This is a genomic window from Paenibacillus sp. NEAU-GSW1 (assembly GCF_009737085.1).
Taxonomy (GTDB): domain Bacteria; phylum Bacillota; class Bacilli; order Paenibacillales; family Paenibacillaceae; genus Pristimantibacillus.
In genome coordinates this window covers 57,672-115,342 of the sequence record NZ_WOVL01000007.1, presented here as the reverse complement: position 1 = coordinate 115,342, position 57,671 = coordinate 57,672, and the positions used below count along the sequence as shown (strand labels likewise).

Genomic DNA, 57,671 nt, shown 5'->3' with positions numbered 1-57,671 from the left:
TACGAACTAGTTCTTCAGAGTTGAACTGAACCGTATAAACAGATCTTTTGTTTATTCGGTCCCACAATTCCTTGAACTCTTGCTTGTGAAAGTTGTTGTTAACGGTGATAGCTGAAATCGTGTTTTTCCGATCATCATTCGTCATATCCGACTTACCTTCAACGTATATGGATTTGACCAACTCGATAAGTGGTTCTTGATATGCACTCAGCCCATCAGGCAGCTTGACATTCTGCTCTTCTACTGCGGCGAAGTAACCATCGGTCAAATGGAAGTCGTCATCGACATAGCCATTCTTTATAAAAGCAAATTGTAGCTTGCTTGCTAGTCTCTCGTCGATTTTTAATTGCTCGCCGCGTGCATTGGTAAGTACTTTGTCCAGGAAGAACCCAGTATCCGCTTTGCGTGGACGATCCGATAATGTAGCTGCAATTTCGTTTTGCAGCTGTTTAGCGAATTGCTCATAGGACTCGCTGGCAATGACAGTTAATGAGTTGATCTCATGAACATCAATGCCTGGTATGCTGGTATCTATGCGTTCGCCATGCTGATTTACACACAATCTTAGTCCACGTCCGACTTCCTGCCGTTTCTTGATTGTTGAGTCGCTGTGCTTTAGTGTGCAAATCTGGAATACGTTAGGATTGTCCCAGCCTTCTTTCAAAGCCGAGTGGGAGAAAATGAACCGGGTCGGTTCCTCGAAGCTGAGAAGACGCTCCTTATCCCTCATGATCAAATCGTAAGCGTCTGCGTCATCTGAATCGGTTTCCTTAGCAGATACTTTCGAATCAACAAATCGGCTGTTCTTCTTGTCGATAGAAAAATACCCTTTATGTGTCCCGCGTACTTGAATTGAATTCAGATACTGAATATAGGGGTCATCTGCAAACAACGAAAGCTGTTCATTTAGTAGTTCCATATATTCTTCTTCAAAAATGTCAGCATAAACTCCGTTCAGTTCTGTGCTGTCTTTATCATATTGCCGGTACTTCGCGACTTCATCGATGAAGAAAAGAGAAAGCACCTTGATTCCTTTATGGAAAAGGACCCGCTCCTTCTCAAAGTGTGACTTGATCGTCTCCCGAATTTGAATTCGGCGGAAGTGATTCTCACTGACATCTCCCTGTACGTCTCCTCCGTATAAAGTAACGCCATTGGTGAAGCTTATACTGTTATTCTGTCCGTTGATCTCAGAAATCTTGTATCCTTTATATTGCTCCAGATTTTCGGACAATTGATAGAGGTCATCACCGGTTACTCTTTTCTTGGAAACTTTACTTAAACCGGATTTTGTTTTCATTTCGTACTCAAGTCGGGCTATGGGTGCATGCTTATCGCTGATATCAATGCCTTCGAGATATACATAGCTGTTGGTTCCGCTCGTTCCTTTAACCGAGATACCTTTAACACTGATTTTTTTAACCAGCTTCATATTGTACGCATCCAGAGCATCGAGGCGATAGACTTTGTTATAGTCCTCTTTATGAGTGGCCGAATATCGCAAAGTAAACAACGGTTTAAACAACTTTAGCGAATCCTTGGTCTTCTGACCTTCCACCGATTGCGGCTCGTCAATGATCAGGATCGGATTCGTACTGGCAATAACATCGATTGGGCGTCGAGAGTTAAAGTCGTCCAATTCCATATAAATTCTTCTTGCATCCTGACCTCTCGCTGCGAACGCCTGAGAGTTAATTATCATGACATTAATCCCAGCATCGCTGGCAAACTGCTCGATGTGGTGCAATTGCTTCGAGTTGTAAACGAAATAACGAGCCTTTGAGCCATACTCGGCCATAAAGTGGTCTTCGGTAATCTGGAACGTCTTGAGCACACCTTCCCGGATCGCAATAGAAGGGACTACGATGATGAATTTGCTCCATCCATATTTCTTATAAAGCTCAAACATCGAGCGAATATAGGTGTATGTCTTACCCGTACCGGTCTCCATCTCAATGGTCAAGTTGAATTTACCTTCAAGTCGTTCTGATAATTTCAATCCATTTTCGCGTTGTGTCGATTGAATATTACTCAGCACTTCTTGATCAATTAGCTTTATGGGATTGTTCTTGAATCCATATTCTGATTCATTACTTGTAGTTGATTGAAATAAATCTCCTACATACTCAGTTTTCTGACGCCGCCCTTTATCAAGGGTAAAACGAGAGGTATCGTTTGGTTGTCCTGCGAATACATCAATAATACTTTTAACGGCATCTGCCTGGAACTGCTGGTGTTTGAATTTAATTTTCATCGTTGCCCCTCCTTACAGCACTTGAATTTCAGTGCTTGGGGAGAGTAGCTTGAAAAGTTCTTCGACATTAATCCGTGCGGAATCATCCCTGAATGAGCTATCGCGGAAAATAACTCGAAGCGGTTGATCCGCTGCGATGTTTCTAATGACCGAATCTGTTACATTTTCATCAAAACAAGCAATTAAGGAATTGCCAGCCACATAATGAACAGCCTTACCCTCTATCTCTCTAGATTCCATCGGCAATGAAAGTTCCAAACCGCATTCCAGCATTACTTGGATCAGCAAATCCTCAGCGGTACGATCTTCTTTAATGTTAGATGACACATCATCCAAGTTAAGCTGGCCTAGCTTGTCTGGCGTGTAATATACATCTTTCATGTTACTGGAATCAACGCGGTATACACGGAAGCCGTAATCGATGTCTACTCCCGTTTCTTGTTTGATCTTTTTGGCGGCACGACGAATGCGTTCTTTGCCGAGCTCTGTCAAGTACGGAGGGCAGTTTAATTCATGGATGATATCTAACGCATTTTTGAAAATCATTTTTCTATTTTGTTCAGCCGTATTATACATAGTGTTGATATCTTCAGGTAGCTGAACTAATATATATTTCCGATTCCCTTTATCCTCTGCATTAAGTTCCATGACTGCTTGCGCCATTGTTCCCGAACCTGAGAAAAAATCGAGCACAACATCCTCAGAACCAAGACCAAAACCTAATAAATGCCTTAATAAACTGACCGGCTTGGGATTAGAAAAGACATCCTTTCCAAATAACGCCAATAAGTCAGTGCTACCATCGCTAGTTGTACCATAATCCTCAATCAGACCATTAGTCTTATAAATGCTTCTCGGCGTTTTACCTTTCGGCAATCGCTGTTTAAATTGAACAGACCAATTATCCCCTACCTTGATGATCCTTGCCTCTTCTTGTTTAAGATCCTCCAAGAATCTTTTTTCAGATCTCAGCCAGCTGATTGGATTTCCATTATTATCAAATTCAAGAACAAAACCGTCTGGACAAGTTATAGGATAATATTGTTTCCCTGATTTCCTTTTAAAAGTATCCCAATAATATTTCCCGTGAGAGTCTTCCTCCTTATATCGCTTCAAATAATCTTCGGAGTAAACTTCATAAAATTCATCTACAAGTTCCTTGTTTTTACTATACACAAGAATGTATTCATGCTCGACAGCAATGTGCTTGGAATCATTTCCTCCACCTTTCTTATTTTGCCATACTAAGTCAGCTATATGATTATGAACGCCAAATATCTCATCACATACAAGTCGTAACCTTGGATGTTCGCTTTCATCGATGCTGATGAAAATGAGACCATCCTCTCTCAGTAGATTTTTTGATACTTTAAGCCGTGAATACATCATGGTTAACCAATCACTGTGATATCTTCCATTTGTTTCGGTGTTTTGCACCATTCTATTTCCTTCATCATCTACCTGCCCCGAATTGGTTAAATAGGTAATAGATGATGATTTGAAATCATCTCTATAGATAAAATCTTTTCCGGTATTATATGGCGGATCAATGTAAATACATTTAACTTTGTTAAGGTAAGACTCCTGTAGTAACTTCAATACATTTGAATTATCGCCTTCAATATATATATTTTGGGTACTTTCCCAATCCACACTATCGTCTTTTACAGGTCTCAATGTCTTATCACTTGAACTATTAGCGTTAAGAATAGCCTCCCTCTTCCCTGGCCAAGTCAATTGATACCGTTCTTTCTCACCTTCAACAAGAAAGTCTGACAGCTCCTGCTTCAATAAATCAAAATCAATGGCTCTCTTAATTCGACCTTCGCTATCAAATGCTTCAGTCATAACATTTGGAAATAATAGGGCCAGCTGTTCAATGTTGTTTTCAACCTTATTTAACGACATCATTGACATTTTCCTCATACTCTTCCCCCGATTCTATCGATACCTAAGAGAATTGTATCATTATATTGAAACTTATAGAATAAAGTTTATTTATTATAGTATCTATTTTTCCTTGGAAATTCACTACCCTCGATAGTAAGAGGTGAGTGACCATGTCTGAATTAAGCAAGTTAATCGGAAGACAAATCCGTTTAATTCGTGATAATAAAAACTTAACCCAAGATCATGTTGCTGAACGAACGGGTAGAGAGGGATATAATAAAGCAAGAATATCCCGAATAGAGACCGGGAAAGAAAACATCACACTCGAAACGCTCGAAGTTGTAATGAATGCTCTGGAAATCACGCCCTACGAATTATTTGACTTTGGTAAATATCAAGACCCTCTTGATTATGAGCAGAAACAGCAAGTAGTCGAAGCCTATAAACATATGTTGCTGGAGAGAGGATTAGATGAAATTGAATACGTAATCCGAACATCGAAGGACTTCTTTGGGACACTCGATTCGAAGAAGTAAACAACAAGCCCCAGCAGAAACGGCTACGCCGTCCTTTGGAGGCAGAGCTTCATTTCGTGTTGAAATATAAGCCTAGTATAAGGAGAAACTTATACTTTCTTATATTAAAAAAAGCCTGCTCGGGTGAGCAGGCCTCCAACAAATATTATTCGAGTAATTGATTTAGTTCTTTTCTCTTTCGCTGCAACTCCATGTTTAATTCGACTTTAAGATTGAATTGTTTTTCGCTGCGGATTTTTGATTCGAGCCTTTGGCATTCTTTTACCAACTTGTCTATACGTGCTTGCCGCTCCAGAACAGACGTCAAGTCAAATTCTGGCTTTGACTGGAATGGAAGCAACAGGCGGATGATATTCTCATAAACAGCTTTTAAATCAAGACCGTGAAGAAAATCCAGCTTGCATTCCCCTTCCAGCTGCCATTCGGATTCATGGTAAGAACGTACTACTGAATGATTGTCGTCCGCCTGTTTACGCTCCTTGTAGGCAATAGCCAGCCTTGTCTGACCCTCATACATTAACACATACAATATTGGATATGGGATCGCCTTATCGATACTACGTAGCAGATCAAGAGAGTAGGACTGCTCCTTTAGTTGGATCTCGAACACTTGAACTTCTTCAATGTCATCCTTGGGCTCCAAGCGAATCGTCTCTTTGGACAACTTATGCTTCCAGACAATTGATTCAACTTGATTGGTAAATAGCCCTTTCAAATTGTGATTCGCTTGCAGTTTCTCATAGAATTTGTTCTTTGGTATCTTACGGTTAACCAACGTACTTGACGGCAATTGAAACATCATGCACCCGCCTGCCGAATAACGACAAAGGTGATGAGTTCAAAGTCCTCAAGCCCTTTGATCGAATCGATCAATGCCGTCGTTCCACCCGAACTGAACAAACTGTCAAGATCACTTTCTTCTTTCACTTGCACGATTGAACGGATCGTTTCTTCCAACAGCATCGAATACTGCCCCATTTTCTTACCGTCTTTCGTCTCCTTATTAAAGATTTGACAAGCCTCAACGATCGGTTCCGACTGCCCTCTACAAAGAGCTCTAAGGATATCCAGCGTCTTCTTAACATCTAAATGATTAGTAACAACATCGCCGTCGTCACTCATATAGACGAGGTAGAATGGATGCAGTCTGTTCTGTTGATCGGGATTAAGTTCATCGTTGATATTCCGAAGAATAAAGATGACTCCTGGTTGATGAATGCCTTTGTCTGCATCAGTTAGAACAACGGTATGCAACCCACTTGGTACAGTTTCCATCTCGCCGTTCTCTTTGACGTAGTTCACGAGATCCATTCGGAAATCGTTCAACCCGAGATCGGTGATCGAAACACCAGTGTTCATGTCATCCAGATCAACAACTTCCTCCTGTAGTCGGTGCAGCTGCTGTTTACGGTACTCCAAGTCACTGGATTGATTAAACAACACATTATCGTCACCGGTAGCTGTCATGTCCATGATGACCATTCGATTCTCAACCCGTTGCTTAAGTTGGATATACTCATCGAGCGTCATATTCGGCCAGAAGTTCACAAGTTGGATGGCCTTGTTCTTCGAACCTATGCGGTCGATTCGCCCGAATCGTTGAATGATCCGCACGGGATTCCAGTGGATATCATAATTGATTAGATAATCGCAGTCTTGCAGGTTTTGCCCCTCGGAGATACAGTCGGATGCTATTAGAAGGTCAATCTCTCCTTTTTCATTCGGCATCGTCAAATGTTTCTCTTTGGAACGTGGAGAAAAACAAGTAAGCAGTGTGCTGATGTCATTCCGTAAACCAGCAGTGTTCTTATTTTCATCGCTTCCAACGATTTTAGCTGTATTGATGTTGTATTTTGTCTTCATATACTCCGATAAGTGAGTGTACAGGTACGTTGCTGTGTCGGTAAAAGCACTAAATATGATAACTTTACGGTTTCCAAGGTTAATCGGATGTTGAATCTTATTGTCAATTACTTGCTTCAACGCATTTAGCTTCTGATCATGTTCTGGCGTTACCTTCTGCATCTCCTCATGTAGAGCGGACAGAATATTACGATCATTCGTCAAATCTTCTTTCCACCGAAGAACGTCAATGTCTGATAAATTAATCTTGATTGTGCTCCCAATGCTGAATTCATCATCCAGCCAATCATCATCGTCAAGATTCGTTTCTTCAATGTCTGTATAACCAACTGAATCAGCATTTTTCGTTCGTTCAAATGATTCTATTTGCCCTAGAGTCTGATTTAGTTTTGAAATTATCTTAGACAGCGTCAACCTGAATGACTCCACCGAGCTTTCCAGACGCTTGAGTAAGTTGATCCGCATGAGCAACTGCAAGCTGCCTTCACGATCCATCTGTTTGAAGCTCCCGCTTCCACCCTTAACGCTGGTGTCATATATTTGTTCATAGAACCGCAAGCGGCTAGGAAGGATGTATTTGAAAGGAGCGTATATGCCCAGATTGATCCTCGACAACTCCATGAAGATATCATTATACCCAATGACATCAGTTCTGTCTGTGATATCACAGAACTTGGAAATAGGTTGCAGCCGTTTAGGGAACTCGCCAATTTCTTCTGCCTTGTAGTACTTTTGAATATGCTTGCGTGAACGAGCAATGGTCAGGCTATCTAACAGTTCAAAGAAATCAAAATCAAGCATACCGAGAAGAGTAGCAGTTGTCCGTTCGGATGCATCCATCTTAGACCATTGATTGAAAGAAGACTGAGCACGTTTGAATACGTCATTTATTCCCCGCTCCGTCCCTAACTTGTTGTTGATTTCCTCCGCATTGCCCTCGTATGCTAACGCAAGCTGGTTCCTAAGATCCATGAACTTGTTGTTTACTGGTGTAGCTGAAAGCATTAGCACCTTGGTTCTGACTCCACTTTTCAGTACCTTCCGCATCAACTTCTGATATCTAGTTTCTTTATCCTTCTTCGCCTCGTTGTTGCGGAAGTTATGTGATTCGTCAATTACAAGTAAATCATAGTTACCCCAATTGAGACGGTCAAGAGGGATGTCGTTTGACTTCCCTCGGTCTCGGGAAATGTCGGTATGATAAAGCACATCGTACCTCAGTCGGTCGGTATACAAGATGTTGTTGGTCACGTTTTGCTTGTACGTCAGCCAATTATCACCAAGCTTCTTAGGGCAGAGTACCAACACAGACTTGTTGCGAAGCTCATAATATTTTATGATCCCAAGTGCAGTGAAGGTTTTGCCCAAGCCGACGCTGTCCGCTAGGATGCATCCATTGAATTTTTCCAGTTTATTAATGGCACCAAGTACGGCATCTTTCTGAAAATGATATAGTCGTTTCCAAATCTCCGTTTCCTTAAACCCTGTTGCTTCGTTCGGTAAGATGTCCTCTGTTATATCTGACAGAAACTCATTAAAGATGTTATAAAGAATGACGTAGTAAATGAATTCAGGCGAGTTCTCTTTGTAGACCGAAGAAATGTGTTCTGCTACTTGATTAGTGACATCCTCCAGCTTACTCTTATCGTTCCACAGTTGGTCAAAAAGATCGAAATAAGTTTTGGTAATTGGAGCTTCATTAAACTTATTGACCATCTTGGATAGAGCATTGCCTTTCTCATATCCGAGATCGACAGTGGTAAAACCGTCTACAGGCATATAAGTAACAGATTCATCTGTGGACTGTAGATTCGCCATTCCTTGCATCGTGCCTGAAGTACTGTTTGATTTGAAGGTGACTTTCTTTCGAATCCACTCACTGCATTCTTTAGCAATTGATTTTAGAGTCATTTCATTCTTGAGTCGGATTTCAAACTCTGTACCGTACAAGCTCTTCTCGCGATTAAGCTTAGGAATATAGAACTCACGTTTTTCTTTCTTGAAGCTATCGGCAACAAAGGTAGGTGAAGTGAAAATAAATCGCACTTCATCTACCTGATTCAATTCTTTCATTAATGCCTCGTAAGCGTAAATCGAAAAACAGGATGCTGCTATCGATAGCTTTGACCCTTTGCGGATAGATTGCTTTAGATCATCACCTAGAAGTTGGTCGATATTATTTATGACTTCCATAGTTCACCTCATGTTCTACCAAAGAAAGATTACTCACTTTAAATTCGACAATGTATTCGGTAAGTCCTTGTTTTAAGCAGATCTGGAATGCTACTCACACTATACGTAGAGAATTCATGAATAAATCCAAACTGAGTAATTCGCCGCTATTGAGGATGCCTATAATCTGCTTTATAGTATGTCAAAAAAACTTCACATAACGCCCAAGTCCCGCAAAATAAAGTCCTGTTTCCTTTACTTTGTAGCCGAACATGTTCTTCCACTCCGTAGCGTAAGAAAGTACTTGCGGTCGGTAGAAATCAACGAATGGCTTCAACGAATCCTCAACGATGCTGTCTGTTTTGAAATCAACAATGACCCATCCATCATCTTCTTCGAATAGAAAGTCAATGACTCCCCGTATAAAGGCATGCTTGATGTTGCTTGACCCAACTAAAGTTACGGCGACATCCGGACCGACATCTCCGGCTTCGCCACCGCTAAGCACACTAACTTCATCCGCCCGCTTACGCAACATTAGCGGCACCTCAAACAATCGGCGGCGAGCACGCAGACTTCTCTGCCAGATATCACTACCCAACAAGTTCCGAACAACACGAGCGGCATCCCCAACATATTCCGCAGCCAAGCCTTCCTCATCCGCCAGCAGTTTTACGGTATCCACCAGCTCCGCCTCTAACAACCCTTTACCCAACATCTCGATCGTCCGGTGAACGACGCTGCCGAAAGCCATTCCTTTGCCTTCCGCGGACCATTCCGGCTTGTCGCCGGTTGCTTTGGTCTGGCCGGTGACCGACAGCACCGCATAAGTCGGCGCACCGATCGCATCCAGATTCTGCTGACGGGTCTCCATCATGCCCTGGATGTCCGGCCCTTCGGTGAGCTCGGCCTTCTTCTCCGGCTCCATCGCCGGCACATCCAGTTCGCGCGCGAAGTCCATACCGTCCATGAGCGGTGTCCATGGACATTTGGCCGGCTGCTCCGGATACAAGCTGATGACCAGCATCTGCTTCGGACGCGTGGCTGCGACATAAAGCAGCCGGTCTTTCTCGGCGTTTGAGAACGCGCGCTCACGTTCGTTCATAGCTTCCCAGCCTGGAGGCTGAGCGACGATCTCGGTCTTATACTCGCCCAAAGCTCGGCTGATCGTAAAGCAGCCTACCGCCGGATCAACAGACCGATCAATATACTGAGTCGCATCGTGGTCGGACTCCCCGCAGGGACATGCAAGAAACACGACCGGCGCTTCAAGTCCTTTGGCCTTATGCAGGTTCATAATACGGACGGCCTGGCTGCCGCCGGCATAGAGGCTCGAGGTTTCCATTCCCCGATCGGCCAGCATTTCCTCGATCTTCCGGCAGAGCGCCGGCCAGCTCGAGCTCGCCGATATATCGCTCTGCAACAGCTGAAGCATCCGCACTAATGTTCCTGCGCGAATGGAGCCAGCCGGCAGCGTCGACACATATGGCAGCAAGCCAAGGTCCTCCACCATTCGGTTGAATGCCGTCGCCGCGCTCGACGAGCGCACCCAATCCATATACATCCGCAGCCGTTTCAACACGCCGGCAACCGGCCTAGCTGCTACTCCACAAGCCTCCAACTCCGGTATGTCAAACAATGAGAAATGGTATCCTTCTCTCTTGTACGCCCATAAATCCCGATCACTTAAGCCGAACAGCATACCGCGCATGACCCCGAGCAAGGCCGGTTTATCGGCCGAGTCCTCCAAACAGCGCACCAACTGCCACAGCGCCAACAGTTCCTTATACACCGTCGTACTTCCCGACGTATCCGCCGGAACGCCATACAAATCCAATTGCTCCGCATAGAGATGAATGAACTCCCGCGTTTTCGTCAGAATGAGAAAATCCCCCGGCACAGCAGCCCGGTATCCGCTGTCCCGCTCCGCGATTTGCAGATTGCCTTCATTACACGCCCAGGCAATGTAACGCGCAATCTGTTCGGCATCCATCCGAGCGGCGACACCTTTACCGCCTGGCAGCTTCGGGTAGTTAAATACATAAATCCCGTGAGATGCCTTTCGGCTGCCTTTGGGATCCTGCGCACGAGTCTCCATGGTCACGAACGCAGCCTGATGCTCCGTCTCCGAGGACGGCAGCTTGCCGATGAATTGACCGTTAATGAAATCGCCGATGGAACGTACGGAACGGAAATTGGCTGTCAGCCGCAAGACTGCTCCGCACGCATGAATCCGCGCTTTCACTTCGTTATAGATCGAAATATCCGCCCTGCGGAAGCGGTATATCGACTGCTTCGGATCCCCGACCACGAACAGGGAACCCGGCCGCGGCACAAGCTGCCGCCAATCCTTTTCGATTCCGCCATCCGCAGACTCTCCCGTGAGCAGAAACATCAATTCCGCTTGGATAGGGTCCGTATCTTGAAACTCGTCAACGAGCAGTCTCCTATACCGTTCGGCGAAATAGGATCTCACTTCTCCATTGCCGCGCACCAGCTTAGCGGCTTCCAAGAGCAAGTCCTGAAAATTCAGCTTGCCTGCTGCATATCGCCGTTCCTTGTAATAATCGAGCGCCGGCTTTACGAACTTGATCAGCTTCGGATATAAATACTCGCGCCATTCCTGAAGGAAAGGGACAAGCACACTGATCTTCCATTCGGAAAACCGCACCTTCATCTCGCTGGCCTGTTCTTTGGAAGTCCACCGGTTTAACGTGATATCGAGATTACGGTCAAACGCTCGTGCCATTTCTAGAACCCGCATATCGTCCGAAAAGTCAATCAACCGCATTTTCTGGCGGCATTGCCGGACCAGCATTTGAACCGTATCCCAGCCCTTCTCCGGTTCAACCGTCGGAATATAGGGTGCCGCTGCCTCAAGCAAAGGAAAGAGCGTATCCCGAATCCGGTCCAAATTAGGCCGGCCGCGGTCCTCGCATGGGAGTTCAACATCGGTAAACAAGGACACCCGATCATAAACAACTCGAAGCGTATTGACATCTACACGCAAGGAGAGTAATTCCTCATACAGCATCCTTTGCGCTCCGTCCAGGTTCGCCATGTAATCGTCCCAGCAGCCTGCTCGAAATTGCTTATCGCTTTCCTCGTCCATTTCTTCAAATGAAGGATCCAGTCCCGCCTCGATTGGACGCTCGCGCAAGAGCGAGCCGCAGAACGAATGAATCGTGCCGATGAAAATAAGGTCCAGATTGCCCAGCGCCTGATACAGCCTCTCGCATGCAATCGGATTGCCCAACGACTTCCGATAGGCTTGCTCCAGAGCCAGCCGGAAGCGCTCCTTCATTTCGTCAGCCGCTTTGTTCGTGAACGTAATCGCTGCAATCTGGTCGACTCGAACGCCCGACTCGATTAACGCGAGCAGTCTGCCAACCAGACTGGTCGTTTTGCCCGAACCTGCTCCTGCTTCAACCAGCAAAGTCGTATCCAAGTCCGTTAATATCCGATCGCGGTCCGCTTGATCCGCAGGTACTGCCGTTCCAATTGCTTCAGCCAATTCCCTCCACCTCCAGCAACGAATTCAGGGCGTCCGCATTGACAGCCGCTTCCCTTTTATCTGCCATCCACGCCGCATGCGATCCGCATACCTCCAGGAAATCGCAATACCGGCATGTCCTTTCATCCTTCGCAGGGACATAAAGCCCCCGGTTACGGGATTCCAGCAATTGAGAGATGATCAATGCCAGCTCTTCCCTCCGGTTCTGGATCCGCCTTACGTACTCCCCTCGGCCCCGCTCCGTCGGAAAATAATATTCCGCCTCAACCACTCGAGCATGAGGATCAATCCCCGTTTCATGAAACCATTGCTCGACTGCGATCGAATACAGCGCATGCTGGAGCTGTGTCCCGCCGCTGAAATAATCCAAAGATTTGTATTTGCTCGGATTGCCCGTTTTATAATCAATGATTCGGTATTCATGAGGTCCGATCCGATCGACCCGGTCGACGAAGCCTTTCAGCTTAAAACGGATACCGCCAGGCAATTCGATTTCCATCGGCTCGCCGCCGTTCGTTGTCAGCTCTAATTCGAACAAGCATGGTTGATCTGTTTTTCCGGTCTCATTGCGATAAAAGATTTCGGCATCCCGGCGGATCTCCTCGCATTCCTTAGCGAACACATGGGAACTAGGAGCAGGAACGGCTGACGCATATTCTCCGATCACAGTCTCCACGATTTCAGCCAATCGGCTCCGGTCATGCAATGCCGGTTTCGTCCCTCGCTCTGTAACTTCCTCTAAATAGCGTCTGAAAACATCATGCAGCAAGGTTCCTCGTTCGCTCGCCTGCAGCCACCTCGTACGATCGAATTCCGCGGATTCTTTCGGACGAAGCTTCAATACGTAGTGGAAAAAATATTTCAACCCGCAGCTCGCATATTGCTCCAACTGACTCACACTGATGTAATTACGACTTCTATCTTCGCCTGAATCGTCGGGTTCTGCAGAAGGATCGAGATTCAGCCAGCCATCGTATGGCGACAGCTTCTCATCCTGACGGGAAACCTGAGCCCGGTAACCTTGAGCAAGCGTATCGTAATCCTGAAGTATGGTCCGCCAGCCATCTTTACGTTTTCCGTTAGCACTTGACAGCAGCCAAGCCCATGCATCGCTCCTATCGATCGGATTACGAACTTCTGCAGGATGTAATACATCCATCACGCCATAGGGTTCGCCTAATGCATGCTCTAATGCGCCAAAATCTTTGACAGGATCGCCCGATTGCAGACGCAACACTTGAAGCATTTCGAAGGCCGGACTTTGCCCCTTTTGCTCTCCGGTATCATATGAAGAATAGCTCAGCCAAACTTCGCCCCGAATAAGCGAAAGCCGGGCTTCACGCTCACGTCTCGTTCTCCTCGCAATTTCGCCCATTGACTCCAAGCCAGGAAGTCCGGCACGTTCTTCGTCAAGAAGAAGTGGATCTTGCATGGCGGATACGCTCCAAGCCCGCTCTTCCATTCCCATGATCCAAGTCCGGTCCCGCCCGCTCCAGCCGCCGTTCTGCAAGGAACTGACGTGAACCGCACCCGGTTTCGGCGTCGCCGAGACGCGAATACGGATTTCGCTTAACATCTCTCTCACATAACGAATGGCCATGTCCATCGGCATCATTTCAGCAGGACTTGCTGAATGACGGCCGGCTAATTCCTGCAGCATTGCAACGACTACGCCGTCATCCGGCGATCGTACGGGTGTATGTTTCGCAACAAAATCAGACACCCATTCAAGCAGACGAATCGGGTTCCACGCATTTTCGACAGGCAAGCGGTTAAACCACTCTTCCACATAATCAAACAGAACGGCTCCTTGCTCTCGTTCCTCTTCGGCAAGTTTCACTGGTTGGAGCATGGCGAGGTACCTTTCCCTGCCCCAGCCGATCCCCGACTTTTCGAGCAAACGGATCCAATCTCCCTGGGACCATCGTTCATCGGGAGACGTCATATTGCCGTTGCGCAGCATTTCCGCCAGCTTCTTGACAGGGTAACCTTCCTCGATCCAATCCAGAATGCCGAGGGCCGCTTTCCCCGCGGAACAGAATACAAACGGCAGACCGTTTGAAAACGTGCATGAGACTCCCAATGCCTCAGCTTGCGAATGAATGACGTGGGCGCAGCGCTCATAATCGGACAAAATAATTTCCGTACGGTCAAGCGCCGTGTGCTCCGACAGCATTCTGCGAAACCCTTCGCGCACTTCCGCCACGCTCCCGGTTGCGCGAAACATAGAAAATGAATTTGAAGCAAAATGCTTATGATCATAAAAGGGTTCGTCAGCATCCAGAATGCATAGACGATCACCCGCAAGCTTTTCGATCATTTGGCGTTCCGCCCATGTCCATCCGGTCGGCTCTATCGCTATATAAAGCGTATCATCTGTCTGCGGCTTTACATAATCTATCAGTCCGGCAAAATCCGTTTCTCTATGATCCCTAAGATACTCTTCATAATGGGTGAGCAATTGTTGCAGATATCCGCCCTTATCCGGATTCGAAAATCGGTCCGCTTTTACGTGATCTGAGCGAATGCCTGCCAGCCGCAGCTCCCTAACAGCTCGATAGACTTTGTCTACAATGCCAGGCTTCAGCATCGCTTCCGTGATATATGGTGTCTGATTATCTGCGGCCAACGATCTCATCAGATGCCGAACAATCCAAAAAATCTGCCCCTCATCGAGCAAACGGATTTGCCGGCGGAACAGCTCCAATTTCGTTTTTTCGACTGCAACCCCGCGAAGGGTCTGAATATCAACGTTAAAGATCGCCCCGTGGCGCGTGCAGATTTGCTCGAGCAATTGATGGCCTTGCGCGTAGGAACTTGCCAACAAAACCTTAGGGCGAAGAGGCTCCTCTTTTATCTTTTCGAAAAGACGATTTACTAAATCCATCAGCAAGCCCCCTAGTTTATAATCCAATGTACCTACTTCTATGAGATTTACCCCCTTTCCTTCCTAAACCAGGAAAGATCAAGGGCAGGTATGAAGTACTAACGCAGATGATTTGCGGCATCTTCCGACATCTTGATTAGATAGAACTCTTCGAGGTTAGGCGCCAGTTCGACAATAACCGTATCTTTGATCACAAAACGAACAATTCCGCTGATTTGCTGATCGAATGAATCATAGATGCGACCGGCGCTGCGACATCCCTTTGGCACCGTATGCGTGCTATTGGCGACATAGCCTATCTTCCCTATTGGAGACATCACCGCTTTGATCGCTTCCTGATCGTGTGGATTATCCGGATCTTTGCGAAGATAAACAACTTGCCCCGGTTTTAAAAAGCCGGTTCCAAAATAATGTGCGGTCCCTGTGATTGCGACATATATTAGAAGCTCCAAGATTTGCACCTCTCCGAATAGATATGTATCTTAACCCTATCTTAAAGCTTCATATGGGCGTCAGTATGTCAGCGAATGTACGTTCGAGAAAAGAAAAACCTCGCTTTTTTGGAAGCGAGGTTCATCCATTATGCTCTAATTGCCATTTGAGTAAGCGCATCAGCGATCAGGCCATAAATGTAAACCGTATTTACCGATTTACGACCGACCTCCTGACTTATTGAAGTTCCTTTTAGCCTTAAATCGTAATAGGGATATACCCTATCAAATTCTTGAAATGTAATAGTCCGTGGCATTTTCAGGGCGGAACTGGGCATGTTATCTTTCGCTTGGCTGATTTTCACCGTATTGCCGTCAGAAGTGATTCGAAACCATAATGGTTCCCTCTTGTTCTGCGGTACAGTATGAATTTCAAAATCCTGGCTTTTTGCCCGTTCGATAATTTGATTCCACAACTCGGCTGAGCCCATATAATAATGCCTCCTGATTTCGTTTTTACTTGATTTCGCCGTTCTCGCATGCCCCCTCAAAAACTTCAACAGAAATCGTCCCATTCCTTCTTTAAGAAGGTCGGACGATCCTTCACTTCCTTTTCATCCTGCGGTATTTCTCCTGATTAAGCTCTTTACGTTTTTTGCTCGAGTACTCGAAGTTCTCAAGCTGGCTGTATAGCTTCGCCGACTCTTCCACCATAATCGGACTGTTCATTGTGATCGACATATGCAGCATTTGATCCGCCTGTGCTTTTAACAGCTTTTGCCCATGTTCCATATCGCCATTATCGAAAGCTTCCATGGCATCCTCGATAACCTTTGCCGATTTCGTTAACTCGACCTGCTGCTCTACCATAGCGTTGTCAGGTTCATTCAACAGATTAATATCCGTTGTGAACGAAGCAGCTACATCGATATTGAAACTATATGCAACTGCACTCTCCGTAACATCTATGTAGTCCCAATTCAGCTGAATCACGTTATGATCGCCTTGGATATGCGGATGGAATGCCAGCTCGACAAGAATAGATTTTACTTCGTTATGATAGATGTCTCCCAATTGGAGAACCGGCTTACCTGACTGTTCCTCAGTCGGATAACCATATACGGCAACAACCCGAGTACCCTCCGAAGGAGCTAGCGTAAGCTTAACGTTCTGGGCAACTACCGATAGCAATCCTTCAAGCTCTTGCTCAAAAATCTCGGGAATGCCATCAGCCTTGTCTATATAATAGAAATTTCCGCCGCCATGCTCAGCAATGCCTTCCATAAGCTCCTCATCGAACCCATCGCCAACGCCCATGGTGCTGATGCCTACACCGGACGAACGGTACTCTTTCGCAATGGCGAAGAGCTTCTGCTTATCCGTTATCCCTTCATTTGCATGACCGTCGGAAAGCAAAATGACACGATTGACCATTCCGTCGGCCTTGTTCTTCCGGACATGCTGTGCCCCTTCGATCATGCCGCCGCTAAGGTTGGTTGTACCTCCCGCTTCAATAGATTCGATGCGATGTGCTTCGATAAGCAAGTACACTTTTTCGGCGCCTCCGGTCGGCAAATAAGCTTTGCTCCATGCGTAATTAAACGATATGGCTTGGCTCACTGTATTTCCCCTTCCTCCTAATGGTTTTCATTATTTGTCTCATCCTTGTACCGTATCTTAATCCTTCTTTTTGGCATCTATTTGTCAGCGAATAAATGTTCGCAAAAAATAAACCCCGCTTCTTAATGAAGCGAGGCTGTTGCTCTTAAGTATAGATTTTCAGCGAATCCTTCGATTAATGGCCTCATGGCCAACTTGTCACGCCATTTTGCTGGAATTTCATCTACACCATAAAAGGCTCCAGCGATTTGTCCATAAACTGCGCCAGTTGTATCCGCATCATCACCCAGATTGACGGCCATCAGAGCGCCTTGTTCAAAGCTCTCCGATTTGTAAAACGCCCACAATGCGGCTTCGAGCGACTTAACCACATATCCCGAACCCTGAATTTCCGGCGGCTCTTTCTTCTTATATGAACCATACATGATGTCGGCAATTCTAGACGTTAATAAATTCTGGTCAAACCAATTCTCAAAAGCGAATGGATCGAGTATTCTTTCTTTGGACCATCCATACAGACCCGCCAAAATGTATGCCGTCATCAATTTACAAGCATCCACGCATTCTTCGGCGGCATGTGTCGTCTTCGAGCTTAACATCGCGAAATGGATTGCTTTCTCCGGATCTGCCGCGTAAAACAAAGGAACAGGGCATAATCGCATGATCGATCCGTTGCCTGCCGAGTTCGGATTTGTCGATCCGCAATATCCTTCGCCGGTTCTTTGAAATCGGCTAATGGCTTCTGCTGTCGCATTCCCGATATCGAAACAGGTTCCCGTACTGCTCATGTAACCCTCATGCCGCCATTTGGCGTAACGTTTCATTTGATCGGCTGGATCGAATCCTTCCGTTTCAATTAAACTCTCCGCCAAACACAGCGCCATCGAGGTGTCGTCTGTCCATTCCCCAGCTTGAAGCCGGAATACTCCACCACCCACCATATCTTCAACCGGCTTAAACTTGCCCGGCGTCGTAAATTCAACGGTTGTACCCAGCGCGTCACCAACGGCTAAGCCAACCAAGCTTCCTTTGAACCGTTCCAACTGCAGCTTCACTCTATTCCCCCCTTTGCACGCACCTCTATTGATACTTGCCGGCCCACTGCGATAACTGTTCCTTGAGCGATTCTCGTATCGCTTTAGGCTCAAGAATTTCTGCGGAAGGCCCGTATTGGAGGACCCATTTCAGAAACTCTTTTTCGTTGTTCACGGTCACTTCAAAAATAAGGCTGCCATCCTTTTTGTCCTTCATCCGCGGATGAACGAACAGCTCCTCTTCTTTTATGTATCGGGCTACCTCGGCGTCAAATCGCACCTTGAACGTTATGTTCTTTTCCCCGCGATCGATCGACCACGTGTTTTTCAAGTATTGCTTAATGTTGAAATCACCCTTATCGAATGGCTGCTCTGTAATCTTGACCTTTTGAAAACGGCTGATCCGGAACGTCCGGATATCCTGCTTGGAGTGGCAATAGCCGATTAAGTAAAACCGTTGATCACGCGGAACGAGGTAATAAGGGTCGATTTTCCGTTCCGTCGTTTCATTGCGGTACTGGGTATGATATATGGTGTCAACCGTCTTTTGTTCCAGAATCGCTTGAATAATCGGCTGCAAGAAGTTGGGACTTTCTTTGCGGTATGCAGGCGTACCCATTTGAATAATATCTGCGATATTTTCGATGATTTTATGTTGTTTGGATTTTTCTTTGTAATGTGTTGCCATTACTTTATCGTATGCCGTCTGGAATCCGGGCGGCAGCTTATCTTCGTCCAGGACCGATGGTAAAAGAGAAAACACTAATGCCTCTTGTTCCGAGAAATTTAGTGGATACAAAGAGAACTTGCCCATAAACTGGTAACCGGTCCCCTTGCCTTCATTAGTAATAGGGGCAATCAAGTCGAGCACTCTCAAATCCCGGTAGATCGTCCGGATATCCACCTCACATTTGAACGCCAGATCAGCTGCGGAAATGCCGGGATTCGATTGAATGGCATTGATAATCTTGAATATACGAATGACTTTATCGATCACGTTAATCCCCTCAATTTCCCATAATAGGCAGTTGTCATCAACGACTATCGTATCATGTTTGAGGGAATTCATGAAGCAAAAAGAGCAGTCCAAATTGGCTGCTCTTACGATGTTTTTAATCTCTGCTCAATACATTCAACCCATTGAGGAAGAGATTCCGATTGATTGGTTATTGAACCGTTGTTTGCGCCTAGAACAATTTCACCTTCAGTATGACTTTCCCAGCAGATACTTTTCTATTTTCAGGATGAACCGAATCGATTCCCCGAGCCAATGCATCAGGATCAATGTTAACACTGATTCCCAGCCGATCAACAATTAGGTTTCGGATCGTACTCTTGCCGCTTCCATTATTTCCGGCAAATACATACATGATCGGTGTCAGCTCATGCATGAGGGACATCCAAGTCGGTAACGGGGACAATATTCCCGTTGGTGTATTCTTTTACGATTTGGCCTTTTTCCGTCTTATATACAATGTATGTTTCATTGGCTTTTGCATCCAGCTTAGCTCGATCACCTGTAAGCTTAATAAGCTTCTGAAGATCTTTGATCTGTTCCATAGGGTTCACCATCCCGTACACGTAAGTAGACATTTGATTCCAGCGGTATAGCCATCAAGCTGTCTGTATGCGTCGTTAAAAGACTTTCGTAGCTATGACCTACCCAGTAGCTAGCGATGGAGAAAGGCGCGGTCAGAAATAGTTTATGGACTTCTGACGCGCCGCAATTTTTTTCAAAAATGTTTTGGATGTAAATAACAATGAGCGACAATATCACCCACCTATTCGATGACAGGGAACTTGAAATAATAGCGCATACGTATAGAGTTTAGTGGAATTATATGGTACAATAAAGATAAATGAAACTAAGTTTCATACAACGAAACTATTTTTAGCGGGAGGGGAATTTACAAATGCCAATTAACTTTCACGATGCACAAAACAGGCAGACGTATGCAACAAGAAACGCTGATGAATCTTGGATATCTTTAATAAAAGATACAGTAGATGTATCGAATAAGCGGATTGCAGATATTGGTTGTGGAGGCGGCATTTATACGAAGGCTCTTATTAAGATGGGGGCATCTCATGTAGTTGGAGTAGATTTCTCGGATGAGATGTTAAAAGGGGCGGCTAATAACTGTAAGAACATTCAAAACGCTACATTTCTGAAGGGAGACGCTTACCAATCAAACCTACCTGCAAACGAGATTGACGTTGTATTAGAAAGAGCATTAATCCACCATCTGAACGACTTAGATGCTTGTTTCAAGGAAGCATATCGCATCATTAAAGATGGCGGTGTTCTCATCGTTCAGGATAGAACCCCTAAAGATTGTTTACTGCCCGGAGATGAAAATCACATTAGAGGTTATTTTTTTGAAAGGTTTCCTCAATTAATTGATAAAGAGATTTCTCGAAGGTATGATTCAGGTCAAGTACAGCAAGCGTTGGAATCGAATGGATTTCGATTAGCTAAAACTGTCTCACTTTGGGAAACAAGACGTGTTTATAATGATTATGAAGAATTAAATAAGGACTTACTGCTAAGAACTGGACGTTCCATTCTTCATGAACTGACCGATGTGGAACTTCAAGATTTGATATCTTTCATAGGAGGGAAACTCAACGATTGTCAATCACCAATCATTGAGAAGGATTCGTGGACGGTATGGTTCGCTATTAAAGAGTAATCTCAAATGACCAACTTTCCTTCACAAAAATATTGAGAGTTTTTCTCTGAGAAAATGTGCAGAGCAGTTAAACGATGTAGTCACACATGTCACCTTGTTTTACTGGCGGCATAAGATTCTCTCTGCTCTAAAGCAGATTCCAACCGAAGCATTTCAAGATATTGTTGAGATGGATGAGACTTACTTTCTGTACTCGGAAAAGGCAAGCAAAATATCACCGAACGCAAGCCGCGTAAACGTGGCGGCAAAGCGAAATATCGTGGTATAAGCCACGATCAAGTGTGCGTGCTGGTTGCCCGTGATCGTCAGAAAATGACTTACTCTGGCGTACTTGGGCGTGGACGTATTCGGACAGCGAAATTGGATGAGGCGATTGGTGATCATTTATCTGACTCCAACGTGCTTTGCACCGATTCGTGGAGGGCGTTCAGTTCCTATGCGAATTCAAAAGGGTTGGCTCATTATCGTTTTAAATCCGATGGGAAACAGCGAGTAAAAGGCGTGTATCATATCCAAAACGTCAACAGCTACCATAGCCGTTTGAAAAAATGGATGGATCGCTTCAATTGTGTTGCAACAAAGTATTTGCAGAATTACTTGGCGTAGTTTCGTTACTTAGACAGCAAGAAATATGAGAATACCGCATCGAATAAGAAAAATATGTTGGTCAAATCGTGCCTGTTTACTACCGACACGAACACCAAACTTCGGCTTTCTGCTTATTCTTGTTAAGCTAACTGGTAGGATAATTACAATATTTAGTGGTATATTTTTAGAGACAGACACATCAAATTCCATTTTTTTGAAGGAGAGTCTGTGGTTGATATGATTAAAGGCGACATTACCCTTGAAGGAGAACGAGTAAAGTTAGTACCAGCGGCACATGAGCATTTGGAGGGGTTGTTCAATGCAAGTAATCACAGCGATATATGGACGTTCAGCCCCTCGATAATAAGTAAACCTGAGGATTTGGTAACTACTATGAATCAGTGGATGAAGTTAAAAGAGCAAGGATTAAGATATCCGTTTGTGATTTTTGATAAAAGTACAAATGAGATTGTTGGAAGCACCAGTTACTTAGATATTTCCCTGCTAAACAAAAAACTTGAAATAGGTGGCACTTGGTTGGCACCAAAGGTCTGGAGAACGAGGATAAATACGGAGTGTAAATTTCTTTTACTGGAATATGGTTTTGAAAACTTGAAAATAGTTCGAGTACAGTTCCGTACGGACACAAGAAATGAACGATCAAATAAGGCAATTCAAAGAATTGGAGCACAGTTTGAAGGTACCCTACGGCAAGAATTGATAATGCACGATGGCTATCTTCGAAATTCCAACGTATACAGTATTTTGGAGAAAGAATGGGCAGATATAAAGACAAAATTGCTTTATTATTTGAACAAAGAACATAGCTGAATGTCGAAGCATCGATTAAACTAATGGGCACGATAGCAATAAACCGTCTTTTCAACGAAGGCGGTTTTCTTATGGTCATATATCAACATTAGAATTTTACATAGCCTTGCAAAAAAAAGAGGGGTTTGCCGCCCCTCTTTGCTATTTCCGCCAATACATCTCCGATTTAATTGTCCTTCCGCACTAGCAGTGAACAGCACTCCACATGCACCGTCCACGGGAACATATCCACCGGCGTCACTTCCATTGTCCGGTAGCCGCCGTCCTCAAGCAGCCGCAAGTCGCGAGCCAGCGTGGACGGATTGCAGCTCACGTAGACGACGCGCTCCGGCTTCATTTTGAGAATCGTATCCAGCAACGCAGGGTCGCAGCCTTTACGCGGAGGGTCGACGACGATAACGTCGGCGATAACGCCTTCCTCGCGCCAACGCGGAATGACGATCTCGGCCGGCCCCGCCTCGAAAGTGGCATTCGCGATGCCATTCAACTCGGCGTTGCTCTTCGCATCCTCGATCGCCTCCGGCACAATCTCAACGCCATAGACCCGGCCCGCTTGCCGCGCCAGAAACAGCGAGATCGTTCCGATCCCGCAATAAGCGTCAATGACCGACTCTACGCCGGTCAAGCCCGCATATTCTACCGTTTTACGGTACAGCTCAACCGTTTGAACCGGATTGACCTGGTAGAACGAACGCGCCGATATTGCGAAACGGATGCCGTCAAGCTCGTCATAGATGACTTCGCTGCCCCACAATACGCGCGTCTCATCGCCAAACACGGCGTTCGTATCCTTCATGTTTACGTTCTGCACGATACTCTTTACACCCGGCAGCGCTTCGCGGATGCGCGCGATCCATTCGTCCGCCTGCGGCAGCTTGCGGCCGTTCGTCACCAGGACGACCATAATTTCGCCCGTTACAAAGCCTGTCCGCGCCATCACATGCCGCAGCAGTCCTTTGCCGCTTTCTTCATCATAGGAGGAAATGCCTAGCTCCCGCCCGATCGTTTTGACGGCGCGCACAACCTCATCGTTCCGATCATGCTGAATGAGGCAATCGTCCATATCGATAATGCGGTGGCTGCCTCTTGCATAGAAACCTGCAATCAGTTCGCCGCCCGCTCCGCCGCTGGCGCCGACCGGCACTTGCGCTTTGTTGCGGTAACGCCAAGGATCTTCCATGCCGACAGTCGAATGCACAACAATGCCGCCAGCTTCCTCTCCATTCGCTCCCGCTTCGCCCGCTACCCGCAGCTTCCCGATCCGTGTCAACGAGTCGATCACATGCTGCCGTTTCCATTCCAGCTGCGCAGAATAATCGAAGTGCTGCAGCTGACAGCCGCCGCATTTGTCAAAAATATCGCAAGGCGGAGCAATCCGATCCTTGCTCTCGATCAACCGTTCCTCCAGCCGAGCATATCCGTACTGTTTTTTCACCTTCATCACTTTAGCCCGTACCTGTTCGCCAGGCAAAGCGCCCTGTATAAACAGCGTAAAGCCGTTCGCCCGGCCGACGCCCTCGCCGTCATGCGTCAAGCCGATAATATCGACGGTAACTTCCTCATTTTTTTGAAAAGGCGCATCCTCGCGAGTTTTTGCCGCCGCACCTGCGCCCGTTCCTCTGCCGGAATGCTTCCGTGCGCCGCTCCCCGCTTGTCCGCCATAACCGCCGCCGCTCTTTCTTCTGCTCATTAATGCTCCCCGTTCCTGCTTCTCTTATCCTTCTAGAGGTTGTTCAAAAAGTCCAATTTTGATCACGAAGCCATTTCAAAAAGTAAATTCGACATCGAATCTTGAATTCAGCCGGCACAAGGCTTATGCTTTCGAAGTGATGTTTCCTGCGGAAACATTTCAGATTCTCACGTAGTAACCCACTACGCTCCGATCCTCATTCCCTAGCTTCATCCAACCTTCTACAGCGTTTTGGAAAAACGCAGCTTCGGAAGCATTGCTAGTGTGCTGAAAACCGGACTTTTTGAACCTGTATTTCTAGTGTAATCCATCTCCAAAAAGAAATAAACCTCCGCAAGCAGCCAATCGCCGAGACCGGCAGCGTCCGCTTGCAAAGGTTTATCTATTATTCAAGCCCGCTCATTATCGGTAAGTGGAAACGCCCATCTCATCGACAAAAATTTGCAAATGCGAAGGCAGCACCGAGAACTTAAACGGCAATCTGCCGCCATATTCGCCGTCAAGATTAATTTGCACATAATCCGGCGTCGTCACGAGCAGCTCGTTCGTCCGGAAATGAATCACTTGCGGATCATTTAAATGCTCGCCGCGCAGCGCCAGCGTTACAAGTCGGATGAAATCCGCAAGATTGCATTTTTTCAGCAAAATAACGTCGAACAGCCCGTCATCCACCTTCGATTCCGGCGCGAGCTTCTCGAACCCGCCAACCGAATTGCTGTTGCAGATGAGAAAAAGCATAAACTCATCGTGGAAATGGCCAATGCCCTTCGCCTCGAAGCTCAGCTCCGTCGGACGCAAACGGGTCATTTTCTCCATTCCCTTCATATAATAGGCCAACTGCCCGATCATCGTCTTCAGCCTGCTCGGCACATCGTAGGTCAGCTCCGTCAAAGAGCCGCCGCCGGCAATATTGATGAAATAGCGATTGTTCGCTTTCCCGACGTCAATTGGCCGCGTATATTGCTGAATAATCAAATCGCACGCATACTCCCAATGGCGCGGAATACCCATAGCCCGGGCGAAATCGTTCGTCGTTCCGAGCGGCAAAATGCCAAGCGGCGGCAGGTTCGGCTTCTCAGCCAGCCCGTTAATGACCTCATACAACGTACCGTCGCCGCCAGCCGCAATAATCATATCGTAGCCGCGTTCCGCAGCTTCCGCCGCCGCCAATGTCGCATCGCCTTCGCCGGTTGTCGCATGACAGCTCGTCTCGATGCCCGCCTGATCCAGCTTTTGCAATATATCCGGAAGACGCCGTTTCATTTCCTCGCGTCCCGATGTCGGGTTATATATCAGTCTTGCCCGTTTCATTACCATTTTTTCAAAGCCCCCACTACGAATGCCGTTCGTCAGCGCTTGGCCGCAGCTGCTCCAGCCATGAACCGATTCGCCGCTCCAGCCAGCGCGCAACCGCGGGGTGCGGAAGCATCGCCTGGCCGTTGTAACGATATTCAAGTCCCGACAGTCGCCGCGGAATTACGGTATTCGTAAAATATCCTTTGCTTAAAAACAGCGGAACGACGATAACCGCCTCATCTGGCCGCTGATGCTGCAGCTCCTTCAGCCGCTCGCCGGCTTGGTCCGGCAGTAGCATTGCCGTCGCGGCATGCGCAAAACCGCCAAGCACGCGGAGCCGCTCGGCTAACCGATCAAGACCGAGCTGCCAACGCTCATGGAATACCGGTTCCTTGCTGCCGTGAGCGACAAGCATAACGGTCTCGCGCCCCGCTTCGACCGACAAAGGCCGTATATTCTCGTACAGCAATCCGGCGATTTCCTCATCGTCGTCTATTGGCGCCCCGACATGAATGTGGGCGCGATCGACTTGAAAAGTGCCCAAATCGCCCTCTAAATCGGCGACCGGCGGCAGCCCGAAAGCTTGGCCGATCTCATCGACATGCGTACTGCCCGAAGAGAGAAACAGCGGCAGTACAAACAGCTCCGTAACGCCTTGCGCTTCCAGCGCATTAACGCCATCCTGGATCAATCGTCCTTCGACGATCTCGAGAAAAGAGGAATAGACCGGAATGCCGGCGAATTGCGGGGATGCTGCCGCAGCAACGGCAACCGCGTCATCGACCAGCTTCACCCATTCCTCTTCCCGCGAGCCATGACTGATTACAAGTACGCCCGGCTTCATCGTTCTATCGTCCTAAACGCTCTAATGCCATTTTATACCCATCATTGCCGTAATTCAAACAACGCTTAACGCGGGAAATCGTTGCCGTGCTTGCTCCCGTCTCCGCTTCGATCTGATTATATGTGCTGCCTTTGCCAAGCATGCGGGCAACCTCCAGCCGCTGCGACAAGGACTGAATTTCATTGATCGTGCACAAATCGTCAAAAAATACGTAGCACTCTTCCACCGATTTTAATGTCAGAACTGCCTCAAACAGTTGGTCAATCGCTTTATCGTTAAGCTTTTTAAGCTGCATGCCGATCCACTACTTTCCTTAGGTTATTGCTCACATTGTATCTTTTTTAGGGTGTTTTTTCAAGCATCACCGTTTTGACGCTTTACAGGACGGAAGAGCTCTAAGGCGGTTATCCCGATAATTTATTTGCCACCCGTGACAATCGTCCAATCCGCATGTTTGCCTATGCCATAAACTGCTATTAAGCAGATAATCCATCAGAAAAGGGTTGTGATCCGCGTGAACTACCGCTATGACCATGGCGGCGGTTATGTAGAGAGTTACTATCCGCCGCATTCGCCACACGGCGGCCATCACCGCCGCCATGCGATGCGCGACAATAGCGAGGGCGCGTCCTCAGGCTCCAGCGCAGGTAGCGACGAAGAAGAAGAGGAGGATGATGACGTGTCGGAATCGTTGTCCGTTGCCGTTCCGGCAACTGCTGCCGAGCTCGTCGAGACGGCTGCTCCATCTAAAGCGAGCCCGTTCTCGTTAGAAAAGCTTGGCGACATTAAGGGCTTTGTCGACCGGCTAGGCGGCATTGACGGCATTCTCACTACCGTAACCAAGGTGCAGAAGGTCGTATCTACCGTGTCGCAAATGGCGCCAATGGTGAAGGTGCTCATGGGCTCCTTCAAAAAGTCGTCTGACTCCGATGACGAAGTTGAAACTGTTGTTCCGAAGCGCCGCCGCAAACGCCGGAAGTCTGCTTCGGGCTCTCCGAGCGGACGCCGCAAGCGCAAAACGGCAAAGCCAAAGGCATAAGTAAAACAGCCGATCGGGATATCCGACCGGCTGTTTTTTTACGAGCTTCATTATTGCCTAAGTCTCGTCTGCGATTTCCGCCGCAAACTCGTTGATGCTTTGCTTGCGGTTTTGATTTTTCTTTTCGATTGCTTGACGCTCAACTGCTGAGATCTCCTCAGCATGCTCGTCGAGGTAATCTTCTGCCTCCTGCAAATTGGCCTTCGTGTGCTCAATATGCGACTGGAGATGCTGCGCGTTATCCTCGCGGTTATCCGGTTTAGCCATCGTCATCTTCACCCCAAAGTTACGGATATGTTTGGTTCACAACCTTATATAAGATGGCTCGAAAAACCAGTATCTATGCAAGACAAACAAGGGTTAGATTAAGGGTCTAAGGTACTTTTGTACATTAGACGCTCAATCTGATGCGACTTCGACGTGTGCAAGGTACATTTGTACCTTAGATTGCTATTTCGACCGGTGCAGTGTGCGATTACTCCAAGTCTAAGGTACATTTGTACCTTAGACGCTCAATCTGTTGTGACTACGACGTGTGCAAGGTACATTTGTACCTTAGATTGCTATATTAGCCGACGCAGTGTGCGATTACTCCAAGTCTAAGGTACTTTTGTACATTAGACGCTCAATCTGATGCGACTTCGACGTGTGCAAGGTACATTTGTACCTTGGCACCCATCTCCACAAAGGCGGAGAGCGATTGCATCTAATAACAACAAAGACGGCGCAGAACTATGCGCCGTCTTCTTATATCTTAATAGAAAATCTTGTCGATCAACCAGAACACGATGTATGCCATAATGACCGTTATCGGAATCGTAATGAACCAGGCAACGACAATACGACCTGCAACACCCCAGCGAACGCTGGCGAAACGCTTGGCACTGCCGACACCGAGAATGGACGATGTGATAACGTGAGTCGTACTTACCGGCAAATGAAGCATCGTTGCTGTAAGAATAACGCCAGCCGAGCCGATATCTGCGGCAAAGCCGTTGATCGGTTCGATCTTGAAAATTTTCGTACCCATCGTTTTGATAATTTTCCAGCCGCCGACGGAAGTACCAAGCGCCATCGCAACCGCTGCGGAAAGCTTAACCCACAACGGAACTTCCATATGATCCTGGATGCCGGCTGCAACGAGTGCGAATGTAATGATACCCATCGCTTTCTGCGCATCGTTCGTGCCGTGGGAGAACGATTGGAAAGCGGCGGTCAAAATTTGACCGAACCGGAAGCCTTTGTTTACTTGATGCGGACTCGTCCGGGCAAAAACGAATTTCAAAATCGTCATAATAATGTAACCCATAGCAAAAGCGATAAGCGGCGAAAGCAAGAGCGCCTTCACCATATCAACCAAGCCGTCGCTGTTGATGACGCCAACTCCGGCGCCCGCAATAACGGCACCTGTCAGAGAGCCGATCAATGCATGGGACGACGAGGAAGGAATGCCGAACCACCAAGTGACCAAGTTCCATACGATAGCTGATATTAGTGTCGCGATTACGATCTCAACGCCATTCGACAGTTCGGCAGGGTTAGCAACGCCGCTTCCGATCGTTTTGGCAACGCCAGTGAATGTTATCGCGCCGATAAAGTTCATACACGCGGCAAGCACAATCGCTACCCTCGGCTTAAGAGCGCGCGTGGACACGGTCGTCGCGATGGCGTTTGCCGTATCATGAAAGCCGTTAATAAAGTCAAATCCCAGCGCCAGAACGACGACGATACAAAGAACGATAAAATCCATTTGAATTGACTCCTACTCTCTACTGACTTTTAGCTGTTGCGCATAATGATCGATTCCAGCGTGTTGGCTACGTCCTCGCAGTAGTCGGTCGTCTGCTCCAGCATTTCGTAGATTTCTTTCCGTTTAATCAGTTCAATCGGATCTTTCACGTTCGTAAACAAGCTCTTGATCGCAACGCGAAGCAGATCGTCCGCCTGGTTTTCCAGCTCGTTTATCGCAATGTTCGGCTCGCGGATCGCCAGCAATTTTTTATCTGTCAGCAGGTAGATCGCTTTCTTAATTTGATTCGCCGAACGAAGCAAAATATCGCCGAACAGCGTTATGTATTCGTCCTTCTCCTGAATGTTGTACATTTCAAAACGCGAAGCGCATGCTTCAATTCCGTCAAGCACGTCATCCAGGGACGTAGTAAGCGCCATTATATCTTCCCGTTCAATCGGGGTAATGAACGTTTTGTTCAATTCCTTCAACATCTTGTGCACGTACTGGTCGCACTTGCTTTCGAATTCCTTCATTTTTTTAGCGAAAGCTGTAACATCCGACAGGTCAGAGACGCCATTGGAAAAGTATTGTACCGCTTCTACGAGTGTGTCTGCCATTTCTTCAAACGTTTTAAAGAAAATATCCTTTTTCTTAAACATTGTAATCCCCTTTACCTGGCTGGATGTTAGGGCATCATTGGTAATGAGCCCAAATTATCTTATCATAGTTTACTTTAGAATTGTTAAGGGAATGTAAAGGATTTATGAAAACTTTTAAATATTTTTCGTTTTTTTCATCCTTACTTTCTCCTTATACATAAAAACACGCCCCTGCAAGGAGCGTGTTTCAAACTTATCGTTACAAACAACCGATAATGGACACACTCCTTGTCTGTTAAAGAGTGTTTCCTTACCGTCCGTTTTTTACCCGTAGATTACATGTTCTTCAAAAGTCGGCGAATTCGGAACGACGTGGAAAAAGGTAACGCCTGGCGTGAACGGCACTTCGACGCCGTTACGCGATAAACGAATCATCTTGTCGCTGCCTCGAACCCAATCGCATACGATGGTTTTCCCCTGCATGAACAGCAATGCTTTTCCGCCCGATTCCATGTCAACGGCAAGCCTTCCCGCATCATCCAATGTCCGATGCTTCGCTCCAAGAACAACGATATTGGCGGCTTTCAGCTGCTCTCCGTTATTCAAATCGACATGGGGCTCGTCATCAATCGAACGCTTATACAGGCCGGACGCTTCATCATAATCGTATGATACCTTATAGTTTTTCAATGAGAAGCTAATATCAATATGGGATGCGCCGGTCCCAGCATCAGCCATCGCTGCAACTGCTTCAAAGCCGCCATCCTTTAAAAAGGAATAAGAGGCGACCGGAACCGTTCCGTCCTGCATATATCCACGTTTATCCGCTCCCGCCCGCAGCTTCTCCAGGCTTGAATATAAATTATGCGGCGCCTTCCGCTCCTTGCTCCGCCAAAAATACGATCCCGCATTTGAGATTTCGTCCAAATATGGCTTCTTCTGCTTCTGCAATATAGCATAAGCGTCGTTGCTGCCGCCCGCATGCGCAAGCACCGCGCCGTAGCTCTCGCCGATGTCAATAAGATAAGGGCGAATACTGCGAATTGGCCCGATCGAATCGGTCAGCTTGTCCGTGCTTTGAAATATCGCGATCAGCCTTGTGATGCCTCCCTCTGCGAGCACTTCCCAAACGACATCCGCGTTGGTCAGTCCCGACTGAGGCCGAGCCGGCTTCAAATTGTTAATCATGACTGCTATCGGACGGGCTACTTCTTCCACATTGCTGCCGATTCCGGTCAGAGGAGCTTTATAGGCCAGTTGCGGCGCAGCTTCTGCTGTTGGAGCTTCCGCAGGCGCTGTTACCGGCGACGCTTCCGGCGATGATGACGGCGCATTCCCATTGCCCTGCGAGCATGCCGCAAGCAGCATAGCAGCTGAGAGCACCGCGCCAAGCGTAATTTTACGTATACGGCCATACCGATTTCGATCTCGCCCTTGACTTAATTGTTCTGGTAAACCGTCGTGAGAAACTGTTCTGTCCATATGCTCCCCCGCCTTATTCATAATGTGATCCAGCGTTGCTATGCTATTATTTAATCACATTTAGAAAAAATTGTCTTGTCCGATAGAGCGAATAAAAAACGACAGCGCTGTCGCGCTGCCGTGATTATTGATTATATGCTCCAATGATGCCATTCCTGCTGCTGGCGGTCGAGACCGGCCAGCCAGTCCGACGTTACCCGAATCGCCTCTTCCTGATGCTTGCGCGTCGAATACGTATGGTTCGCCTGAAAAATAATTTCTTTATCGCACAAGCCTTCGCTGCGCGTCCAGAACACCTTCTGATATAAGAAGCTGTAGTCAACCGGAATCAATTCGTCGCTTGTACCGTGTACGAGCAACACTTCCCCGCCGAACTTCGGCGCCGATTGAAACGGCTGATGCTGCAGCAGCGACTCGAAAAAGACCGGCTGCAGCGTGAATCCGGAATAATCCGTATTGCCTTGCTGCACAGCCTCGTCATAGCCCGCACGGCCGACAATGCGCACGATATCATTAAACGGATACGCAACCGGGGACCATAATATAAGCCGCTTCACTCGCCGGTCACGCACGGAAGTCATCAGCGAGACCGCTCCTCCAAGGCTATGGCCGAGCAGCACGATGCGCTGCGGATCGACATGATCAATGCCGGAAATATAATCAATCGCGGTTCTCGTCTGGTCGACCATGCTCTCGAAGCCAAGCGCCCCATAATCGCCGTTGCTCTCGCCGCAACCGCCATAGTCGAAGCGGAGCACATAAGAACCTTGCGCCGCCAGCGCTCGCGCCGCTTTCACAAACAGCCTGTCAACGCCGATACGGCTGCCGACAAAGCCATGGCAAATAATAATGGCTTGTTTCTTATTATTGTCTTCTTGCGTGCCGCCTTCTGCCGGATAATGAAGCGTTGCCGCCAGCTCCAGTCCGTTATGGCGCAGTACGAGCTGTTTTTCCATAATGACGCCCTCCGCATGCCCAGATCAGAAATTATATAATTCCTACCCGAATACTATGATTTAATAAATTCATAATATCATCGCTATGCGTTGGCTGTCAACATTGAGCCTTAACATTTTTGGATGCATTGGACATACTATAGCCAAAGATTTGATCCTGTCAAACAAGGAGTGGACTCTCATGCCCCAATGGATCCAATGGCTGACGGAGCATTGGCTTGCCGTCATGCTCGTGATCGGCGCGCTGATTGCCGTCGTGTATGTGCTGGCGAACCGGGATCTGCTATTCTATAAGGAATAGCAGCCCAACTAGCCTATTTCCGTCTGAATTGGCAATGTCATCGTTACAATAGTGCCGGCTCCGCGCTCGCTGTCAATCGCCAGCGTACCTCCGTGGAGCTCGGCAATTTCTTTACATATCGCAAGGCCGAGCCCGCTCCCCCCATGCCCGGTATTCGCTTTATAAAACTTTTCCGTCACATGCGGCAGATCCTCCAGCGAAATGCCGCCTCCCGTATCGGCCACAGTCAATATTGCGCAGCGGTTTTCACCTTCCGGATTGACGGTCGTCGCAATCCGAATCGTCCCCCCGCTTGGCGTAAATTTAAAGGCGTTATCGACTAAATTAATAATGACTTGCTTAAGCCGATTCGCGTCGCCACGAATCAGAATCGGGCTCTTCCAGAGCGTTGCGAACATTTTGACCCCGGTCTGCTCCTCGCGCACAGCCAGCTGATGCACCATCTCTTTTACCGGACCATTTAAGTCCAGCAGCTCTGGATGAAGCTCAATGCTGCCTGCCGACAACTTCGAGAAGTCCAGCAAATCCTCGACGAGACCCGTCAGCCGATCCGTCTCCCTGCTAATAATGTTCAAGCCGAGAGCGGTTTCTTCATCGCCTGCCGACTCGCTGCCTTTTAACGTTTCGCTCCACCCTTTAATCGACGTCAGCGGCGTCCGAAGCTCATGCGAGATGGACGAAATAAAATCGTTTTTCAGCTTCTCGCGTTTATTCAATTCTACGACCATGACATTAAATGTTTCCGCCAACTGGCCAATCTCATCATTACTGCGCTTTACCGCGCGCCGAGTCCAGTCGCCGTCAGCCATATACCTTGCCGCCCTCGTCAGCTCCTGAATCGGCCGGACGATCCGCTGCGTCATCCATAGGCTGAGGCCAAGGAACAGCAAGATTACGGCAGCACCCGTAGCCGCGGTCATCTGCGTCAGCTTTCGCACCATCGCGTCAATTCGCTCGACGGAGGCTGAATAACGGAGCATCGAGACGACTCTCGCCTCGTTGTAGATCGGAATCGTCACCGACGTGACCCGCTCATTAAAAAACGGATCCTCGCCCTGCCAGCTTCCGTTCGCCCCGTCCATAGCCGCCTTCACATCAGGCGTGGCATAGCTGATCTCTTCGGCGAAGCCGTCGGAGTCGACGGCAACCTTGCCGTTGCTGTCGAGCAGCTGCAGGCGGACATCGCTCTCAGCCATGTATTGCAGCATATAGTCCGCTTGGTCGTGCACCTTCAATGAGGACAACGACCGGCTATGCTGCGTCAGCGCGTAGAGCGCCCGTTGTTTGACCGAGCTTTGCGCGCTGCCGTAATAGTAGTTCCAGATTAAAGTGAGAAAAAGACCTCCCAGCACACAAACGACAAGAACGATCAGCAGCAGATAGCTCCATACAATTCTCGTTTTTAAGCTGCTCATGCGCCTGCGCTCCGATTCCAGCGATAGCCAAGTCCCCATACCGTTTCAATAAAGGCCGGCTGTGACGCGTTGTCCTCAATTTTTTGCCGGATTCGGCGAATGTTGACGTCCACTACTTTCAAATCCCCGACATAATATCGTCCCCATACCTCGGTCAAAATGTCGTCCCGGCTTACATTTTTGCCCGGACGCTCCATTAGCAGCCGAACTAATGTCCATTCGGTCGGAGTCAATACAATCTCCTTATCGTCTTTCCACAGCTTCCGGTCGGAGTAAGTAAGCCGGAATCGTCCCCGGCGCAGCTCCTGATCCTGTTCTTGTTCCGACGGCGCCGCCAGCGAAGTGCTGACCGATACGTCGACAGCATCGACAGCTGCCCTTTTCGCCGCCGCTTCTCCGCTCGTGTGCGGCTTCATCCGCCGATATAGCGATTTGATTCGCGCCATCAGCTCTCCAGGACTGAACGGCTTCTGGACATAATCGTCCGCGCCGAGCTCCAAACCGTATATTTTATCCTCTTCTTGCGATTTGGCTGTCAGCATAATGATACCCATTGCCGGATACTTGCGGCGGAGCGCCTCGCATACTTCAAATCCGCTAATGGTCGGCAGCATGACATCCAGCAGCGCAATATCGAAGGGCCCTTCGCTATCCGCAAGTTCAATCGCCGTCTCGCCATTGTCCGCCTCTGTTACATCCATATCATTTCGCTTCAAGTTGATGCGGACAAATCCGCGGATCGCTTCTTCATCCTCTAGCAACAATATTCGCATCGCTGCCGTTCACCTGCCCTTCCTTTCATTATTGATCTTCAATCCGATGAAACAGTACGCTTATTTCTTCATCTTCCAGTTGCATCGAGTTGAACAAATCCAGATCGTCCTTCGCCAGCGTGACAGGAGGATTCCGATAGGACAACGCATAAAGTACGCCGTTATCTGCTGCCAACGCTACGTAACCTTTGCTTTGCTCTTTCCATGCCGATTCGGTTTGCTCCCGCTTCTGCAGCGGTACAGCGTAAATGACGGCAAACGGCGCTTTGTATTCCTTTTGCCCGTTCCAGTATTCGATATTCGCGATCGCATAGGAGTCTGAGCTGGACGGTGCGCTTATCGTATAGTGATTCTTCCATTGCTCCGGTATCGTCAGCTGCACCCGATAGCTGTAATCGCTGTATTCTTCCATTACGTTAACGAATCGTTCTCCGCCGTCCCACTGTTCCCATATATTGATCCAATACGTCTCGGCATATGAAAGATCATTGGAGCCGGGAGCCGCAACCGGATTCACCAGCTCAATAATGCCGTCGCCGTCAATATCCCCGCTTAAAGAAGGCCTCTCCGAAATGCCGGACTCCGACGGCGCCGCAATCAGCTTTACTTGCGGATACACTTGCTTTAAGCCGCCATTAACCCATGCATACATGCCGGTATACATCGCATGCGCGCCCGTGGAGGCTTCGACTACAATACCGGTGTTCTGCTTAGAAACGCGCCCGATTAACATCCGGTCATACATGTTAACGCCTTCGAACAGCTTTGTTTGCTGCAAAAGAGACAAACCTCTGTCCCGCCAATCGTAAACCTTTAACGTATAGCTTGGCAGCACAACATCCGGATTGGCGGCATCCGTCTCGATAATGGCAATATCCAGCTTGCCGTCGGCATTTACATCTCCGGTTTCCGCAATCAAGTACGGCATCGACTCGATTGGCTGCAGCACGAGCTTGCCTTCCTCATTGCGTATCGGCTTCGTCTGAAACGAATAAAACTCAGCAAGGTTCGGACTTTCGAACGAGCCGACCCAGCCGACCGCCAGCTCCGCCTTGCCATTCCCGTCAAAATCGTCAATTTTAATCCAGTCGATTTGCCTCGCCATCGGTTGCTCCACGATGAACCAGGACCGCCAGCTTCCGGATATTTTTCGGAATACCATCAATTCCGGCACGCTATATTCGTTAAATAACGTGACAATGGCTTCGGGGCTTCCGTCTCCGTTCAAATCGACCTGCCGCACTGCGCCTTGCCCGTCATCCTTAAGCGGCAGCGTAAGCTTGGAATACTGCGGCCTTGCCTCATCCACCGCTTTCATTAAGGCTTGCCTCTCATCTGTCAATTTCGGCTTTGTCAACAACTCGGCAGGCGCTGCCGTAAAACTGCAGCCTGCCGCAAACATACATAGAAAGGCGGCCGTTAGCGCCGCCTTGAACAGCTTACCTATGATCAAAAAGGAATCCTCCTGACATCAAATGCTCGCCTAGGAAACCAGCTGGTCGGCCGTGACGAATGTATAGCCCATTTTTTTCAGATCGTCAATGGCGCCAGGGAGCATTTCCACTGTGTGCTTAATATTTTTGCTTCCGAAGGAGTGCATCAATATAATAGCGCCTGGCTTTGCTTTTTCCTTGATCATCGACCTCATGTCGGACACCGAGGTGCCCGCCCAATCCCGCGTGTCGACGTTCCAGCCGACAAGCTGCCGATTCTCAGACTTCATATACTTTTTCAGCGCATCGGACACCGCTCCGTAAGGCGCTCGAACCATGGTCGGTTTATATCCGATCACCTTCTCGATCAGCTTGTCCGCGCTCTCGATTTCCTGCTTCATTTGCTTATCGGTCAGCTTCGGCAATTGCTTGTGGTTCATCGTATGATTGCCGACCGCATGCCCTTCGTCTACAATTCGCTTCAACGTCTCCGGTTCCTTCTCTACCTGTTGTCCGACGACGAAAAATGTCGCTTTGACACCTTTTTCCTTCAATATGTCCAAAATAGCCGTCGTATAACGACTGTCCGGTCCGTCGTCAAACGTAAGCGCGACGAGCTTCTTCTCCTGCTTGTCCGGCTTCTCCGTTTCTTCCGATGAAGCATTTGACTTTGGCTTTTCCGTGGCAGAGCCCGTCTTATTCGAGTTTGGTTTCGTTGTGGGGGATGGTTGGATATTGTCGCCTGGCTGCTTGACTGCCGGTTTCGCAGAGCTGCTCGGCTCCGGCGGGCGCGGGTAATCGACCTGTACCGCCTGCTCCGGGTCCCCGCTGTCCTCGTTTTGCATACCGCCTGCATGAACGACTTTCTCAGACTGTGTTGCAGATAACATGCTTAGCGGACTGCCTGCGCTGCACCCGCTCATCCATAAGCTTAAAGCAAGTAACATAAACGCTGCTGCTGCCGACCGACGACGACTATTCCGTTTTCTTTCCATCCCAATCACCCTTCTGCTCTCCCGTTGATAGATTCATAGTATCGGATTAAGAGAGAGAGGGAGTTACAAATTAGTTACACCTTGCAGCGTAAGCTGAATCGGAAAAGGCATCCTTTGAGATTTTTATTGCGAACAAAAAAAAGCTGCGGGATCGGCGTCTTCCATGCCGTCTCCGCAGCTTTCAGCAAAACTGGATTTAACGATTTATTGAGGAGCGTTCATGCCCATCTGCGCCCATTCTTCCTTCGATGGACCGTATACGCCAGGCACGGCAAGTCCCGCTTGGCGCATCAGAATCGTCAGCTGGCCGCGGTGATGAATTTCATGCTTAACATACATTGCGAGCAACGAACCGTAAGTCCACGGTCTTCCCAAAGCTGTAACGGACTCTTGCATCTTCTCATCCGTCAGCTCTGCTTTTACCGCATCCATAACCGATTGCGCGGTAGAGCGGTAGGCTTGTACAATCGCAGGAGCCGAATCAGGGCGTTCCGAAGGCGGCCCTTGGAACTTCAAGCCTGTCTCTCTCAGCATCCCGGCGCTTAACGCAACGTGCCACGCCAAAAAGCCTAACGTACGAAAGCCCGGCGCAACTTCTTGCGCTAGCGAAGCATCGGTCAGCGCTTCCAGCACCTTGGCTGTCGTTGTCAATTCTCGGCTGTAATCTTCTATAAAGCTGTTGATGGTCTGATACATGTGTAAGCCTCCAATATGTTCGAATTCGAAACAGCCGCAACTGTCCTTACAAGTTTAAATCGGCGGACCTCATTAATCAAATGACGGTCATCTGACCGACCGGTGCAGTCTTGCCTTATTCTTCGACCACGTCAGCTACAAGCTCGCTCGCCACCTCGATCAACTTCGGAATAACGGCCGGATTCGCTCCGGATACGTATAAATCGCCCTCGTAATGCCGGAACGGAATTTGCTTATCTTCTAAGCTCCACATAAAAAAATCGCCCTCTATAGACATTGTGGTCGCCCCCGTAACCGTGAACACATTGGTATACGTAAAATCCGGTTTCGAGGCAAAATATTGCTTGCATTCCTCTAACGTAATGATCAGACCTGCGTCCCCACTTTGCTGTAATGCTCGAGTCAATCGATAGCGTTGTGCCACTTCTGTTCCTCCATTCTGCTTCGCTTCTTGCATGATCGCCGAAGCGGATTCAATCTTCTTCAAACCGCAAGGTGAACATAATTGCATACTCCAGCTTGCTTAACGATTCCGGCGAAAAATCTAACGTATATATGGAGTTCGTGCTTGTCGCTTGAAAGCCCCATACATGAACCTCTCCATCAGGTTTAAATGTACGCGCTTCATCATCTAAGATCAAGCCTTGCTTCATACGATCCCGCCTTCACTTTATGGATAAATTATTAGTTCTTCGTCACTCGGATAAATTGCCGGTCCTTCCACTCGAACTCTTGCAGCGCGATCAAATCCGATAGATTGATTTCCAGCGTAAGCTCTTGAAGGGGCTTTTCGGAAAAACGTCCTCGATTATCTGCCCAGCAGCCATAAAGCTCGAACGTATCGCCTGCTTCCATATTACGTGATAAGTAGCCGAATAATGTGGTCACGCACTTTTTTCCGGTCACATAGCTGGCAGGGCGGGATTGCTTCAACCCATCGGTCATGCAATAAGAGCCGCCATTGGGGTCAGCTTGGTACACATGCCGGTTATGGAACAACCGCGAGTCCGGCCGCTCGACAACAGGTCCCGATACGTAAATGCCGGCTGCATCCTCCTCTGTTTCGTATATATCCATCAGCACGTCGCCCTTTGGATACTTCTGCAGCAAAAATTGCATGTTCATTTGCTCTTTAGCCGCAGGGTTGACATTCGTGATGTACTCCATCACCGTCATTACCGTTTTGTTTTGCCCAAATGCGCCAAGCGGCAGCTCCCGGTTTGCAGCAATGTAATAGAATAGAGTCATAGATTCGGATCTCCCCTTCTGTTTCAATGCAGCAAAAGCTAACGCTGAAAAAAATGCGTAGAGCCAAATCCATGCAAGCGCATTAGCTGCGTTGCCATATATTTAGGTGTGTAAGACATATCCTTTTCCAGCCAGTAGATAATGATGCCAAGATGGGCTGATGCGACGTAGCGAACAATAATTTCTCGGGGTATTTTCACCTGACTGTCAATCGGTTGAGCTATCATCGACCGGTGGTTCAAGGAGTCGCGAATGATCGTCTCCATCCGAAGGGAAAAACCAGGCAATCCATTAGGACCCAGCATTACTTTGTAAAATTGGGAATGTTCAGCAACCTGCTCAAATTGGCGAATAAAGGAGTCCGGCGGCGTTTCAATATCCTTAACGAAATGATGCGCTTCAAATTCGGGCGGAAGTTGAAATGCAGCTTGAAACTGAAGCAGCATTTCATCCACTATTTTTTCTAAAAGATCATATTTATCCTGATAGTGACGGTAGAATGTAGCTCGGTTAATTTCTGCGCGACCCGTTATGTCTTGAACAGAGACTTGATCAAACCCCTTCTCATCCATTAACGATATCAGCGCATCCCTGATTAGATGTAGTGTTCGTTTAATCCGCGGATCGATCTGTATCGACTTTTTAGACATTTGCTACCTTCCTTGTCTCTTTTTTTTGACTTCTGCAGCATACCGGCAATACCTGTCAACAATGCGACAATTATTTAAATGTTGTTGGTTGCCGGCTTTCCTTGATTCTTATATCATAAACAACACATCGACGCTAATGCAACACCATGTATTCATAAAGTGATATAACGAAAGGAAGCGTGCAAGAATGACAAGTGAGAAACCAAAAGCAGGGTTAGTGACAAGCGGTTTGTTAATGGGACTTTTTCTATCCTCTTTAGATCAGACAATCATTTCAACAGCCATGCCGACCGTAATTAAAGAGTTGGGGGGATTTTCGCTGTATAGCTGGGTATTTACTGTCTATATGCTGGCATCGACAGCGACCATGCCGATTTACGGTAAGTTGGCAGATTTATTTGGGCATAAAAAAATGTATTTGATTGGAATTGTCTTATTCCTTATCGGTTCCGCTTTATGCGGTTTTGCAGGGAATATGACGGAACTCATCATTTTCAGAGGGGTTCAAGGTCTTGGAGCAGGCGCTTTAATGCCGATTTCGATGACGATCGTCGCAGATACCTATCCCCCCGATAAACGCGGGAAGTTTATGGGGCTGTTTGGAGCGCTGTTCGCTATTTCCAGCATCATTGGGCCGGCCCTCGGGGGAATGATTGTGGAGCAATGGAACTGGGGATGGATATTTTACATCAATATTCCGGTCGGAATTCCTGCCTTGCTTCTAGTTGCTTTGGCTATGAAGGAAAGCAAGAGCAGTGAACAACGAACCATAGACTGGTTTGGCGCGATTACCTTGTGTGTTGCAATTCTATCGATATTGCTTGCACTTGTATTAGGCGGTACCCATCAGGAGTCAGGTACGTCATACGCCTGGAACTCCCCTCAAATTATTGGATTGTTCTGCATAGGGTCTGTCTTTCTCGCATTGTTTCTTTGGATTGAGACGAGGGTGAAGGAGCCCATTATTCCGCTTCATCTCTTCAAAATTCGCACTATTGCTTTCGGAAATATAGTCGGATTTTTTATGAGTGCGGGTATGTTCGGCGCGATTGTGTACATTCCGTTGTACGTACAAGGCGTTATCGGTGTGAGTTCTTCCATAGCGGGTTATATACTAACGCCGCTCATGCTGTCCGTCATCGTCACTTCAATGGTTGGCGGGCGTCTGATGAACAAAATTTCTTATCGCGCTATTCTCGTACCGAGCATGGCGCTCCTGACAGTAGGTTTTATTTTGCTCAGTCAGGTAACAGTAGATACGACTAAATTTCAAATGATATGTTATATGATTATAGCCGGGCTCGGCATGGGGGCGGTATATCCTGTTGTGGGTACAGCGGCACAGAGCGCGGTTGATAGCAGAACAATCGGAGTGGCTACGTCCTCCTCTCAATTCTTTCGTTCAATCGGGGGGACAATCGGAGTCAGTGTATTGGGCAGTCTCTTATCACAAAAGATGGAATCAGGATTGATCGAGCTCAATAAGGAGCTGGATGCCATTCCTGCAGAACAAGTACAAGAGATTGCCAATCCACAAGCGTTATTGGATTCCGGAGTACGGGGCTCACTGCCTCCCGAAGTTTTCACAGGGCTTCGAGACGCATTTAGCCATGCATTGGATAATGTATTCCAAGGGGGGCTAATCTTTGTTGGAATCGGCCTTATTGCAAGCTTTCTAATGGGCAATGCCCGATTAGTAGTAAAAAATAAAATGCACGAATCTGCTAACGGATCTAAATAAAATAGGACTGCCCCCAATAGGTTAGAGATTGTCTAACATCTGGGGGCAGTTCAATTTCAGGCGTGTAGAAGTGATTATTTTATTGCAAGCCCTTCAACGCCTTAGCGGCAATATCGGTACGGTTATGCATGCCGTCGAAATGGATAACACTAACCGCTTCGTACGCACGGTTGCGGGCTTCCGCAATGTCGCGGCCGCGGCCAACGACGCCAAGCACGCGTCCGCCGTTCGTTACGATGCTGCCGTCTTTGTCGGCAGTACCAGCATGGAATACGAGCGCGCCTTGCGCCGCTGCTGCATCAAGACCCGTAATGACGCGGCCCTTCGGATAGGCGGCCGGGTAGCCTTCGGAAGCGACGATGACGCAAACAGCCGCTTCATCGCTCCATACGATATCAAGCTGATCGAGTCTGCCATTAATCGAAGCAAGAACGATATCGACCAGTTCTGTTTCCAGACGCGGGAGAACAACCTGCGTCTCTGGATCGCCCATACGAGCGTTGAATTCGATCGTTTTCGGACCGTCCTTCGTAATCATCAATCCGGCAAACAGCACGCCGCGGAACGGGCGGCCTTCGCTAACCATCGCTTTCGCTGTAGGGATGATAATGTTCTCGATCGACTCTTCGACAATCGATTGCGGAATGTGCGGCAACGGCGTGTAAGTGCCCATGCCGCCCGTATTCGGCCCTTTATCGTTATCGAAAACCGGCTTATGGTCTTGCGCCGGCACCATCGCGCGTACCGTCTCGCCGTCGACGAATGCCAGAATGGACATTTCTTGTCCTTCCAAGAATTCTTCAATTACGATTTGGTTTCCGGCTTCGCCAAACACTTTATCGACCATCGCTTCGCGCAGCGCGCGCTCTGCTTCTTCCATCGAATAAGCAACCGTTACGCCTTTGCCTGCAGCAAGGCCGTCGGCTTTAATAACGATCGGCACTTCTTGCTGGCGCAAGTAAGCCGAAGCCGACTCGTAATCGGTAAATGTTTCGTATTTTGCCGTCGGAATATTGTATTTCTTCAGCAGGTTTTTCATAAAAATTTTGCTGCCTTCAATTTCTGCAGCCGCCTTGCTCGGACCGTAAACCGGAATGTTATGCGCTTCGAACGCATCGACAATGCCTTCCGCAAGTGGATCGTCGGGACCGATAAATACGAGATCGATCGCCGCGTCTTTCGCGAACTGAACAAGCTCGTCGAACTTGTTTACCGCAATTGGCACGCACTCCGCCAATTGAGCGATACCGGCGTTGCCCGGCGCACAAAAAATTTCTTTTACCTTCTCGCTCTTCTTAAGCGCCCAAACGATCGCATGCTCGCGCCCGCCGCCGCCAACAACTAAAATTCTCATTTGTGCTGCCTCCCCCCGCTTGTTCTGTTTCTATTAATGTTTGAAATGGCGTACGCCAGTGAATACCATTGCAATGTTGTTCGCATTTGCTGCTGCGATCGACTCCGCGTCCTTCACGGAGCCGCCGGTTTGAATGATCGCTGTAATGCCGTGCTTAGCTGCAAGCTCAACCGTGTCACCCATCGGGAAAAAGGCATCAGATGCCAGTACGCCGCCTGCTGCTTGCTCGCCCGCTTGCTCAATCGCAATACGCGCGGAGCCGACGCGGTTCATTTGGCCGGCGCCAACGCCGATCGTCATGTCGTTCTTCACGAGCACGATTGCGTTCGATTTCACATGCTTCACGACTTTCCAGCCGAACAGCATTTGTTTCAGCTCTTCTTCTGTCGGCTTGCGGTCTGTAACGAATTGCAGATCCGCTTCCGTCAGGCTGCGCACATCGCTCTCTTGTACGAGCATGCCGCCGTCCACCGTCGTAACGAGCCATTCCGGCTGGCGATCCGCAGCTGCAACGGACAGTTCGCCAAGCTTGAGCAGACGAATGTTTTTCTTTTTCGTCAGAATGTCCAGCGCTTCTTGCGTGAAGTCCGGAGCAATGATGATTTCAAGGAAGATTTGGCTCAGAAGCTCAGCCGTTTCAGCGCCGATCGTACGGTTAGCCGCCACGATGCCGCCAAAGATCGAAGTCGGATCGGCTGCGTATGCTTTCTGATACGCTTCATGGATATTTACGCCGATGCCTACGCCGCAAGGGTTCATATGCTTAATAGCAACGACAGCCGGCTCGTCAAATTCTTTGACAATCGCGAGCGCCGCATTTGCGTCATTAATGTTGTTGTAAGACAGTTCTTTGCCGTGCAGCTGTTCAGCCGTCGTAATGTTGCCTGCTGCCGCCAGCGGTTTTTTGTAGAATGCCGCTTTTTGATGCGGATTTTCGCCATAACGGAGATCCTGCACCTTCTCGTACGTAACCGTGTAGCTTTCTGGAAGCGTCTCGCCTACTTGCTTCGAAAGGTAGTCCGCGATCAACGAATCGTATTGAGCCGTGTGGCGGAACACTTTAGCCGTCAGACGTTTGCGGGTTTCGAAGGAGGTATCGCCGTTTGCTTTCACTTCTTCGATAACGGCCGGATAGTCCGCAGCGTCAACGACAACTGTCACGAATTTATGGTTTTTAGCTGCCGAGCGAAGCATTGTAGGACCGCCGATATCGATGTTTTCGATTGCGTCCGCGTATTCTACGTTTGGCTTGGAAATCGTTTCTTTGAACGGGTACAGGTTCACGACAACGAGGTCGATGTAGTCCAGCTCCAGCTCTTTCATTACTTTCTGATGCTCTTCGTCGTCGCGGACGGCGAGCAAGCCGCTGTGTACTGCAGGATGGAGCGTTTTTACGCGGCCGTCGAGAATTTCAGGGAAGCCCGTTACGTCGGAAATGCCGATAACCGGAATGCCTTCCTTCTCAAGCAGGTTGAACGTACCGCCTGTCGAAATGATTTGCACGCCTTGGCTGGCGAGCTCACGAGAAAATTCCACAATGCCTGTCTTATCCGAAACACTAATTAACGCTCTGCGAATAGCCACGCGATAAATCCTCCTTAATTTCACACTCTGAATTTATAATTAATGTCCTGTTTGGACTCAAAAGTGACTTTCATGGTGGTCTAAGGTACATATGTACCTTAGACGGCAAAAACAGTTACTCTGCCGGCACTCCAAAGTACATTTGTACCTTAAAACGACCAATTGGCGCATAAGTTACTCCGTTTGCTGCGATCTAAGGTACATTTGCACCTTATAACACCTATATAACTACTCTGCCGAAGCTCTAAGGTACATTTGCACCTTAAACCCGCCACTAGGCGCCTGGGCTACTTTACCAGCGAAGCGGCTACTGACGTACCGTCACCTTACGTCCGTCTATTGCAACTCGTCCTTGTGCTATAAGCTGCGTTACTCGCGGCAGCAGCTGTTGCTCGGCTGCATGGATGCGTTCGGCAAGCGTCTCTTCCGTGTCGCCATCCTGCACCTCTACAATGCTCTGCGCGATAATTGGCCCGCTGTCCAAGCCGCCGTCTACGTAGTGAACGGTTACCCCTGTTACCTTCACTCCATAGCCTAAAGCTTGGCCGATCCCGTTTACGCCGGGAAAGGCCGGCAGCAGCGACGGATGAATATTGATCATTCGGCCATAATAAGGCTCGACCAACTCCGCTGTCAGAATACGCATATATCCTGCGAGCACGATCAACTCAACGCCTCGTTTCTCCAGCTCCGCGCGTATCTCTCTCTCGTACGCTTCACGGGACGGATAGTCCTTCGGCTTGAATACGAATGTCTCAACACCCGCCCTCTGCGCCCGTTCAATTACAGGCGCCGACGGCCGATCACAAACAAGAAGCTCGATGGTCGCATCGAGCCTTCCTTGCTGCACCGCATCGGCCAGAGCTTGGAAATTTGTTCCTTGCCCCGACGCGAATACAGCTAACCGCAATGCTCCCATTACACTTCCGCTCCCGTGAACGTAACGATTTTGCTTCCTTCCGTTACAGTTCCGATGCGGTAAGCTTGCTCGCCCAACTCAGCGGCAATGCGAAGCGCTTCTTCCGCCTGCTCAGCAGGCACAACTGCGATCAGCCCGATGCCCATATTGAAAGTTGTAAACATATCGCGGTTTGTGATCGAGCCTTTTTCCTGCATCAGCTGGAAAATCGGCAGAATCGGCCACGAGCCGTATTCGATATCTACGTTTACGCCTTCTGGCAGCACGCGCGGGATGTTCTCGATAAAGCCGCCACCCGTAATATGCGCCATGCCTTTAACATTTACTTTCTCAATCAGCTTCAGCGCCGATTTCACATAAATCTTCGTAGGCTCGATCAGCACGTCGCCGAGTACCGCGTCGTTAAGCTCAGGCAGACGCTGGTCAAGCGAGTAGCCGCACTCTTCAAGAAGCAGGCGGCGAACGAGCGAGAAGCCGTTGCTGTGAATGCCGCTGGAAGCGAAGCCGATTACGGCGTCGCCGGCTGCAATCGTAGTGCCGTCGATAATTTTCTTCTTGTCGACTACGCCGACTGTAAAGCCTGCGATATCGTATTCGTCGCCTTGGTACATGCCAGGCATTTCTGCGGTTTCGCCGCCGATCAATGCGCAGCCCGATTGCACGCAGCCGTCAGCAATGCCTTTAACAACCGCTTCGATTTTCTCAGGAACGACTTTGCCGCATGCCAGATAGTCAAGGAAGAACAACGGTTCAGCGCCCTGTACGATAATGTCGTTTACGCACATCGCAACTGCGTCGATGCCGATCGTATCATGCTTGTCCATTGCAAAAGCCAGCTTCAGCTTTGTGCCTACGCCGTCCGTTCCAGATACGAGAACCGGCTCCTCGTATTTATCCTTGTTCAAGCCGAACAGTCCGCCAAAGCCGCCAAGATCGGTCAGCACTTCAGGACGGAAAGTCTTCTTCACGTGCTTTTTCATCCGCTCAACCGCTTCATTGCCCGCAGCAATGTCGACGCCGGCTTGTTTATACGCTTCTGACACTCCTAGTCATCCCCTTTAATATCGTTGTTCAATTATAACTTAGTTTCCCTCAGCAGCTGCAGCTCTTATCCGATTCTTCGTTCACCGGAGTCGGATAATCGTTATCGAAGCAAGCGAGGCACATGCCGCGGTTATACGCGCCATCGTTGCCGCCGACCGAATCGATAAAGCCTTCATTGCTCAAAAAGGTTAACGAGTCCGCGTTGATCATATCGCGAATTTCCTCAACGGTACGCGAGGAAGCGATCAATTCCTTGCGGTCCGGCGTATCGATACCGTAGTAGCAAGGATTTTTGAAAGGCGGCGACGTAATCCGGACGTGAACTTCCGTTGCGCCTGCTTCGCGAAGCATATTTACGATACGGCGCGACGTTGTGCCGCGAACGATCGAATCGTCGATCATGACAACGCGTTTGCCTTCAACGACTTTGCGAACGGCGGAAAGCTTCATTTTCACGCCTTGCTCGCGCAGCTCTTGGGAAGGCTGAATGAACGTGCGTCCCGTATATTTATTTTTGATAAGGCCAAGCTCGTAAGGAATACCCGTTTGCTCCGCATAACCGATTGCCGCCGAAATACTGGAATCCGGCACGCCGGTTACGATATCCGCATCGACGAACGATTCCATCGCCAGCTGCTTGCCCATCCGTTTACGGGCAGAGTGGATGTTGATCGTATTAATGTCGCTGTCCGGCCGGGCAAAATAAATATATTCCATCGCGCAAGTTGCTCTGCGCTCGACTTCGGCATAGCGATCTTCACGCATGCCGTTCTCGTCAAAGTACAGCAGCTCGCCTGGCTGTACATCGCGAAGATATTCCGCACCGATCGATTCGAAGGCGCAAGATTCTGACGAGAACACGTAGCCGTCGCCCATTTTGCCCATTACAAGCGGACGAAGTCCGTTCGGATCAGAAGCAACGAGCAGTTTGTCGTTCGTCATAATGAGGAATGCGAAACCGCCAATAATGCGCTGCAGCGCTTCTTTAGCCGCTGTTTCGAAATCTTTCGGCGAACGGGCGATCAAGTGAGCGATAACTTCCGTATCGCTGGATGTTTGGAAAATCGAGCCTTGGCTCTCCAGCTCCTTGCGGATTTCCGGAGCGTTAACGATGTTGCCGTTGGTCGCAACAGCAAGATCGCCGTCCCGATAGCGGAAAATTAGCGGCTGCGCATTCGCCAGCTTGCTCTCTCCCGCCGTCGAATAACGGACGTGGCCGATCGAACGGTCGCCTTTGAGCGACGAAATCCGCTCTTTATCGAACACTTCCTTTACTAGACCCATGCCGCGGTGATAAGCAAAGCTGTTGCCGTCTTCCGTATCAACCGTACAGATTCCCGCGCTCTCTTCGCCGCGATGCTGCAGTGCATGAAGGCCGTAGTAGGAAAGCGAAGAAGCGTTCGGGACGTTAAACACCCCGAACACCCCGCACTCTTCACGCAATTTATCAAAAATATCGTCGCGTCCGATACCTTCGTTATAATGGTTTCCCGTCCACAGCTTAAGCTGTTTTATTTCATCAGACATGGAATCGCATCCTTCCAGACCTTCTCCAGTTGTTGTACCGGCGCATTGATGCCGGATTTGCCGTTAATGTTAATGGTCAGGCTGTTGCCTTTAACTGTACCGATCGCCGCGTTTACCAGACCTTGCTCGCTCAGGAGCGCTTGCAGCGCTGCCGCTTGCTCCGGTTTCGCGGAGAGCAGGATGCGCGATTGCGATTCGCTGAACAAAGCATGATCAGCGCGAAGCTCAGTTGCAACGTTTACGTCTGCGCCAACGCCGCCGCTGATGCACGATTCAGCAAGAGCAACTGCGAGGCCGCCTTCAGACAAGTCGTGAGCCGAAGCGACAAGACCTTTCTGAATCGCGCCAAGCACCGTGTTCAACAATGTTTTCTCCGTCGCCAGATCAATAACCGGAGGACGGCCTTTCGCTTCGCCGTTCAGTACGTATTGCAGCTCGCTGCCGCCGAATTCTGCGCGAGTCTCGCCTACGAGAATGATAACGTCGCCTTCTTTTTTGAAGCCTTGCGTCGTAATGTGATCCGTGTCATGCACCAGGCCTACCATACCGATTACCGGAGTCGGGTAGATTGCGCCTTTCGCATTCTCGTTGTACAAGCTGACGTTGCCGCCGATAACCGGCGTATCCAGCACGCGGCAAGCTTCAGACATGCCGTCCGCCGATTTTTCCAGCTGCCAGAACACTTCCGGCTTCTCCGGGCTGCCGAAGTTCAGGTTGTCCGTAATCGCAAGCGGCTCTGCGCCGGAGCAAACGATGTTGCGCGCTGCTTCCGCTACTGCGATTTTGCCGCCCATTTCCGGATCAAGGAATACGTAACGGCCGTTACAGTCCGTTGTCATCGCCAGACCTTTGCGCGTGCCGTCAATCGTAACGACCGCTGCGTCGGAGCCCGGTTGAACCGCTGTCGATGTGCGTACCATGTAATCGTATTGGTTGTAAACCCACTCTTTGCTTGCTACCGTCGGGGAAGCGAGCACTTTTTCGAGCGCGCCTGTCAGATCGGTGATTTCTGCGAAATCAGCTGTATCAACCGATGCGCTTTCGCCGAAGTATGCAGGCTCTTTCGATGGTTTTTCGTAAACCGGGCACTCGTCAACGAGCGCTTTAACCGGCATATCTGCTACTTCCTCGCCTTTATGGAACAGGCGGAGACGTCCGTCATCCGTTACTTTGCCGACTTTGGCGCAAATAATGCCCCAACGGTCGAAAATTTCTTTCGCTTGCGCTTCATGCTGCGGTTCAACAACGAACAGCATACGCTCTTGCGATTCGGAAAGCATCATTTCATATGGCGTCATGTTCGTTTCGCGCTGCGGAACTTCGTCCAGGTACAGCTCAAGGCCGTTGCCTGCTTTCGACGCCATCTCGGCGCTGGAGCAAGTGAGGCCTGCTGCGCCCATATCTTGAATGCCAAGCACGATGCCGGAATCGATCAGCTCAAGCGTCGCTTCCATAACGAGCTTCTCCATGAACGGATCGCCGACTTGTACAGCCGTACGCTTCTCTTCGGATTCTTCGGAGAGCTCAACGGAAGCGAACGTTGCGCCGTGGATGCCGTCGCGGCCAGTTGCAGGACCTACATAGAATACAGGGTTGCCTACGCCTTTTGCGACACCGCGCTGGATTTTATCATGATCGATAAGGCCCACGCACATCGCGTTAACGAGCGGGTTGCCTTCATAGCTTTCGTCGAACATCACTTCGCCCGCAACCGTCGGGATACCGATACAGTTGCCATAGCCGGCGATGCCGCTAACGACGTTCTCAAACAAATATTTAACGCGGTCATTTTCCAGACGGCCAAAACGCAAGCTGTTCAGCAAAGCCACAGGACGCGCGCCCATCGAGAAAATGTCGCGGATAATGCCGCCTACGCCCGTTGCTGCGCCTTGGTAAGGCTCAACCGCGGATGGATGGTTATGCGATTCGATTTTGAATACGACCGCTTGGTTGTCGCCGATATCGACGATGCCCGCACCTTCGCCCGGTCCCATCAGAACGCGAGGACCAGTGACCGGGAATTTTTTCAGAATCGGCTTGGAGTTTTTGTAAGAGCAATGCTCCGACCACATAACGCTAAATACGCCGATTTCCGTATAGTTAGGTTTGCGGCCGAGGAAGCCGCAAATGAGCTCATATTCATAATCCGTTACGCCGAATTGCGTATAAATGCGTTGATCCGCAATTTGTTCCGCTGTAGGCTCCTTAGCCGTTAACTGCTGCGCCATGCTGTTCCCTCCATGCATTCAAAATCGATGTAAACATCCGTTTGCCGTCTTCCGAACCGAACAATTGATCCATCGCGCGCTCCGGATGCGGCATCATGCCGACTACATTGCCGCGCTCGTTGCTTACGCCGGCAATGTTGCTGACCGAGCCGTTCGGGTTCGTGTCGCCTGCATAGCGGAATACGATTTGGTTATTTGCTTCAAGCTTAGCCAATGTCGCGTCATCGCAGAAGTAGTTGCCTTCGCCGTGCGCGATTGGAATGCTGATAATTTCGCCTTGCGAATATTGGTTTGTAAATGCCGTGCCGTTGTTCACGACTTCAAGCGGCGATTGGTGGCAGCGGAATTTCAGACCCGTGTTGCGGATCAGGGCGCCTGGGAGCAAACCTGCTTCCGTCAAGATTTGGAATCCGTTGCAAATGCCTAGTACGAATTTGCCTTCTTCGGCTGCTTTTTTCACTTCGTTCATAACAGGGGCAAAACGGGCAATCGCGCCGCAGCGCAAGTAGTCGCCGTACGAGAAGCCGCCTGGCACGAGAATAGCGTCAAAGCTGCTCAAGTCCGTTGTTGTATGCCATACGTATTCAACTTGCTCGCCGATCGCTTCAACCGCTTTGTAGCAGTCGATGTCGCAGTTGGAGCCTGGAAATACAAGAACTGCAAACTTCATCGTTTAACCCTCCAGTTCAAAGCGGTAATCTTCTACAACCGTGTTCGCGAGCAGTTTCTCGCACATAGTTTTCACTTGCTCTTCCGCTGCCGCGCGGTCGTTCGTGTCGAGCTGAAGCTCCAAATATTTGCCGATGCGCACTTTGCCGACTTCCGAGAAGCCCATCGTGTGCAGCGCGCCTTGAACGGCTGTTCCTTGCGGATCCAATACATTTTCTTTAATGGTAACGTAGACGATTGCTTTCATGGGTTGCCTCCTAAAAATGGGTTTTTTTCCGGTCATGTATTTCACAGAGGGCATGCCGCTCATACGATGCGGGTGTCCGTCTTCACCGCGTTGAAACCTGAAAAATTCAGATGACATTGGAATCGCGGAAATTTTTCAGGTTTCAAAAGCGGACGCCTGTCGGCTCTCAGACTGGACACCCGCATCTGCTTCGCTGATGCATTCTGTGAAAAACCTTCCCGGGCGAGTCGTTGAACAGTTGGGCCGGCACGCGCTTTGCTTGTGCCGGGCATTTTATTACTCTATAATGATCCGCCGGTCAAACGGCGGTAGATGTCGAGATAGCGATCGGTCGTCTCTTGGACGACGGACTGCGGAAGCGGCGCAGGCTTGCTGTCGCGGTCCCAATCGGAACCGAGCAAGTAGGTGCGAACCGGCTCTTTATCCATGCTGTCGATCTCGATGTCAAACGCATAGTTGCCTTCGGCCCAGAAACGGGAAGCGTCCGGCGTGAAAATTTCGTCGATCAGGATAACTTTGCCGTCGACCAATCCGAACTCGAATTTGCAGTCGGCGAGGATGATGCCGCGTTCCGCGCAGTAAGCATGAGCGAATTCGTAGAGCTTGATGCTGCGGTCGCGAAGCTCTTCCGCAAGCTCGGCGCCGATCAGCTCTTGCATCCGCTCAAACGGGATGTCCTCGTCATGTCCAACATCGTTTTTCGCTGCCGGTGTAAAAATCGGCTGCGGGAAGCGTTCGTTCTTTCGCAATCCGGCCGGAAGCTCAATGCCATTAATCGCTTGCGTTTGCTGGTATTGTCTCCAACCTCCGCCCGTGATATAGCCGCGGACGACGCATTCGATGTCGATTCTTTCCGCTTTGCGAGTAACCATAATACGGTTCTTAAGCAGCTCCGGTTCCGTGATGATGTCGCCGAGCTTCTCAACGTCGGTGTGGATGACATGGTTTGGCTGAATGTCCGCTGTTTGCTCGAACCAGAAGGCCGACAAGCGGTTAAGCACATTCCCTTTATCCGGCACCGCCGGATCCAGCACATAGTCGAAAGCAGAAATGCGGTCGGTAACGACGATCAGGTAATGCTCGCCGAGATCGTACAGCTCGCGAACCTTTCCTTTGTAAAGCAGCGGCGCTTTTACATACTCCGCAGCGGTAGACAATGCTTGCTTTGACGCGGTCATTCTCCTCGAATCCCCCTTAGTTCAATCCAAGACGTGTGAAAATGGTATCGACATGCTTCAAGTGCCATGCCGGGTTGAACGCATCGTCGATTTCTTCTGCGGACAGCAGGCTCGTAATTTCCGTTGTCTCGCCGATGATGTCGCGGAATTGACGCTGTTCTTCCCAAGCTTGCATCGCACGCGGTTGGACCGTGTCGTATGCTTGCTCGCGGCTGAGGCCTTTGTCGATCAGCTTCGTCATCACGCGGCCGGAGAACGGTACGCCGAACGTGCGCTGCATGTTCCGCTTCATGTTTTCCGGGAATACCGTCAAGTTGTTGATAATGTTGCCCAGACGGTTCAGCATGTAGTTCAACAGCATTGTCGCATCCGGCAAAATGACGCGTTCAGCGGACGAGTGGCTGATGTCGCGCTCATGCCACAGCGGAACGTTCTCGTAAGCTGTCAGCATGTGGCCGCGGATAACGCGGGACAGGCCGGACATATTCTCGCAGCCGATCGGGTTGCGTTTGTGCGGCATTGCGGACGATCCCTTTTGACCCTTCGCAAACGGCTCTTCCACTTCGCGGAACTCCGATTTTTGCAGAGCGCGAATTTCCGTTGCAAATTTATCAAGGGAGGTTGCTACGAGAGCCAGCGTCGCCATATATTCAGCGTGACGGTCGCGCTGCAGCGTTTGCGTCGAGATCGGTGCCGGCGTAATGCCGAGCTTTTTGCAGACGAACTCTTCTACAAACGGATCGATGTTTGCATAAGTGCCGACAGCGCCGGAAATTTTACCGAACTGCACGCCATTTGCCGCATGCTCGAAACGCTCCAGGTTGCGTTTCATTTCTTCGTACCAGAGCGCCATTTTCAAACCGAACGTTGTCGGCTCGGCATGAACGCCGTGCGTACGGCCCATCATCGGCGTATCTTTATATTGAATCGCTTTTTCGCGCAGAATCGCGATGAAGCGCTCGATGTCTTTTTTCAAAATCGCATTCGCTTGCAGAAGCAAGTAGCCGGTAGCTGTGTCGACAACGTCAGTCGAAGTCAGGCCGTAATGCACCCATTTGCGTTCAGGGCCAACTGTTTCCGATACAGCGCGCGTAAACGCGATAACGTCATGGCGGGTTTCTTGCTCAATTTCGTAAATGCGGTCGATGTTGAAGCTTGCGCCTTTACGCAATGCCTCTACGTCTTCTTTCGGGATAACGCCTAGCTCCACCCAAGCTTCGCAAGAACACAATTCAACTTCAAGCCATGCTTGAAACTTGTTCTGTTCGGTCCAAATTGCTCTCATTTCCGGTCTGCTGTAACGCTCTAACATGTACGGGTCACACCTTCCAAATTGTAGTCTCTTCTATCCATTGCAGCGCGTCATCAACGTTGCTTGCCAATACGTTCACATGGCCCATCTTCCGTTTATGCACTGCGTCTTTCTTGCCATATAAATGAAGCTTCGGAGCCACGTTCAGCCGCTCTGCCGCCTCGTCCTTGTGCTGAACTCTCGCAAGCAGCGGCTCGACATGCTGTCCGAGCACATTAACCATAACGACCGGCGTCAGCAGCGACGTATCGCCCAGCGGCAGGTTGCAAACCGCGCGGACATGCTGCTCAAACTGCGATGTGCGGCAAGCCTCCATCGTGTAGTGGCCGCTGTTATGCGGGCGCGGCGCCAGCTCGTTGACGAACAGCTCGCCGTCTGCCGTCAGGAACAATTCAACGGCAATCAAGCCGACAACGCCAAGCCCTTCCGCAATTCGCATCGCCAATCGCTCAGCCTCGCGCTGCACATCCTCGGCAATGCGGGCAGGTACAATCGACAGATGCAAAATGTTGTCGATATGAATATTTTCCGCTGCGGGGAACGCTTTTATTTCCCCTTTAGCACTTCTCGCAGCAATAACCGACAGTTCCTTATCGAACTTAATGAACTGCTCCAGTACGAGCTCCGCGCCGCTGCGGCTTAATGTCTCGTACGCTTCCTCGATTTCCTCGAAGCTGCGAATGACCCATTGGCCTTTGCCGTCGTAGCCGCCTGTCGCCGTCTTCAGCACGCTTGGCAGACCGAAGCGCTCAGCAGCCGCTCTTAATTCCTCTGCGCTGCGAATTTCGCTGTACGGCGCAACGCGTACGCCTGCCGCCTCGATCGCTCTCTTCTCCCGAAGGCGATGCTGTGTCGTATAGAGCAGCTCGCTGCCTTGCGGCACATACGATTCCGACATGAGCATCGCCGCCACGCCGGCGTCGACATTCTCAAATTCGTACGTAATGACATCCGACCGTTTTGCAAGCTCTCTTGCCGCATCGCGGTCATCATAAGCAGCAACGATCTGCTCGGACACTTGGCCGCAAGGGCCGTCCGGCGTCGGATCCAGCGCGACGAAGCGATAACCCATCGCGCTGCCCGCCAGCGCCATCATTCGGCCAAGCTGGCCGCCGCCAAGAATGCCGATTGTGCTGCCGGGCGCAATCACGCGGCCTTCGCCGTTCAATTGCTTGTCCGCTTCAGCCGTCATAGCGTCTCACTGCTTTCCAGCACTTCCTTCTGAATCCGGGCGCGGCGAGCTTCAACTCGCGCTTGCAGCTCAGGATCGAAAGCGCCAAGCATTTGTGCGGCAAGAAGTCCAGCGTTTGTGCCTCCGGCATTGCCGATTGCAACTGTCGCAACAGGGATGCCGCCTGGCATTTGCACGATCGACAAGAGCGAATCAAGGCCATTCAAGTTCGACGACTTAACAGGCACTCCGATAACCGGAAGCAGCGTTTTTGCCGCTACCATGCCTGGAAGATGCGCAGCGCCGCCCGCTCCTGCAATAATAACCTTCAAGCCGCGTTCCGCAGCGCTTTCCGCATACTCGAACATGAGATCCGGCGTGCGGTGAGCCGAAACGACTTTTTTCTCATACGGAATTTGCAATTCCTCAAGCACATCGCAAGCCAATTTCATGGTGTCCCAATCCGACTTGCTTCCCATAATGACGCCGACCTTTGCAGACATGCGCAACCTTCTTTCATCTATAATATGCAACCTCGCCAATCGGCCCGATCCAGAAAAAAAGTCCGGCAGCTCCGCAACGATATACGTTAACGGTTGCTTGGCCGGACCCGAGCGCACTGGCAACAACTGGCTTTACTCCGCTAATGCGCTAACGTAAAGACAGCATAAGGCTGCCCCGGTTAAGGGCAACCTGTACAATTGTTCCAGCATGCTCGTAGTCCGAAAATACGGTTTTCGGGTAGAAACTTTCGGGCCGATTCCCGAGGATATACGAGTATTCGACTATTTGGCGGAACCGTCCGCCTTTGAACTATTCTAGTTTATCCAATCCACCCATAGCTGTCAATGAAATCTGAATTAAATACGAACATTAAATTGACACCATTTAAAAAAAGTTCGCTTTTGCCACTTTTCACATTTTCCTCCCCATGGTTGAGTCGAATGCCTATAAGCGCTCCCCCATTTCTGTCATACATTAATCAGGAGAAATACCTAAATCCAAACGATTGGAGGAGGATATATCCGCATGACTTTCCCCGAGGACAGTCAGTATTTCCCCGTGCTCCTGAACGGCACGCCGCTGACGGACCCTGATCGAGACGAATCGCCGGACGAGGTTGATATCGTCGGCAGCACGCAATTTCCCGCCGCTTATTATGCGTACGACGGAACAAACGTATATTTCAGACTGCGGTTAAACAGCGATCCGGCATTCAAAACCGGCTTTAGCAATTTCTCTTGGGGGGGTATTGTTCGATACGAATAATTCCCCTTCTGTCCTGGAATACGAATTAACGGTCAACGGATTAAACAATACGCTCGAGCTTGTACGGACGCAAACGCTTCTAAACGCCAATGGCACAGTTGCGAACGGCACCGGAAACAGCAGCAATCGCGGCGCCGTACTGTTCAGTGCTCCAATTATCAACTTTGGCATCGCCCGCTCGAAATTGGCGGCAGGCTCCAGTTTTGGCGGAGATCCTAATTATTTTCTCGACTATTTGATACCTGTGTCCGTATTATTCCCTATTCTCGGCATTAACGCGAATTCGTCGCTTCGTTTTTTGTTTTTCTCCTCCGCCAATAACAATAATTACAATAAAGATTTCACCTCGCTAAGCGATTCAATGACAATAGCAAGCGCCGACGTGCGGGCCAAACTCGCCGTAACGCAGACAGCCGTCAGTACTCCGGCTATCGTTCAAGTGGGTCAAACCGCTTCTTTTCAAGGCACGATTACGGTTACGAATACCGGTAAAAGTTCGGCTTCGACTATTTTCGCGGTAACCAGCTTCGCTTTCGACAAATTGGCTTCTTTTACGGTAACGAATAAGACCGCTGGCATGACCTCCTTCACCTCTCTGACGCAAACGCTCACTTGGAATATCGGAAATTTGGCAGCCGGTGCAAGCGTCACGATAACTTATATCGCAACCGGCTTGTTTAACACGGCAGGACAGCGAACGCTTGATTCGAAAAACGCGACCGGCGTCGATCTGTTCACCGGAGCTGCGATTGCATCCAACAATAGCAGCGCTGCCTTTGCGGTCTTTGCTGTCGGAAGAGCAAACGGCACGGTAATAGACGGCGCATCCGGCTTGCCGTTAACGGGAGTGAACGTCGCCGCGCTGACGCTTCCCGGTCTCGCCAATGCAGGCAGCGCAGTAACGGATATCGCTGGCATTTACTCGACCGATCCGCTGCCTGCAGGTTCATTCCGCCTGCAATTCAGCTATACAAACTACAGTCCTTTTACTTCCGATATTACGATCGCTGCAAATGAGGTCACGACGACGAACGTTTTGCTGCAGCCTATTCCTGCAACGGTACAAGGCGTCGTATCGGCCGTTTCCGGCGGAGCGCCAATTGCTGGTGCAGCGGTCAATCTTACGAACTGGCTCGGCGTTCATATTGCGCAAGCAACGGCAGACGCAGCTGGCGCTTATTCAATCGCAGGCATCGTTCCGGGCTATTACCGCATCGCTTTCACTGCGCCAAACTTTCAACTTAGCGAATCGCCGCTCACTCTGACGCCTGCAGAAAACCGCAATCTAAACGCAGCCCTGCAATCCAATCCCGGCTCGGCAGCCGGCGTCGTAACTTCGGCATCCGGCACTCCGATAGCAGGCGCTTTTGTCGAAGCGCTCGATAATCGCAACAACGTTTTGTGTACGACGACAACAGCAGCGGACGGCAGTTATCGATTCGATACGTTGGCGCCAGCAGACAATGACCGGCTTCGTGTCTCCGAAGCCAACTTTGTGACGAACGTCATTGGCTTCCGCGTAATCGCCGGCCAAACGACAACCGTCAATGCCGTTCTTTCGCCGCTTGCGGGCAGTATTGGCGGCGTCATAACCGATGCGGGCACAGGCACAGCCATTGCGGGAGCCAGTATCCGCGTATTCAACTCTGAAGGGGTTACGCTCCAGACAGGCAGCAGTGCTCCGGACGGTTCATACGTCATCCCATCGCTAGGTCCTGGCAGTTACAGTGTCGTATTCGCTGCGGAAGGCTATGCCGGCAAAACGGTCGGCGCCATCGTCAACTCCGGCGCGCAATCACCGGTCTCTGTCTCGCTCGAACTGCTTGCTGGCGCGATTAGCGGCACAGTCACTTTAATAGACAGTACTCCGATTGAGGATGTCGTCATCCGCGTATTTTCCAATAACATCATTATTGGCCGCGTTGCGACGGCTGCGAACGGATCGTTCCTGATCGGCAATATCGCG

The 57,671-nt window shown here is 49.3% G+C and carries 49 protein-coding genes, 2 pseudogenes and 1 riboswitch (2 of these 52 cut by a window edge); of the genes and pseudogenes, 8 read left to right on the top strand and 43 right to left on the bottom strand.

Annotated elements, in window-relative coordinates:
- Both GOM71_RS06945 and GOM71_RS06940 read right to left on the bottom strand, forming a co-directional pair.
- On the bottom strand, positions 1-2,254 hold the 5' portion of the coding sequence (locus tag GOM71_RS06945) for a type III restriction-modification system endonuclease (protein WP_156279177.1). The gene continues 800 nt to the left of window position 1, outside the view; the window shows 2,254 of its 3,054 coding nt (coding positions 1-2,254); its start codon is at positions 2,252-2,254; its stop codon lies beyond the left edge, outside the window.
- Positions 2,255-2,266: 12 nt separating this feature from the next.
- Complete coding sequence (locus tag GOM71_RS06940) at positions 2,267-4,165, bottom strand: site-specific DNA-methyltransferase (RefSeq protein WP_253944731.1); 1,899 nt, start codon at positions 4,163-4,165, stop codon at positions 2,267-2,269.
- A 149-nt stretch (positions 4,166-4,314) separates the two neighbouring features.
- Between GOM71_RS06940 and GOM71_RS06935 the strand changes: the two genes are divergently transcribed.
- Positions 4,315-4,680, top strand: coding sequence for a helix-turn-helix domain-containing protein (locus GOM71_RS06935; RefSeq protein WP_156279173.1), 366 nt, complete (start codon positions 4,315-4,317; stop codon positions 4,678-4,680).
- A gap of 145 nt (positions 4,681-4,825) precedes the next feature.
- Here GOM71_RS06935 and GOM71_RS06930 read toward each other — a convergent pair whose 3' ends face one another.
- From GOM71_RS06930 to GOM71_RS23775, 11 genes and pseudogenes are all read right to left on the bottom strand, one after another.
- Positions 4,826-5,479: a DUF4391 domain-containing protein gene (locus GOM71_RS06930; RefSeq protein WP_156279350.1), complete on the bottom strand. Its 654-nt coding sequence runs from the start codon at positions 5,477-5,479 to the stop codon at positions 4,826-4,828.
- Positions 5,479-8,736, bottom strand: coding sequence for a helicase-related protein (locus GOM71_RS06925; RefSeq protein WP_156279171.1), 3,258 nt, complete (start codon positions 8,734-8,736; stop codon positions 5,479-5,481). Before GOM71_RS06925 ends, GOM71_RS06930 begins: the two co-directional genes overlap by 1 nt.
- 181 nt (positions 8,737-8,917) lie before the next feature.
- A complete protein-coding gene (locus GOM71_RS06920; RefSeq protein ID WP_156279169.1) occupies positions 8,918-12,229 on the bottom strand; it encodes a UvrD-helicase domain-containing protein in 3,312 nt (1,103 codons plus the stop codon).
- Entirely contained in the window at positions 12,222-15,116 is a 2,895-nt protein-coding gene (locus GOM71_RS06915; RefSeq protein ID WP_156279167.1) for a PD-(D/E)XK nuclease family protein, read from the bottom strand. Before GOM71_RS06915 ends, GOM71_RS06920 begins: the two co-directional genes overlap by 8 nt.
- 98 nt (positions 15,117-15,214) lie before the next feature.
- Positions 15,215-15,568: an HIRAN domain-containing protein gene (locus GOM71_RS06910; RefSeq protein ID WP_156279165.1), complete on the bottom strand. Its 354-nt coding sequence runs from the start codon at positions 15,566-15,568 to the stop codon at positions 15,215-15,217.
- A 128-nt stretch (positions 15,569-15,696) separates the two neighbouring features.
- Positions 15,697-16,038 (bottom strand): hypothetical protein, encoded by a 342-nt coding sequence (locus tag GOM71_RS06905; RefSeq protein WP_156279163.1) that lies wholly within the window; start codon positions 16,036-16,038, stop codon positions 15,697-15,699.
- Between the two features lie 112 nt (positions 16,039-16,150).
- Positions 16,151-17,167, bottom strand: coding sequence for a vWA domain-containing protein (locus GOM71_RS06900; RefSeq protein ID WP_156279161.1), 1,017 nt, complete (start codon positions 17,165-17,167; stop codon positions 16,151-16,153).
- A 122-nt stretch (positions 17,168-17,289) separates the two neighbouring features.
- Positions 17,290-18,222, bottom strand: a complete 933-nt coding sequence (locus GOM71_RS06895; protein ID WP_367649497.1) for an ADP-ribosylglycohydrolase family protein — start codon at positions 18,220-18,222, stop codon at positions 17,290-17,292.
- Between the two features lie 25 nt (positions 18,223-18,247).
- On the bottom strand, positions 18,248-19,198 hold the full coding sequence (locus GOM71_RS06890) for a helix-turn-helix transcriptional regulator (RefSeq protein WP_367649504.1): 951 nt from the start codon (positions 19,196-19,198) through the stop codon (positions 18,248-18,250).
- Between the two features lie 202 nt (positions 19,199-19,400).
- A pseudogene (locus tag GOM71_RS06885) lies at positions 19,401-19,592 on the bottom strand (hypothetical protein); the annotation flags it as partial.
- Positions 19,585-19,761 (bottom strand): hypothetical protein, encoded by a 177-nt coding sequence (locus GOM71_RS23775; protein WP_173275311.1) that lies wholly within the window; start codon positions 19,759-19,761, stop codon positions 19,585-19,587. The gene GOM71_RS23775 and the pseudogene GOM71_RS06885, both read right to left, overlap by 8 nt.
- A 353-nt stretch (positions 19,762-20,114) precedes the next feature.
- On the opposite strand from GOM71_RS23775, the gene GOM71_RS06880 reads away from it, so the two are divergent.
- From GOM71_RS06880 to GOM71_RS06870, 3 genes and pseudogenes are all read left to right on the top strand, one after another.
- Positions 20,115-20,894 carry a class I SAM-dependent methyltransferase gene (locus GOM71_RS06880; RefSeq protein ID WP_156279157.1) on the top strand — a complete coding sequence of 260 codons (780 nt, stop codon included), beginning with the start codon at positions 20,115-20,117 and terminating at the stop codon, positions 20,892-20,894.
- A gap of 16 nt (positions 20,895-20,910) precedes the next feature.
- Positions 20,911-21,626, top strand: a pseudogene (locus tag GOM71_RS06875) (IS1595 family transposase); the annotation flags it as partial.
- A gap of 93 nt (positions 21,627-21,719) precedes the next feature.
- Positions 21,720-22,313 (top strand): GNAT family N-acetyltransferase, encoded by a 594-nt coding sequence (locus GOM71_RS06870; RefSeq protein WP_173275309.1) that lies wholly within the window; start codon positions 21,720-21,722, stop codon positions 22,311-22,313.
- A 166-nt stretch (positions 22,314-22,479) separates the two neighbouring features.
- On the opposite strand, the gene rlmD is transcribed toward GOM71_RS06870, so the two are convergent.
- The 4 genes from rlmD to GOM71_RS06850 form a co-directional block, all read right to left on the bottom strand.
- On the bottom strand, positions 22,480-24,003 hold the full coding sequence (gene rlmD, locus GOM71_RS06865) for a 23S rRNA (uracil(1939)-C(5))-methyltransferase RlmD (RefSeq protein ID WP_156279153.1): 1,524 nt from the start codon (positions 24,001-24,003) through the stop codon (positions 22,480-22,482).
- A 402-nt stretch (positions 24,004-24,405) separates the two neighbouring features.
- Positions 24,406-25,314 carry a diacylglycerol kinase gene (locus GOM71_RS06860; protein ID WP_173275331.1) on the bottom strand — a complete coding sequence of 303 codons (909 nt, stop codon included), beginning with the start codon at positions 25,312-25,314 and terminating at the stop codon, positions 24,406-24,408.
- Positions 25,315-25,336: 22 nt separating this feature from the next.
- A complete protein-coding gene (locus tag GOM71_RS06855; protein ID WP_156279149.1) occupies positions 25,337-26,143 on the bottom strand; it encodes a sirohydrochlorin chelatase in 807 nt (268 codons plus the stop codon).
- 4 nt (positions 26,144-26,147) lie between these two features.
- The gene (locus GOM71_RS06850) at positions 26,148-26,438 is read right to left on the bottom strand and encodes a YerC/YecD family TrpR-related protein (RefSeq protein WP_042167158.1); all 291 of its coding nucleotides are present in this window, start codon (positions 26,436-26,438) and stop codon (positions 26,148-26,150) included.
- A 219-nt stretch (positions 26,439-26,657) separates the two neighbouring features.
- On the opposite strand from GOM71_RS06850, the gene GOM71_RS06845 reads away from it, so the two are divergent.
- Positions 26,658-27,182: a hypothetical protein gene (locus GOM71_RS06845; RefSeq protein ID WP_156279147.1), complete on the top strand. Its 525-nt coding sequence runs from the start codon at positions 26,658-26,660 to the stop codon at positions 27,180-27,182.
- Positions 27,183-27,239: 57 nt separating this feature from the next.
- Here the strand turns inward: GOM71_RS06845 and tlp are convergent, their stop codons facing one another.
- The 14 genes from tlp to GOM71_RS06775 form a co-directional block, all read right to left on the bottom strand.
- Entirely contained in the window at positions 27,240-27,449 is a 210-nt protein-coding gene (gene tlp / locus GOM71_RS06840; RefSeq protein ID WP_156279145.1) for a small acid-soluble spore protein Tlp, read from the bottom strand.
- A 487-nt stretch (positions 27,450-27,936) separates the two neighbouring features.
- Positions 27,937-28,932 carry an inorganic phosphate transporter gene (locus tag GOM71_RS06835; RefSeq protein ID WP_156279143.1) on the bottom strand — a complete coding sequence of 332 codons (996 nt, stop codon included), beginning with the start codon at positions 28,930-28,932 and terminating at the stop codon, positions 27,937-27,939.
- A gap of 29 nt (positions 28,933-28,961) precedes the next feature.
- Positions 28,962-29,573, bottom strand: coding sequence for a DUF47 domain-containing protein (locus tag GOM71_RS06830; protein ID WP_156279141.1), 612 nt, complete (start codon positions 29,571-29,573; stop codon positions 28,962-28,964).
- A gap of 264 nt (positions 29,574-29,837) precedes the next feature.
- A complete protein-coding gene (locus tag GOM71_RS06825) occupies positions 29,838-30,995 on the bottom strand; it encodes a DUF3048 domain-containing protein (protein WP_156279139.1) in 1,158 nt (385 codons plus the stop codon).
- A 131-nt stretch (positions 30,996-31,126) separates the two neighbouring features.
- Positions 31,127-31,951, bottom strand: coding sequence for an alpha/beta hydrolase (locus GOM71_RS06820; RefSeq protein ID WP_156279137.1), 825 nt, complete (start codon positions 31,949-31,951; stop codon positions 31,127-31,129).
- Between the two features lie 309 nt (positions 31,952-32,260).
- Positions 32,261-33,667, bottom strand: coding sequence for a sensor histidine kinase (locus tag GOM71_RS06815; protein WP_173275305.1), 1,407 nt, complete (start codon positions 33,665-33,667; stop codon positions 32,261-32,263).
- A complete protein-coding gene (locus GOM71_RS06810; protein ID WP_156279133.1) occupies positions 33,664-34,440 on the bottom strand; it encodes a response regulator transcription factor in 777 nt (258 codons plus the stop codon). Before GOM71_RS06810 ends, GOM71_RS06815 begins: the two co-directional genes overlap by 4 nt.
- 28 nt (positions 34,441-34,468) lie before the next feature.
- Positions 34,469-35,893, bottom strand: coding sequence for a VCBS repeat-containing protein (locus GOM71_RS06805; RefSeq protein ID WP_156279131.1), 1,425 nt, complete (start codon positions 35,891-35,893; stop codon positions 34,469-34,471).
- Between the two features lie 30 nt (positions 35,894-35,923).
- Positions 35,924-36,820, bottom strand: coding sequence for a polysaccharide deacetylase family protein (locus GOM71_RS06800; protein WP_216651715.1), 897 nt, complete (start codon positions 36,818-36,820; stop codon positions 35,924-35,926).
- 252 nt (positions 36,821-37,072) lie between these two features.
- Positions 37,073-37,564, bottom strand: a complete 492-nt coding sequence (locus GOM71_RS06795; RefSeq protein WP_156279124.1) for a DinB family protein — start codon at positions 37,562-37,564, stop codon at positions 37,073-37,075.
- Positions 37,565-37,679: 115 nt separating this feature from the next.
- Positions 37,680-37,988 carry a hypothetical protein gene (locus tag GOM71_RS06790; RefSeq protein WP_367649503.1) on the bottom strand — a complete coding sequence of 103 codons (309 nt, stop codon included), beginning with the start codon at positions 37,986-37,988 and terminating at the stop codon, positions 37,680-37,682.
- A gap of 49 nt (positions 37,989-38,037) precedes the next feature.
- Positions 38,038-38,217, bottom strand: coding sequence for a hypothetical protein (locus GOM71_RS06785; protein WP_156279122.1), 180 nt, complete (start codon positions 38,215-38,217; stop codon positions 38,038-38,040).
- 31 nt (positions 38,218-38,248) lie between these two features.
- A complete protein-coding gene (locus tag GOM71_RS06780) occupies positions 38,249-38,812 on the bottom strand; it encodes a hypothetical protein (protein WP_156279120.1) in 564 nt (187 codons plus the stop codon).
- Positions 38,813-38,850: 38 nt separating this feature from the next.
- The gene (locus tag GOM71_RS06775; protein ID WP_156279118.1) at positions 38,851-39,462 is read right to left on the bottom strand and encodes a TetR/AcrR family transcriptional regulator; all 612 of its coding nucleotides are present in this window, start codon (positions 39,460-39,462) and stop codon (positions 38,851-38,853) included.
- 187 nt (positions 39,463-39,649) lie between these two features.
- On the opposite strand from GOM71_RS06775, the gene GOM71_RS06770 reads away from it, so the two are divergent.
- On the top strand, positions 39,650-41,203 hold the full coding sequence (locus tag GOM71_RS06770) for an MDR family MFS transporter (RefSeq protein WP_156279116.1): 1,554 nt from the start codon (positions 39,650-39,652) through the stop codon (positions 41,201-41,203).
- Between the two features lie 79 nt (positions 41,204-41,282).
- Here the strand turns inward: GOM71_RS06770 and purD are convergent, their stop codons facing one another.
- The 12 genes from purD to purE all read right to left on the bottom strand — a co-directional run bounded on the left by purD (position 41,283) and on the right by purE (position 54,939).
- On the bottom strand, positions 41,283-42,557 hold the full coding sequence (gene purD / locus GOM71_RS06765) for a phosphoribosylamine--glycine ligase (RefSeq protein ID WP_156279114.1): 1,275 nt from the start codon (positions 42,555-42,557) through the stop codon (positions 41,283-41,285).
- Positions 42,558-42,590: 33 nt separating this feature from the next.
- Positions 42,591-44,141, bottom strand: coding sequence for a bifunctional phosphoribosylaminoimidazolecarboxamide formyltransferase/IMP cyclohydrolase (purH, locus tag GOM71_RS06760; protein WP_367649496.1), 1,551 nt, complete (start codon positions 44,139-44,141; stop codon positions 42,591-42,593).
- Positions 44,142-44,448: 307 nt separating this feature from the next.
- The gene (gene purN / locus GOM71_RS06755) at positions 44,449-45,060 is read right to left on the bottom strand and encodes a phosphoribosylglycinamide formyltransferase (RefSeq protein WP_156279112.1); all 612 of its coding nucleotides are present in this window, start codon (positions 45,058-45,060) and stop codon (positions 44,449-44,451) included.
- Entirely contained in the window at positions 45,060-46,103 is a 1,044-nt protein-coding gene (gene purM / locus GOM71_RS06750) for a phosphoribosylformylglycinamidine cyclo-ligase (protein ID WP_367649495.1), read from the bottom strand. Before purM ends, purN begins: the two co-directional genes overlap by 1 nt.
- Positions 46,104-46,152: 49 nt before the next feature.
- Positions 46,153-47,631, bottom strand: coding sequence for an amidophosphoribosyltransferase (gene purF, locus GOM71_RS06745; protein ID WP_156279110.1), 1,479 nt, complete (start codon positions 47,629-47,631; stop codon positions 46,153-46,155).
- Complete coding sequence (gene purL / locus GOM71_RS06740) at positions 47,616-49,859, bottom strand: phosphoribosylformylglycinamidine synthase subunit PurL (protein ID WP_156279108.1); 2,244 nt, start codon at positions 49,857-49,859, stop codon at positions 47,616-47,618. Before purL ends, purF begins: the two co-directional genes overlap by 16 nt.
- Positions 49,837-50,529: a phosphoribosylformylglycinamidine synthase subunit PurQ gene (gene purQ, locus GOM71_RS06735; protein ID WP_156279106.1), complete on the bottom strand. Its 693-nt coding sequence runs from the start codon at positions 50,527-50,529 to the stop codon at positions 49,837-49,839. The genes purL and purQ overlap by 23 nt, the downstream gene beginning before the upstream one ends.
- A gap of 3 nt (positions 50,530-50,532) precedes the next feature.
- Positions 50,533-50,775: a phosphoribosylformylglycinamidine synthase subunit PurS gene (purS, locus tag GOM71_RS06730; protein ID WP_156279104.1), complete on the bottom strand. Its 243-nt coding sequence runs from the start codon at positions 50,773-50,775 to the stop codon at positions 50,533-50,535.
- Between the two features lie 281 nt (positions 50,776-51,056).
- Complete coding sequence (locus tag GOM71_RS06725; protein ID WP_156279102.1) at positions 51,057-51,953, bottom strand: phosphoribosylaminoimidazolesuccinocarboxamide synthase; 897 nt, start codon at positions 51,951-51,953, stop codon at positions 51,057-51,059.
- Positions 51,954-51,969: 16 nt separating this feature from the next.
- Positions 51,970-53,265, bottom strand: coding sequence for an adenylosuccinate lyase (gene purB / locus GOM71_RS06720; RefSeq protein ID WP_156279100.1), 1,296 nt, complete (start codon positions 53,263-53,265; stop codon positions 51,970-51,972).
- Between the two features lie 7 nt (positions 53,266-53,272).
- Positions 53,273-54,457, bottom strand: coding sequence for a 5-(carboxyamino)imidazole ribonucleotide synthase (gene purK / locus GOM71_RS06715; RefSeq protein ID WP_156279098.1), 1,185 nt, complete (start codon positions 54,455-54,457; stop codon positions 53,273-53,275).
- The gene (purE, locus tag GOM71_RS06710; protein ID WP_156279096.1) at positions 54,454-54,939 is read right to left on the bottom strand and encodes a 5-(carboxyamino)imidazole ribonucleotide mutase; all 486 of its coding nucleotides are present in this window, start codon (positions 54,937-54,939) and stop codon (positions 54,454-54,456) included. Before purE ends, purK begins: the two co-directional genes overlap by 4 nt.
- Positions 54,940-55,134: 195 nt before the next feature.
- A riboswitch (purine riboswitch) is annotated at positions 55,135-55,233 on the bottom strand.
- Positions 55,234-55,465: 232 nt separating this feature from the next.
- Here purE and GOM71_RS06705 point away from each other — a divergent pair.
- Together GOM71_RS06705 and GOM71_RS06700 are read left to right on the top strand one after the other, a co-directional pair.
- The gene (locus GOM71_RS06705; RefSeq protein WP_156279094.1) at positions 55,466-55,705 is read left to right on the top strand and encodes a hypothetical protein; all 240 of its coding nucleotides are present in this window, start codon (positions 55,466-55,468) and stop codon (positions 55,703-55,705) included.
- Positions 55,689-57,671 carry the beginning of a carboxypeptidase regulatory-like domain-containing protein gene (locus tag GOM71_RS06700; protein WP_156279092.1) on the top strand. It continues 3,483 nt past the right edge of the window, so 1,983 of the gene's 5,466 nt are visible here — the first part of the coding sequence; its start codon is at positions 55,689-55,691; its stop codon lies off the right edge, out of view. The genes GOM71_RS06705 and GOM71_RS06700 overlap by 17 nt, the downstream gene beginning before the upstream one ends.

Excerpts from the sequence above, each read along its gene's own strand:
- GOM71_RS06815 (WP_173275305.1), bottom strand. The coding sequence starts at position 33,667 with ATGAGCAGCTTAAAAACGAGAATTGTATGGAGCTATCTGCTGCTGATC.
- GOM71_RS06770 (WP_156279116.1), top strand. The coding sequence starts at position 39,650 with ATGACAAGTGAGAAACCAAAAGCAGGGTTAGTGACAAGCGGTTTGTTA.
- purS (WP_156279104.1), bottom strand. The coding sequence starts at position 50,775 with ATGAAAGCAATCGTCTACGTTACCATTAAAGAAAATGTATTGGATCCG.
- GOM71_RS06725 (WP_156279102.1), bottom strand. The coding sequence starts at position 51,953 with ATGACCGCGTCAAAGCAAGCATTGTCTACCGCTGCGGAGTATGTAAAA.
- GOM71_RS06880 (WP_156279157.1), top strand. The coding sequence starts at position 20,115 with ATGCCAATTAACTTTCACGATGCACAAAACAGGCAGACGTATGCAACA.
- purE (WP_156279096.1), bottom strand. The coding sequence starts at position 54,939 with ATGTCTGCAAAGGTCGGCGTCATTATGGGAAGCAAGTCGGATTGGGAC.
- purB (WP_156279100.1), bottom strand. The coding sequence starts at position 53,265 with ATGTTAGAGCGTTACAGCAGACCGGAAATGAGAGCAATTTGGACCGAA.
- GOM71_RS06860 (WP_173275331.1), bottom strand. The coding sequence starts at position 25,314 with ATGAAACGGGCAAGACTGATATATAACCCGACATCGGGACGCGAGGAA.
- rlmD (WP_156279153.1), bottom strand. The coding sequence starts at position 24,003 with ATGAGCAGAAGAAAGAGCGGCGGCGGTTATGGCGGACAAGCGGGGAGC.
- purK (WP_156279098.1), bottom strand. The coding sequence starts at position 54,457 with ATGACGGCTGAAGCGGACAAGCAATTGAACGGCGAAGGCCGCGTGATT.
- GOM71_RS06810 (WP_156279133.1), bottom strand. The coding sequence starts at position 34,440 with ATGCGAATATTGTTGCTAGAGGATGAAGAAGCGATCCGCGGATTTGTC.
- GOM71_RS06800 (WP_216651715.1), bottom strand. The coding sequence starts at position 36,820 with ATGTTACTTGCTTTAAGCTTATGGATGAGCGGGTGCAGCGCAGGCAGT.
- GOM71_RS06785 (WP_156279122.1), bottom strand. The coding sequence starts at position 38,217 with ATGAAGCAAGGCTTGATCTTAGATGATGAAGCGCGTACATTTAAACCT.
- GOM71_RS06775 (WP_156279118.1), bottom strand. The coding sequence starts at position 39,462 with ATGTCTAAAAAGTCGATACAGATCGATCCGCGGATTAAACGAACACTA.
- GOM71_RS06705 (WP_156279094.1), top strand. The coding sequence starts at position 55,466 with ATGACTTTCCCCGAGGACAGTCAGTATTTCCCCGTGCTCCTGAACGGC.
- GOM71_RS06930 (WP_156279350.1), bottom strand. The coding sequence starts at position 5,479 with ATGTTTCAATTGCCGTCAAGTACGTTGGTTAACCGTAAGATACCAAAG.
- purD (WP_156279114.1), bottom strand. The coding sequence starts at position 42,557 with ATGAGAATTTTAGTTGTTGGCGGCGGCGGGCGCGAGCATGCGATCGTT.
- purL (WP_156279108.1), bottom strand. The coding sequence starts at position 49,859 with ATGGCGCAGCAGTTAACGGCTAAGGAGCCTACAGCGGAACAAATTGCG.
- purN (WP_156279112.1), bottom strand. The coding sequence starts at position 45,060 with ATGGGAGCATTGCGGTTAGCTGTATTCGCGTCGGGGCAAGGAACAAAT.
- GOM71_RS06780 (WP_156279120.1), bottom strand. The coding sequence starts at position 38,812 with ATGACTCTATTCTATTACATTGCTGCAAACCGGGAGCTGCCGCTTGGC.
- GOM71_RS06925 (WP_156279171.1), bottom strand. The coding sequence starts at position 8,736 with ATGGAAGTCATAAATAATATCGACCAACTTCTAGGTGATGATCTAAAG.
- GOM71_RS06825 (WP_156279139.1), bottom strand. The coding sequence starts at position 30,995 with ATGGACAGAACAGTTTCTCACGACGGTTTACCAGAACAATTAAGTCAA.
- GOM71_RS06850 (WP_042167158.1), bottom strand. The coding sequence starts at position 26,438 with ATGCAGCTTAAAAAGCTTAACGATAAAGCGATTGACCAACTGTTTGAG.
- GOM71_RS06870 (WP_173275309.1), top strand. The coding sequence starts at position 21,720 with ATGATTAAAGGCGACATTACCCTTGAAGGAGAACGAGTAAAGTTAGTA.
- GOM71_RS06940 (WP_253944731.1), bottom strand. The coding sequence starts at position 4,165 with ATGATGTCGTTAAATAAGGTTGAAAACAACATTGAACAGCTGGCCCTA.
- GOM71_RS23775 (WP_173275311.1), bottom strand. The coding sequence starts at position 19,761 with ATGGAACAGATCAAAGATCTTCAGAAGCTTATTAAGCTTACAGGTGAT.
- purF (WP_156279110.1), bottom strand. The coding sequence starts at position 47,631 with ATGTCTGATGAAATAAAACAGCTTAAGCTGTGGACGGGAAACCATTAT.
- GOM71_RS06830 (WP_156279141.1), bottom strand. The coding sequence starts at position 29,573 with ATGTTTAAGAAAAAGGATATTTTCTTTAAAACGTTTGAAGAAATGGCA.
- GOM71_RS06915 (WP_156279167.1), bottom strand. The coding sequence starts at position 15,116 with ATGGATTTAGTAAATCGTCTTTTCGAAAAGATAAAAGAGGAGCCTCTT.
- GOM71_RS06820 (WP_156279137.1), bottom strand. The coding sequence starts at position 31,951 with ATGGAAAAACAGCTCGTACTGCGCCATAACGGACTGGAGCTGGCGGCA.
- GOM71_RS06855 (WP_156279149.1), bottom strand. The coding sequence starts at position 26,143 with ATGAAGCCGGGCGTACTTGTAATCAGTCATGGCTCGCGGGAAGAGGAA.
- purQ (WP_156279106.1), bottom strand. The coding sequence starts at position 50,529 with ATGAAGTTTGCAGTTCTTGTATTTCCAGGCTCCAACTGCGACATCGAC.
- GOM71_RS06835 (WP_156279143.1), bottom strand. The coding sequence starts at position 28,932 with ATGGATTTTATCGTTCTTTGTATCGTCGTCGTTCTGGCGCTGGGATTT.
- GOM71_RS06935 (WP_156279173.1), top strand. The coding sequence starts at position 4,315 with ATGTCTGAATTAAGCAAGTTAATCGGAAGACAAATCCGTTTAATTCGT.
- tlp (WP_156279145.1), bottom strand. The coding sequence starts at position 27,449 with ATGGCTAAACCGGATAACCGCGAGGATAACGCGCAGCATCTCCAGTCG.
- GOM71_RS06905 (WP_156279163.1), bottom strand. The coding sequence starts at position 16,038 with ATGGGCTCAGCCGAGTTGTGGAATCAAATTATCGAACGGGCAAAAAGC.
- GOM71_RS06795 (WP_156279124.1), bottom strand. The coding sequence starts at position 37,564 with ATGTATCAGACCATCAACAGCTTTATAGAAGATTACAGCCGAGAATTG.